The following is a 57,671-nucleotide window of genomic DNA, read 5'->3' as shown; positions in this document are numbered from 1 at the left end:
GGAAGGAAAGCGGTACCTGACGTATTCCTTTTTTAACATTCTCTCATAGCCTGCGCATGCCCAAATGGGCGGAAACGCTGCCAATGCCTGTCGAAGGCAATCGGGCGTTGGCGGCGTTTCATCCGGTTTAGGGGCTTCCATGAAAGCCATAACCACGCGGGGAAGCGAAAATGCGTAAGCGCTTGCCAGATGGTGGCCTGAACGCGTGTAACTGCGAGACCAACGTCCGGCCAGCCTTGTCCAGAAGAACGGGGTGGCCTACCCGATTTCCAGTTCCGTCTCGTCTTGTTGCTTGGAGCGTGTTGCAGTCAACTCACTGGTCGTCTGAACAAGCCTATCGGCGAGAACGCGCATCACGCCAACGCCCAGATGTGGGAAGTCGCTGAGCAGCTTCAGAAAGTTTTCCTTGCTGATGCGGAGCGCCTCGACATCGCTTGAGGCCTTGACGGTGGCCGTTCTTGGGGTGTCGCATAGGATCGAAATTTCGCCGACAATCGAGTTCGGTTCCACGTCGGCAACCCTTACGTCACCCGCTGGAGAATGCACAAAGACTTCCGCCTTTCCGGTGAGTATTACGAAAGCTGCGTCGCCCTGATCGCCTTGACGGCAAAGCGCTGTTCCAGATGGAAACTGCTTACGATCTGATGTGAAAGCTAGAAGCTTCAGCTTTGCGGGATCGATCGTCGAGAAGATCGGTACCCGTCGTAACATTTCTACTTCATCACGCAAAAACATGGGGCCTCCTCTAGTCCTCCTGCTCTTCAGCATAGGAATATCGGGAGCCAATGCAAGTTGGGTGCCCCGCATCGGACTTCAGTCCCATGGGCGAGCACCGGCTTCCATATCACGTTCGCACAGGCGACCACGGATCTTGTTCCGTTATCGACACGGCGACTGGATTTCCGGCCGAGATCGACGAGAATATCGATCAAGCTGACGCGATCGTTTCGGTTGCTAGTGGCATCTGCGGCGCAGACATGCGGGTGGAACTGTCCAACGCCTGTAACGATCTGGCTAGATACGACTTCCAGCTAAAGTCGACCTCAGATCTCGGCAGCTCGCATCCTTCAACACCATCGCCCGCTGGATCTCAGCCGAACACAACCGCGTCCAAGACGCTCGGAAACTCCACCGGCATCCCGTTGCCGATAACTTGACGGATGCGGCCGTGCGGCCGCCGCGAGGTCTTGCGTTATCTCGATTGCAGCAGAACGTTGGACAGGCCCTTTGGATATACTGGCCGAGATTGGGAAAAGACCCGCTTTCATGAAAGCCCCTGTTCAAGATATGCCAGACCGGCCAGGTTGGGACTTCCTTTTATGCGCTGATGGCGGCAGCCGGGCGGCTCCTGGGAAGGAGAGTGGCAATCGAACCAGCTTAGGTCTTCCGAAGAGATCGCCTCCTCGGCAATACCCCCGATAACCAACGTTACAAGGGGTGTTGCAGTCCTAAGGGCAGCGCTTATCTTGTCAGGCCGCCTTTGAATGCGTCGAGGTTTTGTTGATCGACGTTACCGCCAAGTTGGTAAGCTTGTTGTTCGTCGCCTTCTCCTGGTCGAGGATCTCGCTCAGAAGTTTGTGTGCCTCATCGTAACCGAGGTCCTTGGCCCATTCGCGCAGCGAGCCGTAGCGTGCGATCTCGTAGTGCTCGACGGCTTGGCAGGCGGCCAGAAGACCGGCGTCCAAAGCGGTACCTTCAGCCTTCATCAAACCGTCCGCCTCTTTGATAAGGCCTTCAATCGCGTCGCATTTTTCGCCAGATGCCGTCTTGCCAATAGACTTGAAGACCTGCTCCAGCTTTTTTATCTGATCTTTCGTCTCCGACAGGTGTTCCTCGGCCGCCTTTTTCAATTCAGCGCTTTTCGCTGCTTTGGCGACCTTTGGAAGCGCCTTTGTGATGGCGCTCTCAGCGAAATAGAGATCCTGCAGCGTGTGCTCGAAAATTTCAGCGAGTGATTTCATCAATGCTCTCCGTGCCATATGAAACGTAGGGGAGAAAGCCTCCAGCAGCCTATTCGTTCCAGCGCCATGCCTGACACGCGGACTTGCGGGACAACAACCGCACGGCGACCACAGACGGGCCGCCGTTACCGCTGGCCACACCCGCCACAGTTCTCTGACGGCATATTGAATGTTTGGCGCCTGTGCCCAATCTACAGTGAGATTGGAGGCCCAATGTTCTACGTCACCCTGGCTTGTTGCGTCATTGCATGCGCTGTCTTCATTGGACGCTATTTTGCGGCCAGAACTCGCCTTGTTGAAAAGAAAATTGACGATGCCGTCGCTCGCAGCCTGCTCAAATCACCGCTTATGGTGGAACTGAGAGATCTAAGGGAATTCAACGGTGTTATGCGAAACCTGCTGATCGATCTGGTGGAGAATGAAGATCCGAGACAACAAAGCGTTGCCCGCCTGACGGCGACAGACAGAAAGCGCCTCTCAAGTGACCGGGAGCAGAGACGGCGAGAGATCTATGGTGAAGCGGTTTTCATCCTTCAACAGGAGACGAAAACAAAGCTTTCGACCAAAGACCACAAGACCGCTGATCTCACCTGATTCCTTGGGCCAATTTGCAATTGTTCTCGTAGCGGGACCATGGCCGGACGCATCTCACGCGGTACTCTGGTCAGGGGAACCCGCATTTCGATCTATGATGTTGTGACACCTATAGCGGCCGCCCATATTAGATTGGCAAACCTATGCCTCGCCTCTGAGGGAACACTATTCCGTCATGACGGACGGGACGGTCCCTCGCCTCTCTATCGTAGCTTCGACGTGAATTGGGGAGTGTCCACGGGACGGAAACAGGCAATAGCCCCGTTTGGCCCATACATGTAAGCCAGGCAATTTCAGTCAGGATCCGGCGGTGCGATCCGCCGGATCTTTAGGCGCAGCCCCTTACTGGGGCGTCGTTGCAGGCGCGGTTGCAGGCTTGTCTGCCGATGTTGCGGGCTTGTCTGCAGATGGGGTTTCGACTGCCGGAACGTTGACATTGACGTCAGCGCCACCACCTTTGCCGCCGCCGATATCGATAACGCCGGTAAACATCAGCAAGCCGCCAATGACAACCACGGCAATAACAATGATGGCAACTGCCCATCCACCATTGCCACTTCCGCCTGTATTGATAACTGTTGGTCCACGATCAGCCATGTGGGAATTCCTCCGTAGTATCTGCGCAAAATCGTAAAGCGAATTGAATTTTCAACGAAAACCATTGCACCGCGACCGCCGTGGTCGCCGACATATTAATTCGGAGGTTGGTTATTCGTTCCCCGTACGGGCCTTGGTCGGGTGCAACCTCAGACCAAGGTCCTACCTTTAAGGTCTCTTTCCGTCGTCTCTTACAACAGGGTGTCAAGATTGCGGATATCATTGGCACTGGAGGGCCGCTTCCGGCCGGCCCATTAGCCGCCCTTAAATTGGACAGCAATCGGAGAAGCAACGGTGTTTAGCAATGTTCGCAATAGGGCCGATTACCGTCATGCAGAGAAGCGCCAACAGCGGTCACCCGGCCTCCGACGTTAGAGCCCACATACCGCCTCCACGACCTCACGCAGCGCAATCGGTTTTTGTAGACGAATAATATTCGCAAACTCATCAGGGATCACGTCCCGGTCATATCCCGTGATAAAGACCAGCGGTATGAAGGACAAGGGACGCTCCGTTTTTGCGGGTATCATGCGTGACATCTGCGCCGAAAGGAAGCGGAAGCCGAACGGATGAGAGCCGGTCACGCGCTCAAGCTGTTAAACCGTAGTATATGGCATCATTACCATCAACGAGCGACGTATCATCCAGAGCGCCAATCCAGCCGTTGAGCAATTGTTCGGTTATGCGCTGCCCGATTGTTCGCCGCGGTCGATGAAGCAGATTGTCTTGCTGAAGGATACCAGGATACGAATCAGGCGGCGCTTTTGCATGCCATCGACCCGCCGCTCCAGGTCCGATATCCGTGTGTTATCCCCGCTGTCCTCGGCTGCAGACCTGCCAAAGGTAATGGCGGCAATGGAAAAGGGAAAAATGCGCAGCAAAGCCCAAGCCGCGCAGGTGAGGCGAGACGTATAAACATTACTGAAGATCCCCTGAAAACCGGCTACGACGACCGGCGCGATTTCCTCTTGCGTGGACCTCCTCAACCAGTCCGCAGACTTCAAAAATATACCCTTTGCAGTCAAGTGAAAGAGCGACCCAACGCAACCATACTTGCAGCGCGGCTTCGGACGAAATGAAGGATTTCCACGCAAATCGCCATTCTGGCCGGCCGTCGCACTCCGTAGTTTACGCGATACTACGAGAAAGACGCATGGGTTCACTGTAAGGTGTGAGTAGCGCGATCTGAGTGTTTCAGCCTGTTCTAACCGCCATAAAGGAAGTCCCGATGGCGCAAGATCTCCATCCGGCAGCTACCGAGCACTTGCCAATCTTCATCACGCCCCCCGGTCAGACCGACTACCTGTTCGTCGGCGTCGTTGTCTTCCTGATCCTGATGATCCTGATCGTCGGTAATCTCTACTTCCAGCTTCACGCTGTTCCCGAGCGCATGGCGCATCGCACCAGCAAGGTACAGATGGAAGTGGTCGCGGTCCTGGCGCTGATTTCGCTCTTCACGCACAACCACCTGTTCTGGATCGCGGGTTTGCTGCTCGCCTTCATACACATCCCCGACTTTTCGACGCCACTCTACTCGATCGCTCAATCGCTCGGCAAGCTTTCCGGCCGCACGGTTGAAACGACCGACGACCCCGCCCTGGTTCGTGACCAGCCGCCAAAATCCGAAGAAGCGCATGCGAAGCCTGAAGAGCCTGCCAAGAGCGAGCCCCAAGGCGAGGCGAAGGTATCGGCACATGTTTGAATTGATGCTTTGCTCGCTTCTCACAATCTTCCCGGACTACCTCTACCGGCGCTATGTCCAAGGAAAGCGAATTGGCTATGAGATCAACCTCTATACCATGTGGTACGAGTTGCGCTGGGGCATTTCAGCATGCCTCATGCTCACCATATCGCTGATCACGCTGATCTTCTATTTCCATCCCTCGACGAAAAACGTAACGGCGGTTTTCCGCACGGTGACGATCCTGCCGGAAACGGTCGGACGCGTCGATGAGGTCTTTGTCGGCCTCAATCAGAAAGTTGAAGCTGGCGCGCCGCTTTTCCGGCTGGATGATTCACAGCAAAGGGCAGCGCTTGAGACGGCGCGGCGGAAAATCGCGGAACTGGATGCCGAAGCCAAGGTTGCGCAAACGGACTTGGTGACAGCAGACGGTCAGATCCAGGAAGCCCAAGGTGCGCTTCAGGTTGCGATCGACGAATATGAACTGAAGGCCCAGCTCCTGACCAGGGATGCTGTTGCCCGTCGCGAGGTCGATCGCCTCGCCAACACGGTCGAAAGCCGCAAGGGTGCGCTCAGTTCTGCAATCGCCAAAAAGGATACCCTCCAGGCCAAGATCGCAGACCTTCTGCCGTCACAGAAAGCGAGCGCGGAAGCGGCGCTTGCGCAGGCACAGGTGGAGTTGGACAAGACACTGGTGCGTGCAGGGGTCGCTGGCACGGTTCAACAATTCACTCTGCGGCCGGGTGATGTCGTCAACACCATGATCAGACCCGCTGGCATTCTCGTGCCGGCAACAGCGGGCAAAGGCACGCTGATCGCAGGCTTTGGACAGATCGAAGCACAGGTCATGAAACAAGGGATGATCGCCGAGGCCACCTGCATCGGAAAGCCGTTCACTATCATTCCGCTCGTTGTGACCGAGGTGCAGGATGTCATCGCGGCAGGGCAGTTGCGAATTACGGATCAGCTTCTCGATGTTCAGCAACTGGCGCAGCCGGGAACGCTTACCGTCTTCCTGCAGCCGCTGTTCGAAGGCGGGCTGGATGACATTCCACCCGGCAGCAGCTGCATTGCCAACGCCTATACGAATAACCACGACGCACTCGCCGACAAGAATATCGGCACCATGCAATGGATCTTCCTGCATGTGGTGGACACCGTCGGTCTCGTGCACGCGATGATCCTGCGCATCCAAGCCTTGCTCCTCCCTGTACAGACCCTGGTGTTTTCGGGGCATTGATCGCGCGCCGGGGGTTTGACAATGGCGGCGACAGCTACGTCCTTAGCGGCACGGCTGGCCTGCTGGTGAAATTGCAATCGCAGCGGGGTCGGCCCCCGCGCAGGGATGCTGGCGATGGGCCGCCGGAAGCGAACATGGAGGTCGGGACGACACGCAAATCCTACCCGTCGCGCCGAACTAAACTAAAGCGCGTCGCCCGTTTTTTGATTCAGGTTCTCGAATCGGATGATTTGTGCACCACCTCAGCGTTACCAGGCAGCAACCGACATCAACGTCTCGCGCGTCGCCGTCGGCCAGCATATGCAGGCGCTTGAGAAGTTCCTGGGCACGATCCTGTTTGAGCGCCTGCAGCGGTCGGTGAAGATGACGCGAGTTGGCGAGCACCACCATCTTGCAATCTCGGGCGGGCCTTGCGTGCTACCACCAAAATCAGCAAGCGGTCGGAAAGCGATATCGTCAATGTTGGAACGGCGCAGGGCTTCATGACCTACTGGCTGGCACCGCGACTGGGTGAATTGCGGCCCATCGTCCGCCACGCGTTTCACCTGCTTCTGCCGAAGACAACACTGTCCTCGGTTGCGGTGCGCGCTTTTGCTGGTTGGATCAAGGCGTCGCTTGTGGCGCTGGGAGAGGACCACGACAAACCAGAGACTTGAGCGCTTCCCGGCACCTTAGATGATGTCCGCTTTGTGAGAAGCGGACTAGTTTCAATCCAATGCGGTTAGCAGCAATGTTATTGCTGGCTTAGCAACGCCAGCCGAGGCGTCGCCGCCTTTCTCGTCGGGCAGAGGTGTTTGCCCTTTTGTTCATTCATTGGAGAAAGCAAATGTTGTCGGTTAAGCTGAAGGAAGAGTTTGCCCGCCTCTTTGACGAAAAACTTCCATCGAGTGAAGGTGACGCAGACGCATTTTTGGAAGTTGATAGCTTCCGAATGTTCGCCCCAACGGAAAAGGGCGATCTGGTCACCCGCCTTGCCCTCTCCAGCAGCGAGACGATCGATCTGTCGGTCAACCCTCTCTGTGCTGTGCGACTTGCAGCGACCATCCTCGATCTCGCTGCCAGGTCGGGTGACTTCGTGGTCGATCTCGCCCTTTTTGATGCCCAGACTGGCGAGCAGGTGGCACGACTGCGGCCTTGAGTGAGATCAGCCAATCAACGGTCATCGGCCGCCAACGGCGGAAGAAAAACATCCTTCCATTGGTCCGCAGCAGATATTTCGCTTCGCGGATCCTGTTCCTGTTGAAGACGACCCTCTCGTGAATCGTCGCCACATGACCGTCTCAGTGGTATCATGAGCCAGCACGGTCGCGGTGTCGGGCAGCCGGATGGTGCATGTCTTCAATCGCCTGGGCTTCATCCGGCCGATCTCCTGAGGGGAGACAGCCATGGCAACTGCAAGAGCAGAGCGGCGGCTGGCCGCGATCGTGGCCGCTGACGTCGTCGGCTATTCCCGCCTCGTCGAACATGACGAGGCCAGCACTTTGTCGGCCCTCAAGGTTCTGCGCCGGGAGGTGATCGATCCGCTGCTGGCCGAGCATCACGGCCGTATTGTCAAGCTGATGGGCGACGGTGCGCTCGTGGAGTTCGGCTCAGTCGTCGATGCAGTCGGGTGCGCGGTTGCCATCCAGAAGGACGTTGCCGAGAACCAGGCCAATATCCCCACGGAGCGACGCATCATCTTCCGGATCGGCGTCAATCTCGGTGATGTGATCCACGAGGTTGATGGGGATCTCTACGGCGATGGCGTCAACATCGCCGCCCGTCTCCAGACCTTGGCGGATCCAGGCGGCATTTGCATTTCCGGCACGGCGTACGATCACCTCCAGGGCAAGCTTGACTGCGAATACGAGTACCTCGGCGAACGCGCGCTCAAGAACATGGAGCGGCCGGTGCGACTGTACCGTCCCCTTCTGGAAGGGACGACCGCACGAACGGCATCACCCAGCCCCGCACTTCCGGACCGACCATCCATTGCCGTGCTGCCCTTTAACGCCATGAGCGCCGAACCGGAGCAGAACTTCTTCAGCGATGGGCTCACCGAGGACATCACCACCGCGCTATCCAGGCTCAAGGGCTTCTTCGTGATCGCCCGCAACACGATGTTCACCTACAAGGGAAAGCCCGTGGATGTGCGCGCCATCGGACGCGAGCTCGGGATCCGCTATGTTCTCGAAGGGAGTGTCCGCAAGTCCGGCAACCGCGTTAGGGTGACCGCGCAGCTTATCGATGCGGCCTCCGAAGCCCATCTGTGGGCCGAGAGGTACGACGGCGACCTCGGCGACATCTTCGTCATTCAGGACGAAATCACCGCAAGCGTCGTCGGCCGCATCGGACCCGAACTCTTAGCCGCAGAGCATGCCCGCGAAAGCCCCAAGCCCAATCATGGCCTGGATGCCTGGGAATGTGTCGTGCGGGCAGTGTTCCTGTGTTCCCAGTTGTCTGACGAGAGCAGCCGGAAGATGCTCCCCCTGCTCGATCGGGCAATCGGACTGGCTCCCGCTTATGCCCAGGCGCTCGCCATGAAAGGTTGGATTACGATATGGCGTGCGTTCCAAGGGTGGGAGGACATGGGATGCGCCCTGGCCCTTGCCAGGGATATCGTCCAACAAGCCATTGCCGCGGACGATAAGGAACCGTGGGTTTACCTTGCGCAGGCGATGATAGCCTTTGCGACGCGCGACAATGACCTGGCAACGGCAGCGATCAGCCAGGCTGTGGCGATCAACCCCAACTCCGCGTTCGCACATGGCCAGTTGGGACTTGCGCATGCCAATGGGGGCCGTGCGGCGGATGCCATTCCTTGCATCGACTATGCCCTCAGACTGAGCCCGCGGGAGGCGTTTCTCGGCGACTTTCAGTTTTACTACGCCATGGCTTACTTCCAGGGAGCGAATTACGAGCTTGGATTGAAGTACGCACGGGAGGCTCATCGCTTGCGGTCCGGCCACGCGGTTCCGCTGGTCATCGGTACTGCCTGTGCCGGACTTCTGGACAATCAGGAGGCTGCCACGGACCTGCTCGGACAACTCAAGTGGTTGGTCCCTGACATCTCACGGGACGCGATCGGAGCAACATCCTCGTTCGTCCGCGCCGAGGATCGGGCGCGCCTGATCGAGGGACTTGCCCGTGCCGGCCTGAATTGACAGGTTGGAGTAATTTCCGCTTTTGGGGAATGGGAAGATCGACAAGCCGGCGCCCACCGGCTGGGGGCAGAGGCGTCGTTCGCCAGGATGGCGCCAAGAAAGCCCTCACTCTGCCTGCATGTAATCCGCCACGCTGTAGCAGTGGCTAGCCTGATAGGCGTTGCGCCCCCTGTTCATGTGCGTCAGGTTGAACGTGCGAATAGCGGCCAGGACACGGCGGCTCGTGAGGAATGTGCGGATCGACAAAGAGCTTTGCACATTGATGCCGAAAATGTTTGCACCACGCGGGAAGAAATAACTGACATGCTCTGGCATCGCCACACTTTGCTCGAGAAAGTGTTCATCCACCTGGCTCGGCGTTGCTGAACCATCTATCGTGAAATCCGAAAGATGCACGATGAACCTGGCGCGGATATCGTCACCGTGGGCATAGAGCGTAAAGAGCTCCATCCAGCTCGCATTGACGCGGACAAGCGGCTTGTCCAAGGTGGATGGCAGACAGGAAACCGACCAGTAGTAGCGCTCGGTCTTGCGGATCATCGGAATGCAGTTTGGGCCGTATAGCCCGACAATCTCCAGCAGTTGCCCCGCTTGCGGGCGGTTGAGGAGCTTCTCAAATCGAGCGACATATTTGAAGCGCTGTTCAAGGGACTCTGGGCGCTCGCCCACGTCCGGCAGCTCGATCTTGCCCGCTATCCAATCGCGCTGCTGCTCAGGATCAAGGAACTGCCGCACACCGGTTGTTCTCGGGCGTAAAGTCGCGGCCATATCAGACGTCCTGCGAAACTCGTATGCTCGTCATAGCCCGCTCCTGTTTTCTCGCTAAGGCTTCAGCGAATCTCACCATCGCGCCCGATGCGCCTTCGAATGATATGTCGCCAATCGTGAATTTGGAAAGTCTACGCGACGACGCCCCCCTTTCATTCAGAAAGGTCTCTGTCTGAAGCTGCTGTTGGGATAAGCTCTTGTGGCGCGGCTTGATGTCAGCGGCCAGCGTGATGCAAGATCCTTCCTGCTCAATCGAACAGAGATCGACAGATGGAGAATTCCGCCGCTTGGCTTGGGCTGTTCTGGCTGTTTTAGTAGCAATCCTCGTAGCCTTGGCCACCGCATGGGCCTCGCTCGCATTATGGTATCGCTTTCCGGCATCAGACGTCGCCAGAGGTTTTGCCGCCGTGCTGTTCGCTCTTTTCGGAGTTTTCACGATCGTCGCGCTGTTGGGCTCCTGGCGGCACAAGGCAATCCTGACATTTGCAGCTTTGTTGGCACCGGTGGAATACGATCAAGCCCGTCGCGGACGCAGGCAGCCGACGTCGGGCGACAGGTTACAGGCAACGGCGATCTGCTGGCGCTCACCAATGTCCGCGAGTTCGAGTGGCGTAGCAGCACCGACTTCACTGAGCGATGGACGACGCGTACCTATGACATGAGCAAGCTCCGCACGGTCGACCTGTTCATGTCTTATTGGGCGGGGCCAGAGATTGCGCACGTGATCTTCAGCTTCGGTTTTGAAGGAGGTGAGCAGCTTCCGTGGTCGATCGAAGTCCGCCGCCGGGCTGGAGGCGCGTTCTCGCCGCTTGCTGATCTATTAAGAGCATCCTCAGGTGATCAGCGCCGCAGACGAGCGGGATGTTGTGGGCGTCCGGTCGAACTTCCGTGGTGAAGATGTCCAAATTTACCGCCTGAAAGCATCTCCGCAACAGGCGCGGGCACTCCTGCGGGATTATGTTGCAGACGCCAATGCCCTCGCAGCGACGCCGGCGTTCTATAACTCGACACGAGCAACTGCACGACGACGGTCGTCAAGATGATGCGCCTGGTTGGAGACAAGGTTCCCTTCGACTGGCGTCTCATCGTCAACGGCTATCTTCCCGACTTCGCCTATGATCGCGGCCCGGTGGATACCTCAGTGTCGCCTGCTGAACTCAGGACCGTCGCTCATATCGGCGAGCGGGCTCGGGCCGACGGATTGTCGCCGAACTTCTCAAAGTCGATCCGCGGCGGCGTACCTTCGCCAGCGCCGGAGGGTCAGCGATGAATGGCAAAAATCCCTTGTTTTCATCGCACGTGGAAAACGCCGATCTAAGCCGATAGCGGATACGACGTCACAATCTCGTGCTTTACCTCACCGACGTTGCCACCATATCGCACAAGTACGAGCGCAAGCTCTTTGCTGAAGAGTGAAAAGCCGCCGGTTGATTGTCGTAACCTGCACAAACCAAGAGGTAGGACATGCACAAGTTCACTGTTATCGTCATGGATCAAATCGAGGCTGACACCGCTGAGGAAGCAGCCCTGCTCATGTATCAAGGGCTGGCCAATGGGCCCTTGCCTTTGCGCTATTCGGTCACTGATGAGACAAGCATCACCACCGATCTGGTGCTTGATCGGCAAACGGCAGATGATTTCGCCCGTCTCGATCATACTGCAGACCCGGGCAACTGGTGATGCTCCGAGCCTCAAAGTCACCGAGCATGTGCCAAAAGTGTGTGGCCACCATCTCTATAACTCAAGATTGCGCGGGTCATGAGCTATTGCATGGTGGTTCAATCACTCATCTGGAGCCGTACGCGCCACCGAGGCTAGATGATCCATGCCTTGGAAAACTTCACCATTCCCCTTAAATGCCTTCGTTGAAGGTCGGTGTCCTCACCTATTCCAAAAGATCGAGAATGATTTATTGAACGTCCGACATCGGCGGCTGCAGGAGGATTGCGTTATGGTTGGCGACAGAGAAAAGACGAGAGGAAGGCCCGGCCGGAAGCCTTTGAAAGACGCGGCCTCATCATCCGTCCAGGTGCTCGACCGCAGCCTTAGACTTCTGGAACTCGTGGCTGAGGGTGATGGGGCTGTTCTGAGCGAACTCGCCGAGCAGTCCGGGATGGCAACCTCCACTGTGCACCGACTTCTCAATTCCCTCGCCCAGCATGGCATGGTCGCCCATGACGGTGAGACCGGTGCGTGGACGGTCGGCGTAAAAGCCTTCGAGATCGGGACGGCCTACATGCGCTTTCGCAAGCTCGGCACGATCAGCCGGCCGTTTCTGAAGCAATTGATGGGCGCGTGCGGCGAGACGGCAAATATCGCCATCGAAGAGGATGGCGACGTCGTCTTCATCTCGCAGGTGGAAAGCCACGCACCAATGCGCGCCTTTTTTCGCCCCGGCCGACGCGGGCCAATCCACGCATCCGGGATTGGCAAGGCCATCCTATCGACGTGGCCGGACAAGCAGATCGAAGCCCTGCTTTCCGGCCGCTCGCTTGAACGGTTCACTGACAAGACCCGCGACAGCTTGGCCTTGCTGCTGCAGGATATTTCCGGGATTCGATTGCGTGGCTGGTCGATCGATGACGAAGAGCACACACTTGGCATGCGCTGTGTAGCGGCGCCGATTTTCGACGAATACGGCGAAGCCGTCGCAGGCATTTCCGTTTCGGGGCCGGCCGTCCGTATGCCTGACAACAAGCTCGAGGCGGTCGGCCCACTCGTTCTTGCGGCGGCCAAGGGCTTGACCAAAGCAATGGGGGGCCGATCGCGGCCCCTGTTGTCGATAGATGTCGCCAGCCAGGGCTGAGCCAAAACCGGACTATCAGGCCGTTTCCAGCGTCCGGGGTGCTTTCGACGCATTTTCCTTTCGGACCTTTGCCTTCATCGGCCTGCCGCCGACGTAGACTTCGGCGATGCAGCGGTCGTCACCCATTGTCTGGAGAATGAAGAGTTCTTCGGCAAGCGATGTCACGGTATGCATGCGATATTCCATCGCTGACTTCGCCCTGGAATCAAGGATGACGATATCGGCATCGGCGCCAGCCTCGAGCGAGCCGATTGATCGTTCAAGCCCGAGTGCGAGAGCGTTGCCCCGCGTCATGCGGTAGAAGGAATTCAGCGGAGTGAGCCGCTGACCCTGCAGGTGCAGCACCTTGTAGGCCTCATCCATTGTCTCCAGCATAGAGAAGCTTGTGCCCGCCCCGACATCGGTTGCGACGGACCATCGCCCACCAAGCTTGTCGAAACGCGCAGCGTCAAACAGCCCTGATCCAAGAAAGAGGTTCGATGTCGGGCAAAAGACGGCGACCGCACCTGTTTCGCAAAGAGCGCCGACCTCCCGATCACTCATGTGGATGCAATGGCCTAGCAGCATGCGATCATTCAGCAGGCCGTACCGCGCGTAAATATCCGTATAATCCTTCGCTTCGGGATAAAGGGACGTGGCAAAGGTGATTTCATCACGATTTTCGGAGAGATGCGTCTGGACGTAGCAATCAGGGTGCTCGGCAACCAGCGCCCTGCTCATGTCCATCTGCTCAGGTGTGGAGGTGATGGCAAACCGCGGACTGATGGCGTAGCGTGCGCGGCCGCGGCCATGCCATTTCCCGATGAGCTGCTTCGTCTCGTCATATCCGCGCTGCGGTGTATCGCGGAGTTCGTCCGGCGCGTTGCGATCCATCATCACCTTGCCGCCGATCACGCACATGCCACGCGCTTCAGCTGCTGCAAAATATGCGTCGACGCTTTCCGGATGAACCGAGCAGTAGGCGACAGCAGTGGTGGTGCCGTTTGAAAGCAGTTCGTCCATGAAACGGTCGGCCACCTCTGCTGCGTGAGCGGCACGCGCGAACTTTTGCTCCTCGACGAAAATATAGGTGTTCAGCCATTCGAGCAGCTGCGCACCATAGGAGGCTATTGCCTGGGTCTGCGGAAAGTGCAGATGCGTATCGATAAAGCCTGGCAGAATGAGGTTCGGCCGGTGATCCACAACCGAAAGATTGGCGCCTGCCTCTCTGCTGATGTCGATGTAGGAGCCGAGCGCTGCCACCTTGCCGCCTCGCACAAGAACTGCGCCATCCTCGATATAGCGGTAGGACGATGTGTCATCGATGCCCTTGGGTTCGGCGACGAATGTCAGCACGCGGCCGCGGATAAGAATGTCGTTCATTGAACTTTCTCCGCGCTGATGGCGCTTTCGTACCAAGAGACAAGGAGGCGACGCTCCTCGTCGGAGATCTGCGTGACATTGGCCGGGGGCATGGCATGCGAGCGGCCAGCCTGCAGGTAGATCTCGCGAGCATGGGCGGCAATGTCCCTATCCGTATCAAGCACGACGCCCTTTGGCGGCGCGATGATGCCCTCCCAACCCGGCTCCTTCGCGTGGCACATCGAGCAGCGTCCCATCACGGTGTCGCGGACCTTGGGAAAGGCTTGAGCGGCGATGAATGGCTGCTGGTTGGCCGAGATCCTGGCATCTTCCGACTGACCCGTCAGCACCTTCGGGACCGTCGAGAGCCACATGATGGCAATGAACAGGAGCGCTGTGACAAGCCATGTCCATGTCGGATTGCCTGCATTGGCGTGGCGGGTATTGAAATAATGGCGGATCGTAACGCCCATCAGGAAGACGAGAGAAGCAATGATCCAGTTGAACTGGGTGCCGAATGCCAACGGATAGTGGTTGGACAGCATCAGGAACAGCACAGGCAGGGTCAGGTAATTGTTGTGCGTCGAGCGCTGCTTGGCGATCTTCCCGTACTTAGGGTCGGCCTTGCGGCCGGCGATGAGGTCGGCGACGACGATCTTCTGGTTCGGAATGATGATGAAGAAGACGTTCGCGGACATGATCGTCGCGGTGAAGGCCCCGAGATGCAGGAACGCAGCGCGACCCGTGAAGAGATGGGTGTAACCCCAGGCAACGCCGACCAGGATGAAGTACAGCGCCACCATCAGTCGTGTATTGTCATTGCCGAAGGGCGACTTGCAGATAACATTGTAGGTGATCCAGCCAAGCACAATCGAACCGAGCGATATCGCGATCGCGGCAGGCTTTGATACATCAAGGACGTTGGGGTCGATCATGTAGAGGTCGGCGCCGGCATAATAGACGAGACAGAGCATGCCGAAGCCGGAAAGCCAGGTGACATAGCTTTCCCATTTGAACCAGACCAGGTGGTCCGGCATGTTGGCGGGCGCAACGAGATACTTCTGGATCTGGTAGAAGCCTCCGCCGTGAACCTGCCATTCCTCCCCGAACGCGCCCAGTGGAAGATCGGGCCGCTTTTTCAGGCCAAGATCGAGCGCGACGAAATAGAAAGACGATCCGATCCAGGCGATCGCCGTGATCACATGCAGCCAGCGGACGGCGAACGTCAGCCAATCCCACGCGATAGCATATTCGTACATAGGGACCTCCCAGTTCTTGAGTACGGTTCTGCCATCGCGCGACTTCCCCGAAAATCCCGGTTAATCCTCGAACACTTTCAAAAAAATCTATAAGATCGCGCCGGTGCCCCTCGCGCAACGGTGTGGTAAAAACTCTCATGTCCTATCTCGACAATGTGCGTGTCTTCGTCCGGGTGATCGAACTCGGTACACTTTCAGCCGCGGGACGCGACCAGCGCGTGACCCCTGCGGTCGCCAGCAATCGCATCAAGGAACTGGAGATCCACCTCGGCGTCAGGCTGTTCAACCGTACGACCCGTAAGCTGTCGCCGACCGAGCATGGCCGCGTATTCTACGAAGGGGCGGTCAAGATCATCGAAGCGGTGAATGAGGCAGAGGCAGCAATCGCGGATCTGTCGCGCAATCCCAAAGGCTCGCTCAGAATTACCGCGCCGCTCGGCATTGGCCGCAGGCTGATCGCATCCGGCATCCCGGAATTCCATGACAAGTACCCGGATATCGAAGTGCGGGTGCGCCTTTCGGACCATAATGTCGACATCCTTGCCGAAGGTGTTGATGTTGCCTTCAAGCTTGGCGTGCTCGAGGATTCGAACCTGCACATGCGCGGCATCCTCAACTGCCAGCGCGTCTTGTGTGCCTCTCCGGCCTATATCGCGCGGCGCGGCCTGCCCGAAAACGCCGATGCGCTGATCGCCGACAAGCACGACTGTCTCTTGCTGCGCTATCCGGGTTCGAAGGAATATTTCTGGATGCTGGTGACCGCCGACGGCCCGCGCAAGTTCGATGTGGCTGGCCCCTATGACAGTGACGACGGCGATGTGCTGACGCAATGGGCACTGGAGGGTCGCGGCATCATCAACAAGCCGCTCTTCGAGGTAAAGGCCGATCTCAATGCAGGCCGCCTGGTGGAGATCCTCAAGGATAGCCCGCCAGCCTCTGTCCAACTCGCGGCAATCTATCCGCACAAACGCTTTCAGGACCCGAAGGTCCGGCTGATGATCGATTTCATGGCTGATCGTTGTCAGCGCTTGATCGGAAAGCTGCTCGAAGAGGAACCGGCTGTCGAGGCAGTTGCCGGCTGATTGCGCGACGCCGACCAGCTGAGCGCCGCAGTCGTGATTTCTGCTGCGGCAAGGGTCGCAATAACGGCCGGACGTTTGTCCTTAACTGCCGTTCCGCCAATCGGGCAGACGAGGTTGGCAAGCAGTTCTGGGGCACCGACCTCGCGTGACAGCCAGTTGCGAAATGTTGCCTTCTTCGTCTTCGAGCCAATCATGCCGACATAGGCGGCGTCCGGGCGCTGGAGCGCTTCGGCAGCAATCAGGAAATCCAGGGCGTGATCATGTGTGAGGATCACGAAACTGCTGCCGGCCGGTGCATCACGCACCACCGCTTCTGGCACGGCCGTCAGGCAGGTTTCGATGTGAGGGGCGGTCGAGGCACTGAGCTCGTCTTCCCGCGTATCCACGAGAACGACGCGAAGCGGTGCCAGCGACAGCGCATAGGCGAGTGCATCGCCGACATGGCCGGCGCCGAACACATACACATGAGGGCGTGTTGCGATGTCACGGTCGTTGCGTGCGATGAGGTCCCTGGCGATATCAGGGTTGAGCGCTGTGAAGACAAGGTTGACGCGACCACCGCAGCACTGGCCGATCTCCGGCCCAAGCGGCACATTCATCGCCGCAGCCGGGATCCCGAGGCGCAATGCCCGGCGTGCCTGATCGATGGCCATATGTTCGAGCTGGCCACCGCCGATGGTCGCAAAGGTTGCCCGTTCCGAAACGAGCATCCAGGCATCGGTGTCGCGCGGCGTGGAGCCTGCAGCGCCTGCCACCTCGATGAGGATAGATGCCGGTTCGCGTCGGATAAAATCCCGGATATTTTCGCGCGCTCCAAGCATCGGTCCTATCCCTTTTTCCCTGCCTTGACGCGCTCGATCGCCATCAGCACCCGCTCAGGCGTTGCAGGCGCATCGAGGCGCGGGCAGATCCGGTGGTCGGCAACGCTTGCCACCGCGTCCGAAAGCGCATGAAGCACGGAAAGCCCAAGCGGCAGCGGCGGCTCACCGACCGCCTTCGAACGATGGATGGTCGGCTCGTAGGCCTGTGACCAGTCTGTCAGTTCTACGTTGAAGACCTTGGGCCGATCGGATGCAAGTGGAATCTTGTAGGTCGATGGCGCATGGGTTCTCAGGCGCCCCTTTCCGTCCCACCAGAGTTCCTCCGTCGTGAGCCACCCCATGCCCTGGATGAAGCCGCCCTCGATCTGGCCGATATCGATGACCGGGTTCAGCGAGCGCCCGGTATCGTGAAGGATGTCGGTGCGCTCGACGATATATTCACCGGTCAGCGTGTCGACGGAGACCTCGGAGCAGGAAGCGCCGTAGGCATAATAGTAGAACGCGTGACCACGACCCTTGGAGCGGTCCCAATTTATCTTGGGCGTCTTGTAGAAACCGGCTGCAGAGAGCTGGACGCGCGCCATATAGGCTTTCTTGACGAGCACCGGGAAGGGAATTTCCTCAGCGCCGATGCGCACGCGGTTGGGAAGGAACAGCACCTCGTCGCGCGAAACCTTGTAAGTCTCCGCCGCAAACGCGATCAGCCGCTCCTTGATCTGGCGTGCGGCGTCCTGCGCCGCCATACCGTTGAGGTCCGCGCCTGACGAAGCGGCGGTTGGAGAGGTGTTCGGTACCTTGGCGGTCGTCGTTGCCGTGATCTTCACCCGGTCGAGGTCGATCTGGAATTCCTCCGCCACGACCTGCGCCACTTTCAGATGGAGGCCCTGCCCCATTTCCGTGCCGCCGTGGTTCATGTGCACCGAGCCATCGGTATACACGTGGACCAGAGCTCCTGCCTGGTTCGACTCCGTCTTGGTAAAGGAGATCCCGAATTTCACCGGAGTGAGAGCAATGCCGCGTTTGACAAGCCGGCTCCTGGCATTGAACTCCTGGATTGCCTGCCGGCGTCCGGCATAGTCAGCACTCTCCTCCAGTTCCGCGACGATGCGCTGGATGATGCAATCCTCCACCTTCTGGTGGTAGGGGGTGAGGTTGCGTTCGCCCTTAGCGCCCATCGGGTCGTAAAAATTCAGCTTGCGGATCTCAAGCGGGTCCTTGCCAACCGCAAATGCGATCTCATCGATGACCCGCTCTGCGCCCACCATGCCCTGCGGGCCGCCGAAGCCACGGAAAGCAGTGTTGGAGACGGTGTTGGTGTAGAGCGGGGCCGACTTCGCGCGAACGTGCGGCAGGAAGTAGGCATTGTCGCAATGGAACAGGGCACGGTCCCCGACCGGCCCGGAAAGATCCGCGGAAAAACCCGCCCGGAGCGCAAAGGTGTAATCAACGGCAAGGATGCGACCCTCGTCATCAAAGCCGATATCGTAGTCGATCGCGAAATCATGCCGCTTGCCGGTGGCAACCATGTCTTCATCGCGATCGAGGCGGATCTTGACGGCGCGCTTCAGCTTCTTGGCAGCAATGGCGGCGATCGCGGCGCATTGGTTGGCCTGGGTTTCCTTACCCCCGAAGCCACCACCCATGCGTCGTACCTCGACGGTCACTGCGTTGCTCGGCACGCCAAGTGCATGAGCGATCATATGCTGCGTCTCGCTCGGCCCCTGGGTTGAGCAATAGACGATGACGTCGTCGTCTTCACCGGGAACGGCCAGCGATACCTGGCCCTCGAGGTAGAAATGGTCCTGACCGCCGAGGCGCATGCGACCGGTCACTCGTCGTGGGGCGCCAGTGAGGACAGTCGTTGCATCACCGCGTTCAAGGGTCAGCGGCGTGACGACCTGGCGATGGCTCGACACGTCCAGATCCCAGATATCGATTTCGGCCGGCAGTTCCTCATACTCGATTTTTGCCAGACGGGCGGCGCGACGCGCCTGTTCGCGTGTTTCGGCAATCACGCAGAAGATCGGCTGGCCATAAAACTCGACCTTGCCTGATGCAAGCACCGGATCGTCATTCATGTAGGAGGGGGAGATGTCGTTGACCCCGGGTACATCCGCATGGGTCAGGACAGCGACCACGCCCGCGGCAGCACGCACGGCGGAAAGATCCACCGACTTCAGGATGCCGTGCGCCACGCTCGAAAGACCGAGGCCGGCATGCAGGGTACCAAAGGGTTCGGCGATGTCATCGATGTAGACAGCGGTTCCCGAGACATGCTTGCGAGCGGAATCGTGCCTTGGGCTGGAATGGACGCCGCCCGTGATCGTTTCGAGCTTGAGTTCGGTAGTGTGCTTGTTCATCGGCTTACGCGGCCTCGTATCTGTGCACCTTGACGGGTGTCGGGCTCAAGGTTGTTTCCATGTAGAAACGGAGCAGGAGGTTTTTTGCAACGAGCGCGCGATACTCTGCTGTGGCGCGCATGTCTGATAGCGGCGTGTAGTCTTCTGCGTATTTCTCCATCGCAGCCTCCACCGTCGCCTCGGTCCAGGGTTGACCGATGAGCGCCGCCTCGACGGCATGGGCGCGCTTTGGCGTGGCAGCCATGCCCCCATAGGCGATGCAGACAGATGTAACAGTACCATCGTCGGCAAGCGCCAGACGGAACGCGGCCAGCGTCGCGGTGATGTCCTCGTCGCGGCGCTTGGTTACCTTGTGGATGGCAAATTTTTCGTCTGCCTGCGGGACTGGCACATGCACCGCCTCGACGAACTCGCCGGGCTGACGATCCTGCTTTCCGTAGGCGATGAAAAAGTCCTGAAGGGCAATGGTGCGTCGTGTTGCGCCCCTGCGCAAGGTCAGCGTGGCACCAAGAGCAATGAGCGCCGGCGGCATGTCGCCGATCGGCGAGCCGTTGGCAATATTGCCCCCGATCGTGCCCATGTTGCGCACCTGCTGGCCACCTATCCTGGCAATGAGCTCAGCGAGCGGCGAAATTTGCTGCGACAAGACCGCCACCGCTTCGCTGTAGGTCACACCAGCACCGATGGAGATCAGGCCATCCTTCATGGTCATGGACTTCATCTCATCGAGCCCGGCGATGAAGACGACCGGCGTGATGTCCCGCATCTGCTTTGTCACCCACAAGCCGACATCGGTGGATCCGGCGACGATCGTGGCATTGGGTGAGGCCTCGAGAATGGACGCGAAGTCGTCGAGATTTGCCGGGACAACCAGGCGATCCTTCCCTTCGCCAATCTCGACGCGCGCACCGTCGCGCAAACCCTTCAGCCGCGCGATCATCGTTTCGCGTTCGAGGAGGAGCGGATCATTATCCGTCCCGCCATAGGCGGAAATCGCCCTCGCCGCACGCAGGATCGGCTCGTAGCCGGTGCAACGACAAAGATTGCCCTGCAATGCCGTCTCGATCTGCTGGTCGCTCGGGGATGGGGTTTGCATCCACAGCCCGTAGAGCGACATGATGAAACCGGGAGTGCAGAAGCCGCATTGTGAACCGTGATAATCGACCATCGCCTGTTGCACGGGATGCAGGTTGCCCTCGCTGCCGGACAGGTGCTCGACGGTGACGACGTGGCAGCCGTCCAGGGACCCGACAAAGCGGATGCAGGCATTAACGCCCTCGTAGACAAGGCTGCCCCCGGTGGTCAGGCGGCCAACGAGCACAGTGCAGGCTCCACAGTCGCCCTCGGCACAGCCTTCCTTGGTGCCTTTGAGCTGACAAGAGAGGCGCAGCCAGTCAAGCAGCGTCTGGTCCGGCGCGACCCCCGTCAGTGCAATGTCCTGTCCGTTCAGAATGAAGCGCAGCTCGTGGCGGATTGCAGGTCCCGTCATTGTTTAGCTCCCGCGGTAGGTGGAATAGCTGTAGGGCGAGACGAGCAAGGGAACGTGATAGTGCGCGTCCTCGTCGGTCACGCCAAAGCGGAGGGGGATGAGATCGAGAAAGCCGGATGCGGCGGCGATGCTTCGGAAATAGTCCCCGGCATGAAACCGCATCTCATAGGTGCCAGTCTTCAGCGCCTCGCCCGACAGGAGCGGCTCGTCACAACGGCCGTCGTCATTCGTCTCAGTGGTCTTGAGATGATGCAGCGCATCGTCCTCGACTCTGTAGAGGTCGATCCGCAGCCGATCGGCGGGCTTGCCATTGGCCGTGTCCAGCACGTGGGTCGTGAGGCGCCCGGCACCTTGCGAATCTGACTGCATGTTTTCTCCCAGAACAGAACACTCCTCTTCCACTATCCGACAGGACGATTTCCCTGAAAAGCAGCGAGATCCTTGAAGACTTTCAAATTTTCCAGGGGGAATGGCATGCATGATTTGAGTTTACAAACCAGCATGGACCAGAGGACTGACGATGCGGCGAAGCGGAGCAGATCGCGCCGTGAGCCTGTTCGCCGAGATCCACCGGGCGGCGCGTTGCGCCGGCCGAGCAGTAAGGGCGGCAGGACGAACGAGAGAGAAGAGGAATGAAAGAGATTGAGATAAGGCCGCTGAGCCGGGCGGCATTTTCCCCTTTCGGGGAGGTGATCGAGATGGAAGGCGCCGACAATTTCCCGATCAATGCGGGACGGTGCATCCGGTACCACGACCTCGCCAGGATCGAGACTACGGGCGAGAACGCGCGTCCGATGATCAGTCTTTTCCGCGCCGAACCCTGCCAACTACCACTGGTCCTTGAGCTGGTGGAGCGCCATCCTCTCGGAAGCCAGGCCTTCATCCCTTTGACTGATAGGTCGTTTCTGGTCATCGTCGCCGAGGAAACGGGAAATGGGCCCGGTGAACCGCTGGCGTTTCGAACAGGACCCGGACAGGGGATCAATATCGCCCGCAACGTCTGGCACGGCGTCCTCACGCCGCTTGATGCCCGCTCGGATTTCGCGGTGGTGGACCGGGGCGGCGACGGCAACAATTTGGAAGAACATGTTTACACTGAGCCCTTCCTTGTACGCTGATCACGGCCGCGATGTTTCATCGTTGGCCTGCCGTGCCACTGTCGCCCGTCTCCTCTATGCTGATGGGCTGACTTGTTCCTGCAGCTTATCCAAAATTGCTGAGATATAAGGACAGCAGTTGAGTCTGTGAGGAAATGCCAAGCTTGCGATAGACATTGCGTCGGTGAACTTTCACGGTGCCAGTCGAGATATTCAGCTTCAGGCCGATCGATTCCGAGGAATGGCCCTGCAAGACGAGCTCGACGATCGATGCCTCGCGACTTGTCAGGTTGAGGTCCCCCCATACGGCATCGGCGGGCGAGATATGCTCGCTTTGGCCCCGCTTGCGTCGGCGTTTGCCGCGCTTGGCCAATTGAGCATCGAAGCGTGGTGCAAGCCCCGCCCAATAGTGTCTGACCATGCTCGCAACGAGTGGCCTGGCTTTTTTCAGCGTCTCGAATTCTCGTGGCGGGAAGACACCGGTCTCCTCGCGGCGCATCAGCGACAAGACGATCGTGATGTCGTCGTCGGCGTTGACGAAGAAGCCAATTTCCTCGGCAAGTCCGGTCTGGACGTAGTAGGTGCGATAGTACTCGCTCGAGTAAAAGCGGTCGGGCGCCAGCTCGCGCATCCTCAGCACGCCTTCGCGGCGTTCGCGCGCGGTGTGGTAAAACGGGTCGAGCAGGTAGGGACCCGCCTGATAGAGGGTTACGAAGACGACATGCTCCTGTGTGTCGAACGTGTTATAGAGATCGATCGGCCGTTCTTTCCCGCGGTAGGCGAAGACAACCACATAGTCGAAGCGTACAAGTGAGCCCATCATCTGGCGGAGCGTGTCGCCGAACTCGACATCCGCCATAGCCGGCTTTCCGATCGTTGCGTTGAAGGCGCCGAACAGTGCCTCAAGGTCGGTGCTCATTGACGGATTCCCTTTGCCGCCCACGCGGAACTGCGCATTATCTCATATACACCTTCCACGAAGCCATGCGTGCTTAAATACCCCTTTCGGGGTATATACCTTGCGAGGCGCTCAGGCTTACTCTTTCCTTAACGACGGTGGCATTAAGGCAGCGCAGACTGCCAGATTCAAACCAACCGCAGGGAACAGACGTGGCATCCGCTTCGACGAACGATATCGAATTCCGTTCGGTCACAAAGAACTATGGCGCTGTGACCGCCGTGACGGACATCAACCTCAATGTGCCCAAGGGAGCGTTTCTCGCGCTCCTCGGCCCTTCCGGCTGCGGCAAGACGACATGCTTGCGCATGATCGGCGGCTTCGAACAGCCGAGCGATGGCGCGGTCCTGATCGACGGGCGCGAAATGAATGGCATTCCAGCCTATCGCCGTCCAGTCAACATGGTGTTCCAGCACTATGCGCTGTTTCCGCATTTCAATGTCGAACAGAATGTCGCTTACGGGCTGAAGCAGATGCGCCCGAAGATCGCAGCCGCCGAAATCGATCGCCGCGTTGCCGAGGCATTGGAGATGGTGCGACTGGGAGGCTTTGCCAAGCGGCGCATCCACGAGATGTCGGGCGGCCAACAACAGCGTGTGGCGCTAGCCCGCGCCATCGTCAACCGCCCGTCGGTTCTGCTGCTCGACGAGCCGCTTGCAGCACTCGACAAGAAGCTGCGCTCTGCCATGCAGATCGAGCTGCAGACGCTGCAGCGCGAGCTTGGCATCACGTTCGTACTCGTCACGCATGACCAGGAGGAGGCTCTATCGATGGCCGACGTCGTATGTGTGATGAGCGCGGGACAGATTCGCCAGCTCGGGACGCCCCAGGAAGTCTACGATCGCCCGGCCGATCTCTTCGTTGCCGATTTCGTCGGCAAGACGAACCGTATGTCCGCGACGATGGAAGCCGACGGCAAGACACTCCGGCTGGCGGATGGCTCGGCAATCATGCCTGGCACGCGCCTTGCGCCGGGCAAGGCGATAGCGGCCCTCCGTCCGGAGGCAATCCATCTGACACGCGGCAAGGCGGCAACCGCGACTTCGCTCAAGGGCATGGTGACGCACCGCATCTTTCTCGGCTCATCGGTCGAATATGCGGTGAGCGTGCCTCAGCTTGGCGACTTTCTGATCACTGCGGACCGGCGCAGCATGAACGAGAGCGATCTCGTGGAGCCGGGCGAAGAGGTTTTCCTCGGCTTCGACCCCACTGCCGTACATGTTTTTCCAGCATCGAATGCATAGACCAAAACACGGGAGCAGCATCATGAGCAAGGATTACAAGGACAATCTTCCCATTTCCGCCGAGGCCTTCATGGACGAGTTCATGCGGCTGAAGCGTGGCTCGATCAGCCGCCGCCATTTTCTCGGCGTCACCGGCCTCGGTCTTGCGACTGCCGTTCTGTCGCGCTTGCCCGGCGCACTTTCGACGCCCGCCTATGCCGCAGAAGACCTCGGCACGCAGATGTCGATCGCGACATGGCCTAACTATCATGATCCCGCGACCTTCGAGAACTTCAAGGCTGCAACGGGCGTTGCGGTCGAGGTGAACGTCTTTGGCTCGAACGAGGAGATGCTCGCGAAGCTGCAGGCCGGTGCTTCTGGCTGGTCGCTATTCGTGCCGACCAACTATACGATCTCGACCTACCATAAGCTCGGCCTGATCGACGAACTCGATCTTTCGAAGGTTTCGAATTTCAGCCAGAAGGACGAGAGCCCGCGCTTTACCAAGGAAGGCCAAATCGACGGCAAGACCTACGCCTTGCCGAAGAACTGGGGCACAACCGGCTTCTCGGTTAACACCTCGAAGCTCAAGACGAAGCTCTCGAGCTGGAAAGACTTCTTCGAAATCGCCCAGACAGAGGCCGATGGCCGGGCCATGGTGCATGATTATCAGCTGACGACGATTGGCAGCGCGCTGGTTTCGCTCGGCTACGATTTCAATTCGATCAAGCCGGAAGAGCTTGCGAAGGCCGAGGAGCTGCTGATCAAGGTCAAGCCACATCTGTTCGCAATCAACTCGGACTATCAGCCGTCGATGCGGTCGACAGATGCGTGGCTGACGATGTGCTGGACGAACGACGGCGCGCAGCTTAACCGCGACATGCCTGAACTGGCCTATGTGCTCGGAACGGACGGAGGCGAGATCTGGACGGACTACTACGCGATCCCCAAGGATGCGCCCAACAAGGCCGCAGGCTACGCCCTGCTCAACTATCTGATGGACCCGCAGAACGCGGTGAAGGAGCACATCGCAAACGGCGCGCCGACGACCGACAGTCGCGTCATATCGCTCCTGCCGATGGACGTCACGTCAAACAAGATCGTCTATCCGGACGAAGCTGCGCTTACCCCACTGGAGTTTGGTGCCGCCGTCACGCTGACCGATCCAAGCCGTGCCGAGCTCATGGCGCGCTTCAAGTCAGCCTGATCCAACCAGGCAATTCCGGTTCCCGCACCGATGGGGACCGGTTTGCCTCCCTCAATCCGCGGACAAGAAGACGCAATGCCTCTGACACTTGCCACCAAGCGGCGCCTTGTGACTGCTGCCCTCGTTGGGCCAGCGAGCATCTGGCTGTTCGTCTTCCTGGTGCTGCCTTTTATCGCCATCATTGTCTTTGCGTTCGGGGAGCGCGCGCCAGAAGGCGGATATCAGGCGGCATTCACCTTCGCACAGTTTGCCAATCTCGGCTCTCGGGCGACGGCTTTCGTCAATACGCTGATCCTGGCGCCGATCGGGGCGGCGGCCTGTCTGCTGGTCGCCTACCCGGTTGCCTATTATCTCGCTGTCAAGGCGAGCCCGCAGCGCCGGCTGCTCCTCGTGTCGCTGGTCGTCGTGCCGTTCTGGACCAGTCTTCTCGTCCGCACCTACGCCTGGATGTATTTGCTGGGTGCACGCGGAATTCCGCATCTTCTGGAGCTCTTCGGTATCGAGAATGTCCGGCTCATCAACACGCCGGGCGCGGTTCTGCTCGGGATCATCTATGGCTACCTGCCTTTGATGATCATGCCGATCTATGTCAGCCTCGAAAAGCTCGATCACCGCCTCTTGGAGGCATCCGCCGACCTCGGCGCAAAACCCGTCTCGACGTTCCTCGGCATCACGTTGCCATTATCGCTGCCGGGTGTCATGACGGGCGTGGCGCTGGTGACAATCCTCCTGCTCGGCGAGTATCTGATCCCGCAGTTGCTCGGCGGCGGCAAGGTATTCTTCATTGGCAATGCATTGGTCGATCTTTTCCTGCAGTCACGCAACTGGCCGTTCGGATCGGCGATTGCGGTTACTCTGGTCGCGGTCGTCGTCGTGGTGCTTCTCGTCGCCATGCGCATCGCCTGGCGTGTTGCGGGTACCCGTCAGGTGGATCTCGTTTGATGCGCGTCCTCGTCAGCTCCGTCTATCTGTTTCTCTACACGCCGATCGCGCTGGTCGTCTTGTTCTCCTTCAATTCTGGACGCAATGCGAGTGAGTTCGTCGGCTTCTCGACGCAGTGGTATGGGAAAGCGCTTTCCAACGTCTTCCTGATGGAAGCGCTGCGCAACAGCCTGATCGTCGCTTTAACAAGTGCCGTGCTTGCCGCGATCTTCGGGACGATGGCGGCCATCGGCATGGAGCGGCTGGGGACGCGCATGCGCGCTGTTTTCGACGGCCTCTTTGCTGCGGCGATCGTTGTTCCCGGCGTCGTTATCGGCATCGCGACGCTGGTGGCGCTGGTCGAGGTGTTCGGCTTCATCAATCCGTTGATCGCAGTCGTCTGGCCGGGTAATCAGCCGCCGAAGCTCGCGCTCGGATACGGTTCGATCATTGCCGCGCACGGCCTCTTCACCATGGCGCTGGTGACAATGATCGTGAAGGCACGGATCGCCGGTTTGGGGCGCGACATCGTTGAAGCTTCTAGCGATCTCTACGCGACGCCGCTGACAACATTCCGGCAGATCGTGCTTCCGCAGATCATGCCGTCGATCCTGGCGGGTTTTCTGCTCGCCTTTACCTTCTCATTCGATGATTTCATCATCGCCTTCTTCGTCGCCGGATCGAATACGACGCTGCCAATCTATGTCTTCGCTTCGATCCGCCGGGGCGTGACGCCTGAGATCAATGCGATTGCGACGATGGTGCTCGTTGCCTCGCTGGCCCTCATTCTCATCGCGCGCTTCCTCATGCGCAAAAAGACAACCTAAAACCGTCCGGGGGAAATGCATGATACTCAAGGACCGCATTGCAATCGTCACCGGAGCAGGCTCGGGCATCGGGCGCGCCGGGGCGCTCATCATGGCACGAGAAGGCGCCCATGTGATCATCGCCGATCTTGATCTCAAGAACGCCGCGGAGTCCGTCAGCCAGATCACGGCGGCAGGCGGCAGTGCCGAAAGCCTCGTGGTCGATGTGACCGACGATAAGGCACTGGAGGCTGGAATTGCGGCGGTTGCCTCACGCCACGGCCGCATCGACATCCTTCATAATCACGCAGGTGCGCAGGTGGCTGGCGACCTGGAGCAAGTTGCCGTCGACGGTTTCGACAGGTCGTGGAGCCTGAATGTGCGGGCGCATTTCATGGCCTCACGCTTCGTGATGCCGCTTATGAAGAAGGCCGGCAAAGGCGTTATTCTCAACACCTCGTCGTCATCCGGCGTGCTCTACGACCGCGAAATGATCGCCTATACGACGACGAAGCATGCCGTCATCGCCATGACGCGGCAGATGGCGGGCGATTACGCAAAGTTTGGAATCCGCGTCAACGCGCTCTGCCCAGGCTGGGTCGACACACCCTTCAACGAACCGTTTATCGCTCAGATGGGCGGGCGAAATGCCATCGAATCCTATATCAGCGCGCAAGTGCCACTCGGACGTTGGGCTGACGTGTCCGAAATTGCCGAGCCGATACTCTTTCTGGTATCCGATCGGTCTTCTTATATGACTGGCCAAATCCTGATCGTCGACGGTGGCGAAACTGTTGTCTGAAATCCTCGCCAGCTAATCGCTGGCAAGGACTCATTCGGAACCGGCAGAGCAGTCTTCATGGACAACACCCAATGCGACTGGCAGGTTGAAAACACACAGTTGGAGAATTGGGAAATGATCATCCGTTCATGGCGGACCGCTGCCGGGTCAGCGGAAGTCCTCGACGCCTATCATATCACCTCAAGACGACCACCTTCGTGGAAATGGCGGAGCGGCCGGGTGAGTTCGACGATGCTGTGGTGAAGCCGAGCCGCAAAAACTGCTGAAGTCCTTTGATCTCAAGGTCGCGTTCTTTGAGACCTTGGTGTCGACAGGCGTGATCGCCGGCCATGACCATGAGCCTTCGGCAGATTTATTGGCTGAGCGGCAGGTCGGTCCGCTGTAAGGCTCCGAGAGCGATCATTGCGAAGCCGCGTCCGGCGGGGAAGGCCTGAAAGTCAGCCCGGGGCGCCCAGATATGCGCGACGTCGCCAACATTCGGCATTTTAGCAATGTGATATACGCTCCGATAAACCTCGCCGTGTTACAACCCTGAGAGGTTTTTCAGGGGAAAGACATGAAGTTTCCAACGATGGTAGTGTTGAGTTCGGCAGCAGCATTCCTGGGAGCCGGTGGCTATACTTTATTGCCGGAATTCATGTCCGCTCCGATCAAGTCTTCGTTTACCGCACAGTCGCAACCGATGATCATCGACAACGGAGTGATCGTCCAACGAGGCACAGCCTGCAACATCAAGGGTAATGTCAGCATCGATTCCGGCGAACGAATTTATCACGTACCAGGCCAGCACTATTACGAGGCTACGAAAATATCGCCGCAGTATGGAGAACGCTGGTTCTGTTCCGAGCAAGAAGCTCGTGCCGCTGGCTGGCGAAAGGCGGGCTACTAGTCTCGTAAAGGAGAAATACCACTCGTTGCTACTGGGAGATTGGCGCCGAGTCCCGCCCCTTGCGCGCGCAGCGGTCATCGAGGGCGCCCTGGCGGTGGATGAGAAAGTGTCAGACAAGTTGACGGTAAGCCACCCGGATGGAAACCGGACGACATCTTAAGGCTTGTATGCGCCAGCCTTGACAATCCGATTTCATTGGTTTCTTACCTCGCACAGGCGTTTGTATTATATACATAATTGCAATTTTGCGATGGAGCACTCTGGCAATTCACCCGGACGACTACGAGACAGACGGGACCCGGGCTTGTCGGCGGGCTTGGCTGAGAGGCTTCACCTCCCACCCACTGTAGATTGTTCTCGGCCCATCAGTGGCATGGCTCAGAAAATCTGGAGCCGCGAAAAATTCCGCGGCTCCAGATTCAGGTGAGTGGCTGGTCGGCCAAGCCGGCCTTTTTCGCGACGTGCCTTACGGGGCAAAGAAGGCGAAGCGCACAACAAACAGCGCGGCCACGATCTGCGTCGCCGGATGCAGGATCGACCACCGGCCGGTGAAGATCTTCATGACGACATAGCTTACGAAACCAAAGGCAAGACCGTTGGCGATGGAATAGGTGAAGGGCATGGCGAGTGCGGTGAGCGCTGCCGGCGCCGCTTCCGTCAAATCGTCCCAATCGATCTCGGTCATCTCGCGCATCATCAGGCCTGCAACGTAGAGAAGAGCCGGAGCGGTCGCATAGGTGGGAACCGAGGCAGCGAGAGGAGAGATGAAAAGAGCTGCCAGGAAGAGGACAGCGATCGCAAGCGCTGTCAGACCGGTCCGGCCGCCTGCCTGCACGCCAGAGGCACTTTCGACATAGGCCGTCGTGCTGCTGGTCCCCATCAGAGAGCCGGCGACGATAGCCGCACTGTCTGCAAGCAGTGCCCGGCTCAGGTTGTTAGGACGTCCCTCCTCGACAAGCTTCGCGCGCTTGGCAACGCCGATCAACGTACCGGTCGCATCGAAGACTTCGACAAGAACGAAGACGAGGATTACCTGGATCAGACCGCCGTGGAGAGCACCGAAAATATCGAGCTGCATGAAGGTCGGCATGATCGACGGCGGCATGGAGACGATGCCCTTGAACTCGCTGACGCCAAAGATCCAGGATAGGACGGTCACAGCGAGAATGCCCATGAGGATCGAACCTCTTACCTTCAGCGCATCGAGCACGGCAATGACGAAGAAGCCGAAGATCGCAAGAAGCGGTCCGGTCTCCTTGAGGTTTCCTAGGCCGACGAGTGTTGCTGGGTTGTCGACGACGATGCCGGCGTTCTTCAGTGCGATGATGGCGAGGAAGAGGCCGATACCGGTCGCGATCGCGCTTCTCAATGAATGCGGGATGCCGTCGATCAGCCACCGGCGCACGCCTGTTACCGTCAGCAGGACAAAGATCATGCCCGAGATGAAAACCGCGCCAAGCGCCTGCTGCCAGGTAAAGCCGAGGGCCGCAACCACGGTGAAGGCAAAGAATGCGTTCAGCCCCATGCCTGGCGCCATGCCGATCGGCCAGTTGGCAACCAATGCCATGATGATTGATCCCAAAGCCGCGGCAAGACAAGTTGCGACGAACACAGCGTCACGATCCATGCCTGTGGTCGACAGGATATCCGGGTTCACGAAGATGATGTAGGACATCGTCAGGAACGTCGTCACGCCTGCGATGAGTTCGGTGCGCACGCTGGTGCCGTGTTCACTCAATTTGAAAAGCCGTTGAAACATGGTTCCTCCCAAGGCAAGCATTCCGGCTCCGCCTGTTGTCGTGGGTCAGCCAGAATCTCCTCCAGATCCAGGCACAAGGAACGCGGCCGTCGAGCAACTTCCTTGCAGATTGGGATTGTGCGTTGTCGAGGCGCGAGGCGCTAGGGGTGGATTCCCCTGTAAAAACGCGAAAGACTTTCAGATTTTGCCCGTGGTTCCGGGGCTCAGCTTTCCCGCCATCCCTCATCGCGTGAGGTCGAAGCACTCCTGGAGGGTAGCCCAGTCGCGTTCGAAATGCGAGTGGCAACCTTCATCGCCAGCCAATCCTTGGCGCATTGATCCCCCGCTCCGTCCCGGTCTCTCTCACGCAAAAACCGGATTTCGCCGGCAATGCCAGCGACGTCCAATCGTCCTGTTCGGCGTGCACCATTGCCTTCGTTCGTGTCACGGGGTGAGCTTTTTCATCGAAGGGGATCGCATCACGAAAAAGCCTTGGGAGTCGCGATACGACCGTTGCGAACCCTAAAATTTCAGCCGGAAGTAACAGCGAGCTTGATGATCCAAACCCAGGGTTTTGGGTTGTCCGCCGCAGGTCAATCCATCACCAGACATCTGTGTGATGCGCGTCGCGATCTTCCGGAATGGGAATTACGCCATGGGCGGCGCATCGCCGCATGCGGGCATCTGGTCCAGTTTTCGCCAAGATTCGTGCGGTCGCAGGGGTTGTCATAACCCGTATGACGGCCGCCGTGGCCCGCCGCCATTTCTATAGCCTCGGAGAGAACTTTCCTGTCGTGCTGACGACCGCGAACCGTCTCTCCATCGAAACGCGTTGACACAGCTCAAAGGCCAGATCCTTCCTCCTCGGATTTCACAACTTTTCGGTGATTATTCCGGGTGTGAACCGCGCATCAAAATCGCCCGTCATGATTGTCGAATTGTTACTCTCTGTTCGATGTCTCGACGCCCAGTGCCCGGCGTTACGACCCGAGGCACTTCCCTTACAGGAAACGTTCTCCGGCGATATTGGGTCGCGACTCACGCGCATCCCGTTGAATCATTTTTACTTTCCCGTCGACGGATTTCACGGGCCCACTACAGTATTGACCATCGGTTGATTTGCTCTCATATTGTACCGGTAATCAGCAGCTCCCCGTTTATACTCCCGAATGCCGGAATGTTCCGTCGCAATGACACGTATCGCGTGTTCAACGAACGATTCGGAGTCTGACGATGCCCGTACGTCCCACTTACCCAGGCGTGTATGTTGAAGAAATTCCGAGTGGCCTTCGCCCTGTCACGGGCGTCGCCACCTCGACGACCGCATTCATCGGCACGTTCAGCCGTGGCCTTCTCGACGAGGCGGTGCAGTTGCTCAGCCAGTCCGACTTCGAGCGCGAATATGGTGGTCTCGAACGCAACAGCGAGACCTCCTACGCCGTCCAGCAGTTCTTCCTCAATGGCGGAACCGAAGCCTATGTCGTCAGGGTCGGCCACGACGGCAGCGACAGTGCAACAGCGATCGCAGCCTCTACGGTAACCTTGCCTGCGCTAGACGGTTCGAACCTACTGGTTGCGACTGCTGGGCGGCGCATTCGCGGTCAGTCGGCGGTCAATCCCGGTGGATGGGGCGACAACCTGCGCATCGCCATCACCAACAATGGAACCGGTGACGATGCGACCTTCAATCTGGTGGTCAGCGAGCTCAGAACCAGCGGGGTAACGGCAAGCATCGCCTCCTCCGAAGCCTTCAACAACCTGACGACCGAACCCAATACCGCAAACAACGTCATCGACGTCGTCAATCAGGGCTCGAGGCTGATCCAGCTTGCGCTTGCGACGGGCGTGACCCTTTCAGCACCCTTCCCGCGCCCGCGCGCGACCGGGATGGTGAGCGGCGAACTTGCCGGAACGCGGCCGGTCTTTGCCGACATCGACACCATCTCGATCACGCTTGCCGGCTCGGGTGCGGCCGCGCAGCCGCTCACGATCGCGGCCGACGTCCCCGCAAACCCGTCCTCGGCCATAAGACAGACACAGGCGAGCTTCAACAGCTGGGCGCAGCGCCTGCAGGCCGCAATCCGCGCCGTCGCGCCTCGCTTTGCTCCGGAACTGCAGACCTACTTCTCGTCAGCGACCGTCGCCATCATTGGCGACGGGGCGACGGGGCGGCCGCGCCGGTTTGTCGTCACGCCGGGGTTTGGGCCGCGAACATTTGCAGCCGACGCGCTGTTTGTGTTTTCCGGTGCCGATGTCGCCAATTACGCATTGCAGCCGGCAACAGGTGCTGCCAACGCCACCGAGCACCTTCCGACGCCAGGTGCTGCCTTTGCACTCGACGGCGGTGATGACGGCACCGTTCTGGACGGGGAGACCTATGCGGTTCCGCTTGCGGTCTACCAGGGAAACGCTGCCGATCGCACCGGCCTGTGGGCACTCGAGGATGTCGATCTCTTCAACATCCTTTGCCTACCCGATGCTCCACGTCTTACCGCCGCCAATGCCCGGTCGCTCTATGCTGCGGCAGAGGCCTATGTCGGTGATCGGCGCGCGATGATCATCGTCGACATCCCCGAAAATGTCAGGCTGGTCGATCAGATGCATGCCTGGCTCTCGGACAACGAGCCGCTGCGTCATCCTAACGGTGCGGTCTATTATCCACGGACGATCCTTGCTGATCCATTGAACCAGGGTCGCGCCCGTTCGGTCGCCTCATCCGGAACGATCGCCGGACTGTGGGCCCGCACCGATGCAGCGCGTGGCGTCTGGAAGGCGCCGGCCGGCACCGACGCGCGGCTTCGCAACGTCGACAGCCTCGCCTACCAGATGACGGATCTCGAGAACGGCACCCTGAACCCGCTCGGCGTCAATGCGCTTCGCTCCTTCCCGATCTACTCGAACATTTGCTGGGGAGCACGCACTCTCGATGGGGCGGACCTCATTGCGTCGGACTTCAAGTACATCCCGGTCCGCCGCATCACTCTCTTTATCGAGGAAAGTCTCTACCGCGGCACCAAATGGGTGGTGTTCGAACCGAACGACGAGCCTCTGTGGGCACAGATCCGGATGAATGTCGGTTCCTTCATGTACGACCTGTTCCGGCAGGGCGCGTTTCAGGGGTCGACGGCGCGGGATGCCTTCTTTGTCAAATGCGACAGGGAGACGACGACGCAATCGGACATCGACAACGGCATCGTCAACATCGAGGTGGGCTTTGCGCCCCTGAAGCCTGCGGAATTCGTCATCATCAAGATACACCAGATCGTGCGGCGACCTGAAGCCTGAGGATAACCGAGATGGCACAGTTCACAGTCAATCCCCGCCGGTTCGACCCCTATAAGAACTTCAAGTTCCGGGTGAAATGGGACGGTCGCTATGTGGCCGGGGTCAGCAAGGTCGGCGCGCTGAAGCGTTCGACGGAAGTTGTGGAGCATCGGGAGGGGGGAGACCCCTCCACCAGCCGGAAGTCGCCAGGCCGAACGAAATATGAAGCGGTCACGCTGGAACGGGGCGTCACCCACGACCTCGAATTCGAGCAATGGGCAAACAAGCTCTGGAATTTCGGGGCCGGGCCCGGGGCGGAGCTGTCACTCGCAGACTTTCGCAAGGACATCATCATCGACCTGTTCAACGAGGCCGGGCAAAAGGTCATTTCCTACAACGTATTCCGTTGCTGGGTTTCGGAATACCAGGCACTTCCAGATCTCGATGCCAACGCCAATGCGGTCGCGATCCAGACACTCAAACTCGAAAACGAAGGCTGGGAACGCGATACCGCCGTGACCGAGCCAACCGAGCCGTCGTTCACGTTCCCGCCGGGCTAACAACCAGCTGAGTTCCAGGAGAGTTCCGATGGACACCATCGCGATCGAACTCGCACAGGGCCTGTTTCGCGACGGCGCCGTCCATCGGTCGGCAACGCTGGTGCCGTTGACGGGCCGGGCGGAATTTGACCTGCGCGATGGCGTCAGGGCCGGCTGGCCCAACGCGGATCTTGTTTCAAGGCTTCTCGCATCGTCGGTCGTTAGAATCGGGACACTGTCCGGCCTTCTCCCTGCCGATGCCGCCGAACTGACGGTCGGAGACCGGGAGCGGCTGCTGTTTGCGCTTTATCGACTGACCTTCGGAGCCAATGTCGACGTCGTCGCGCGATGCCCTGATTGCGAGGAAATCGTCGAACTCGATATCCCTGCCCGCGTCGCAGAACCGCCTCCCGCCAGACAAACGGCGATCTATAAAGTTGAGTGCGAATGCGATAGCGCTCTGTGGCAGATCTCGTTTCGGCTCCCGACAGGCGGCGACCAGGCAAGGCTTGCCCTGGCCGTCCCGGAGGCAGGTGGGGATGCGGACGTGCGCCTCCTGCGCGATTGTGTGGTCGAGGCGACCCGGAACGGGTGGCCGGTATCGATCGTCGATCCAGACGCCGAGATCCTTGCAGCCGTCGAAGACGCCATGCGCCACGCCGACCCGGCGGCAGAGAGCGAGGTCGAATTCGTCTGCCCGGGCTGCGGAAAGACGGTGGAGGTCGTTGTCGATGCAACGACGCTCCTCCGGGGCACATTGATGGACGGTCGACATGTCCTTCGCGACGTGCATCGGTTGGCCTCTGTCTACCACTGGACGGAGCCTGATATCCTCGCCCTTACCCGTGACCGCCGCGCCGACTACCTGGCAATGATCGAGGAGGAGCTGGAGGCATGACAGGCTTTCTTCGATCGGTCCTCATCAGAGGTATCGGACCTTCCGCTGCCGGAAAGGCACAGTTTGCGACCGTTCCTGCCCGATCGCATTTTTCCCCACGCCAGGTCGCTGCATATCCCGACCCGGGCATGGCTGAAGCACCTAAATCGGACCGTGGACAGCCACCGCAAATGACCGTCCGACGCCCCGGCACATTGCAGCCGCAACAGCAGCCCCTTCGACTTGCGACACCTGCCCAAACGACGCCGGCTGCGGCTGCGAGGGATGGCCATGAGCGGACGCGTGCGCGCGTGCCCGACGCTGCTGCGTCTGTCGAGCCGAGCCGGCACCAGCCTGCCCCTGCCGGCCAGCCTGTTGCGGCACAGCCCGCCGGCGAGGAGGTGCTGACGACCATACCTGTCGTGGAGCTCGACCCAAATCTCAGGGAACCAAGGGGGACGCCCCAGTCCGCAATCGATCCGGCGGGCATGTCACGGGAACGGGATCCTCAAGCGATGGATCCTTCCCTGCCGGAACGGGCCATCCGTCCGGAACAGCTGGCCAGAGCGCGTGCGCCGGCAGCCATCGCAACGCGGTCCGACAGCGGCACGACGATCGAGATCGGGCGCATCGACATCGTCGTCACGCCGTCACCGGCAGCCGCGGTCGACCGGGGGCCTGATCGCGCCAGCGGCTTTGCCACGCATGAGCAGCGGCGCCTTGGACCGAGGCGATAGCCATGGCAACACACGAAGCGATCGCTGCTGTCAGCCGGACCCTACGCCATCTGCTTCTCGATCGCATGGCAACGGCAGCCGAGGTGACATTGTCGCCGCCCGACGTGACGCCGCAGGTCGCAGATCGACGTGTGAACCTCTACCTCTACCAGGTGATCGAAAATGGGGTTCTCAAGAACCAGGACATTCCAGGTCGGGCACATCCTGGCAGCCCGGGTCGCCCGCCGCTGTCCTTGGACCTTCGCTTCCTGCTGTCGAGCTACAGCGCAACTGAAGACGCCGCTGATTCCGACCTCAACGCGCAAATCCTGCTCGGCGACGCAATGGCCGTCCTGCATGAGTTCGGCGTCCACATCGACGAGCTTGTCATGACCCGGAATGTCGGCAGCAAACGGATTGGCGATCCGGTGATCGATCCGGTGCTTGCAGACGAATTCGAGCGCCTGAAAGTGGTGCTGAATCCGATGTCGATCGACGATCTCAGTCGCATCTGGTCGGCGATGCCGCAGGCGAATTTCCGCCGATCGGTAGTCTACGAAGTGACGGTCGTGCAGATCGAGACCGTGTCTCCGCGCCTGCGGCCGGCACCCGTGGAAATACGATCGATATCCGCGACCGTGCGTCGGGCACCGGTGATCCTTTCGGCTTTTGTCCTAAAACCACCGAACGAACCGATCGGCGACATCCGCGTCCCGATCGGGGGGACTGTTGTCATCGAGACGGAAGGCACGATTGGCGTCCCGGTATCTGCTGTCCTCGGAACGCTTCTTCCCGCTTCGCTTCCCGCCTCCCCGAACGGGCGCTTCGAGATGATCGTGCCTGATGACATCAAGCTCCAGCCGGGCCCACTCGAGTTTCACATTCTCACCGACATCGCAACGGACACGGTCACCGGCGGGTTGGACCGGGGCACGACCGGCAACACGACACGGAGGCTTCGATCAAACACCGTTCTTCTTCAGCTCGTGCCGTCTCTCGAAGGCCTGACCGTCCTTTCCCCTGCTGGCGATCGGGTCCTTAGGCTCGAGGGCAAACGGCTCTGGCACCGCGGCGCGAAGATCGTCGAGGTCGTGATCGGCGACCGTTCACGCCGGATCGTCAAGGCAGCGGATGCCGCACCGGGTGATCCGCCGACGCCGACACGCATCGAGGTGCCGGTTGAAAGCTTCGAGCTGCCATCCGCAGGCGACTACCCGGTGGCAGTGCTGGTGGACGGTGTGCGCAGCATTGGACCAGAACTCGTCTACCACCAACCGTGAGGAGGATCATGCTGAATACGGTCATCAATGCGCAGGAGAGCATCTGGGAAGACCGACCAGCGGACTGGTTTAGCGCCAATGCCGCAACGATGGCGCTCGGTCTCTCCTGGATCTCGGCGCGCCTTGCCGCGGCCGATGACACCGGGGCGATCCGTGATGCCTATGATGCAGCACGGAGACGGCAGATCAACGCAGGTGAGCCCGCCAGCATCGACCGGCTTGGCGATCTCTTCTCGCTGGCACCTTTCGATCTCGACGTTCTGTTGCTTGGCTGTGCAGCGCAGCTGGTGCAAGGCATTGGCAGGGCGGACCTTCAGATGGCCTTTGCGGTGTGCGAAACGATCGAGCCGCCAGAGGCCCGCTTCCTTGCCCTCGCCCGGTTCAGCCCGGACGCGCCACTCAGACGCTTTCGGCTGATCGAGATATCAGACAGCACTGTCCTGCTGCAATCGCGGTTTGCCGTGGATGAGCGCGTCTTGCGGCTGTTGCTCGGAGAGGACCAGCGCGTCGCCGCGATCGACCAGGCGCTAGAGGCGGACGACTACGGTCCTCTTCCAGAGCAAAATCTAAAGATCGTCGACTACCTTTGCGCGAGCGTGGACATCGCGCGCCCGGCGGCAGCGCTGGTCGGCGCGGCAAGAAGCGCGCGTCGCGCCACGGCCGCAGCCCTTGCCCGCCGCTTCGGGCTTGGCATTCGTACCCTGCTTCCGCGCTTCCTTCCTTCCGATCCTGGCGAACGACGCGACTTCATTGCGCTGCTTGAACGCGAAGCCGCCATCGGCCGCTTCGCGTTGCTTGTCGACATTGACGAGGCCGACGGCAGGCTTGCCGGCGAGGACATGCTGCGCGGCTTTTCCGGCTTCATCATCGTCGTCGGCAAACGGCCTCTCGAGACGGCGCGTCATGTGCCGACCGGTGACTGCCGCCCGCTTGCGGCGCCTGACCGTCTTTTCCTCTGGAAAACCGCCCTTGATGGGAAGGCAACCGTCCCTGAGAATGATCTCCTTGAAATTGCCGAGCATTTTGCGCTGGGACCGCGGGAGATTGCCCGGCTCGCCCGCGAAGCTGTCGATGCTGCTTCCGCGCTTTGGGACGCCTGCCGCTCAGTCGCCAGCCGGGATCTGCTCGGGCTCAGCGAGCGGATCGTGCCCCGGTTCGGCTTTGCGGATATCGTCCTTCCACCGAGGGTTCTTGCCTTGTTGCACGCCATCGAGGCGCAGGTTCGCTTCAAGAGCCGCGTCCTTGGCACTGGCGGTTTTGCGGAGCGGCTCGCCCGCGGCCACGGCACGACAGCACTCTTTGCCGGTCCGAGCGGTGTCGGCAAGACCATGGCCGCAGAGGTCCTTGCCCATTCCCTGAAGCTTGATCTTTTCCGGATCGACCTGTCCTCCGTGGTCTCGAAATATATCGGCGAGACCGAACGTAATCTGCGGCAGGTCTTCGACGCCGCCGAAGCCGGTGGCTGCGTCCTCTTCTTCGACGAGGCGGATGCACTGTTCGGAAAGCGGACGGAGGTCAAGGACAGCCATGACCGCTATGCCAACCTCGAGATCAGCTACCTCCTGCAGCGGATGGAGGCCTTCTCCGGCCTCGCAATCCTTGCCACCAACCTGAAGAACAATCTCGACCCCGCCTTTCTTCGCAGGCTTCGCTATGTGGTCGACATTCCGTTTCCCGATGCCGCCGAGCGCGAAACCATGTGGCGGCGCGCCTTCCCGGCAGGCACGCTCACGGACGACCTCGACTATCAGAAGCTCTCCAGGCTCGACTTCACCGGCGGCAACATCAGCGTTGTTGCCGTCAATGCGGCCTATCTGTCCGCAGCAGAAGATTGCGCGGTCGGCATGAGACACATTGAACGGGCGGCCCGGGCAGAATTCCGCAAGCTCGACCGTGACTTTGGGGGGTGGGCATGACAAGGACACTGCAGCGTCATGTCGGAGCGGTCAACGGTAATGGTGCCAACGCACACGGCATCACCCGCGCCGTGGTCGACGGTATTTCGCAAGCGGGGGACACTGCTGGAGCTGGGGCTGCCGACGGGGGCCGGATCCGCATCGACGCACTCACCATCCGCATCACCAGCGACACGGGCATGCCGCAATTGACCGATGCGGTCAGGCGAGAGATTGCCCGTGCGCTGCGGAGGGTGACGTCATGATGCAGGCATATCCTGTCCCGCAGACTGCAGGCAAGACGCCCCAGCCGGGCGCAAAACCGATGGTTCAGCGAAAGGTCAAGCTCGGTTCAGAGAACGATCCGCTCGAGCACGAAGCCGATCGCGCCGCAGCTGAGATCCTCTCGGGTGCCCGTGTTTCCAACCTCTCGCGTTCGACTTCGCTTGCCCAGCGCAAGTGCAGCGCCTGCGAGGACGAGGAACGGCACGCCATTCGCCGGAAGTGCGCCCATTGCGAGGCCAACGACGCGATGCTTCGCCGCAAGGGCGGCGCGGCAGCCGAACAGTCAGCCGTCGACCGCGCAGCGTCAGCCATCAGTAGCGGCGGCACGGCGCTCACTGCGCAACAGCGCGCCTATTTCGAACCGCGTTTCGGCCATAATTTCTCCGAGGTGCGCCTCCACCGCAGTGCCGCAGCCGAGCGCGCCGCCGAGGGCATTGGCGCGAGAGCCTACACGCTTGGCTCCTCGATTGCATTTGCCAGCGCCGAGGGCGGCAATGCCCTGCTTGCTCATGAGCTTGCCCATGTCGTGCAGCAATCCGGCGGGACGATCAGGCGGCAACCGGCTGGTCTCGCGCCGATCGATACCAGCGGCGGCGGAGGCACGGCGTTCCTGAATACCGTTACCGGCGGACCGACCCTGCAGGCTGACGGAACCTTTACCGGAAGCGTCAGGCGGCAGGAGATTTCACCGGCCACGGCGACCCAGGCTCAGATGACCATCAGCGATGAAACCGTCAACGTCATCTACGATCCCAAGAACTGCGTCGTGCGCCTGCCGTTTCGCATGAATTTTGTCGCGGCACCGACATCTGGAACCGCCGGCATTTGCACGAGCGGGGGTGCCGGCCCCGCGCCTCCCGTCAGCCCGGCCCGGCTTGCGGAGATCGCCAACGAAGTCGTTCAAACGGCGCAGGATGGCCTGAACGGCTGGTTCAAACTGAGGGTCTCAGGCTGCAAGAACCCGTGTGCTGGCCGAGACATTCCGATCCGGGTGGAGGTCAGCCAGACGGCCACCAGTCCCGATGTGACCATCAATGTCGTCAATCGCGGCGGACGCGCCGATGCGGCAACGATCTGCGCGCCGGACTTCAACCCCGGGACGACGGTGCACGAAGGCGGCCACCAGCGGCTCGGCGTCGGCGACGAATATCGCGAGACCAATCAGGCCTACCGAACCCGCACGCCGGCCTGGGCACGCGATGAGCGGGTCCGGACAGACTTCACCCGCATGGGGTCTCAACACACCTACGGCAGGCTTGCAGCCTTCCATGAGCGGCATTTCCAGTTTGCGCAAGTCTTTGTGCAGGCGGCACTTGGTGCGAGCTGCAAGGTCGACCTTGCACGGGCCCGGGCTCTTCCGGTCGAGGCACGATTCACGCTGGGTGGCGGCGGATTTTCTGGCAATCTCGGCGAGGGTTACGCGGTGGAGGGGGGCGTCGACGCCGCATTGCCGCTCGATACGAGCCGACGTTTCAACCTCGAGGCTGGACTGCACGCCCTTTATCTGAATGCCCCGGAGAAACATCGTGACGCGCTGCTCTTCGGAGCGCGACTAGGGCTTTCAGCGCAGACCCACCCAGCGACCTGGGGCGCCAAGGTGGGCGTCTTTGGCGGCGTCGGGGGCATCGTCTGGCCCGACAAGACGCCCTACGGCGAGGTCGGCGCCAGGATCGGGATTTTCGACGACATGAAAAAGGGCCGCCGGATCGGAGTCGAAGTCGAGGCGGCACTCGGCAAGGCCTTCAGCGACGACACGGACAAGCTGCACTTCGCCCGGATCGGGCTGAACTTTGTCTACAGCAGGTAGCGATCATGAGGATGAGATCGGAGACAGGCAAAGGGAGGGAAAAATGACGGCGACGCACGCCCCACTTTGCGCCAGTCGTTGCCACACTGCCCCTGCACGGCACCCGGTCGTTCAGCGCAAGGCAAAACTCGGTGCGGTCAACGACGCGATGGAGCACGAGGCCGACGCCGCCGCCGAGCGGGTGATTTCCGGTCGCTGTGCCAGCATTACTCCGTCATCGGCCGGTTCTACAGTCCGGCGATCGGCCTCGAGTGACGCCGCAAGTGCGGGTGCGGAGGCGGCCGAGCGTGCAGTCACCTCCCGGCCAGGCATGCCGCTCAGCCCATCAGAGCGGTCCTATTTCGAGCCTCAGTTCGGCCGCGACCTGTCAGCGGTGCGCCTGCATGCTGAAGGGGCTGCTGCCCGTGCAGCCGACCATATAGGGGCCAGGGCCTATACCGTCGGACACCACATCGGATTTGCGTCCGGTCAATATCGTCCGACAAGTCTCGAGGGTCGCCGGCTGATGGCGCATGAACTGGCGCATACCGTGCAGCAGGCCGATGGCGTGGTGCGCCGCGACAGTGTCACTGGCGACCCGGACATCGAACTCGGCAAGAAGCTGAGATCGGAAGAATTCAATGACGGCTACAGCCTCGCCTTCTTCGATCCTGACTTCGACCTCATCAAGAAGGCGCAGCCAATGTCGCAGGCACTTGCCGATGCATTTGCGGCGCGCGAACAGGGAATAGGCATCAAGGACGAACGGTTTGATGCGACGTCGCTGGTCTTCGGCAAGGCCATTCGCGGCACGAAGACCGACGGCACCAGCCGCATCCAGGACGTCGTTCCGCGTCTTGCGGGCGTGGTCGGGAGAGCGTTGGCGAAGGTCCCTGCGGCAGGCGCAGCGACAAGTGCGACGCCCGGCAGGATCAAGTCACTTGCGATTTTCGCGCATGGCACGCCCAGCTGGTGCAGCCTCAATGTAACGTCGTCAAACGCGCCCGGCATCTTCAAGACGATTGCACCATTCCTGTCGAATACGGCCCGGATCATCCTCTACACCTGCAGCTCCGCAAAGGGTGTCACGGAAAATCTCGGGTCGAACAAGGAAGATGTCTACCGCAGGGGCTCGTTCGAGCCCGGTGGCAAGGATTCGCTTGCCGCCGTTGTCCGCGACACCCTGGTCGACGCCGGTGTCGGCAATGTCAGCGTATGGGGCCATACGGGTGCCGGCCACCCGACAGAAAACTGGTCGCTCCGATTCTTCACCGGCGCCACCGGCAAGGGATCGCCAGGAAGAGGCTTCGTTGCATCCTTTCTGGCAGTCGAGCCGGTCATTGCGGCGGCAGTTACGGTGCTGGCTGCAGAAATTGCCCGACAGGGATTTGCGGTCGACACGTCGAACCCCGCGTTCAAGGCTGAGGCCGGACGGCTTGCCGCGAACGGGATCTACCTCGCATATGCCGAGATGCATTGGGACAAGTCATTGCCGGTCAAGCCGGCCGAACAGGCACCAACCGCATCGGCCGGGGTGGCCACCCAAGCCATCGCCCACTTCGAGAATGTTTATTGGCCGAAGCAGGTGCCTAACCTTGCTCGGATGCTGATCGCATCGCTCGGCTTAAAGAAACAACCCGCCGCACCATAGGAGCAGGATCATGACCGCATCGCCACGATGGCCAAAGGTGCAGAAAGGCGGAATCGTCGCGTTTCAGCCGCCTGATCCGCTGCCAATTGTCGTTGCATTCCAGTACAATCCTGACGAGGTGACGCGCCAGATCGCCGGGCGTTCGGCCTCGGGCGGTGGACGCGGCGACGCCCGCCGCCTCAACGGCCCGCCCGACGAAACGCTGACGTTTTCGGTCGAGATCGATGCTGCCGACCAGCTCGAGAAGCCGGGGCAGAACGGCGTCACCGTCGCAAATGGTCTCCATCCGGCGCTCGCCGCGCTCGAAAAGCTGGTCTACCCCGCCTATTCCATGGTGCTGGCCAACGAGGTCATCGCGCTTGCGGGCGGTGCTTTCATCCTGGCGGAAAACGCTCCCATGGCCTTCCTCGTCTGGGGGGCACACCGCGTCCTGCCTGTGCGCCTCGAAAGCCTGTCGGTGCGCGAGGAGGCCTTTGACCAGTCGCTCAACCCGATCAGGGCCCGCGCAGATTTGACGCTGAAGGTGCTCACCTATCGCGATCTCAGCATCGTCGACCCTGGCTACTTCGTCTATCTCGCGGCACTGACGCAGAAGCAGGCGATGGCCGCACAGGAGACCTTCGGCGCCCGCTCCGGCCTTCAGGCCCTTGTTCCATAGGAGGATAGGATGTTCTTCCGAGGCAGCCGTTACGAATCCATTCCCGAGGCGCAGTACAAAGGTGCCGACGGGCGGGTCATCCGCTACAAGCGCATGCGGTTCATTCCAGCAACCTCGGGAAGCCGCAGCTACGTCGTCGGCAGCGGCGACAGGCCGGATCTGGCAAGCGCCTCGACGCTCGGGGATCCTGAACGCTTCTGGCAACTCTGCGACATCAACCGGGTGATGCGCCCGGTCGATCTGACCGATCAGCCCGGCACGATCATATCGGTCCCCTCACCGGGAGATCTCGCATGACGATCCTGCCGTCATTCTTCCTGGTCCAGATCGCCAAGGCGCCGCTGCCGCGCTTGCTGATCGAAGCACTAAGCTCGATCGAGGTGGAAACGGCAGTCGGCCGTGCGTCGATGGTACGGCTGAGTTTCGACCTCAGCCGCAACTTCATGGGCGACTATGACGCGGCAGCACTTCCGATCTTCCGGCCAAACACGCCCCTGACCATTCGGCTGGCGCTTGGCGTTCCCGTTCCCTTCGCGCTTGTCAACGCCTATGTCACGGAGACACGGCTTCTTGCCGGCAATGATCCCGGCCGCTCCATTCTCGAGGTTGTCGGCGCCGACGCGCTTGGGACACTGATGGGGCAGCGTCGCGCACCCAAGACATGGCCCAACTGCCCGGACAGCGTCGTCGCCACGGCGATCTTCGGCAGCTATGGCATCATTCCCGACGTGTTGCCGACCCCGCCGCAGCGCACGACGCTCGATACGACAACCACCCAGCGCAGTTCGGATTCCGTCTACCTCAGCCAGCTCGCCTATCGAAACGGCTTCGATCTGTATGTTGCCCCCGAACCGTTCAGCGGCCTCGACATCGGACACTTCCGACCGCCACTGAGCCTGCCGGTGCCGCAGGGTGTGCTGTCGATCGACTTCGGACGCCAGACCAACCTGCGCTCCTTCAATGCCTTCAACGACATGCAGCGACCGGTCTCGATGCTTGGCTTCACCTCGGAGCCGAAGACACGCCTGCCGCTGCCCTACATTGCACCGGCTGCGAGCGAACTGCCGATGGGCATGGAACCCAATCTCCTGCGCATCCTGCCTCCGCCTGTCGACCGGATATCTGCGACGGATGCGGCAAGCCCGCAGGAGGCACAGTCGTCGGCCCTTGCCAGGGCGACCGCCTCGAGCCGTTCGGTCAGCTGCCGCGGCGAAGTCGACGGGATCAAGTTCGCCAGGGCGTTGCGATGCGGGCAAACCGTGCTGGTACGCGGCGCAGGTCGGGAAAACAGCGGCCTCTACTACGTCGATTCCGTCACCCACCGGATATCACGCGACGATTACGCCCAGAGTTTTTCCGGTTGGCGCAATGCTGTCGGGCTGACCGGCGCCGAAATCTTCATCGACCCCTTTGCCGCGATTGCATGAAAGGAGCAGGACGTGAACGATCTCCTAGCCGCAGCCGACCATAGCCAGGCGCACTATGAACGCTTCTATGGCAAGTATCGCGGGATTGCGACCGATGTGAATGACCCAAGCAGGCTTGGCCGCATCAAGGCGCGCATTCCCTCGCTGCTCGAGGATTTCGAGACGGGATGGGCGACACCCTGTGCGCCCTACGCCGGAACGACATCAGGCTTCTTCTCGCTGCCGCCGGTCGGTGCGGGCGTGTGGATCGAGTTTGAAGGCGGGGACATTTCGCGACCGATCTTTGCCGGCTGTTATTGGGGCCTGGCCGAGGCCCCGATGGCGCCGCCAGCCTCTCCACCCGATCCCATGACCAAGGTCTGGCGCAGCGACCTTGGGCTGACGATCGCGCTTGACGACAAGCAACAGACGATCACGCTCTCCGATCCGGCCGGCGCCAACCAGATCGTGCTCGACGTCAGGCAGTCGACTGTGACCCTGCGCGGGCTCGCCAAGGTTGTCTTCGAAAGCAGCAAGATCTTCGAGGGAAGCGCGGTCGCATTTCATCCGGCGGTCCATGGCGACCAGCTGATGACCTATCTCAACACGCTGGTGACGATCTTCAACACACACCTGCATGTGGGGCAGATGGCGGCAGGGATCCTCCCGGTGACGCCGGCGCCCTCTGTGGTTCAGATGATGCCGCCACCACCGTCTCTTCTCTCGACCAAGGTCACACTGGATTAGGGGCTTACGATGGCGATCAAACCAGGCAATTTCTCATCCGATCCAGACGATGCCATGAGCTTCGTCAATTCGATGGCCGAAGCGATGGAGAAGGAGCTGAACAAGCTCCTGGTGCTCGATGGCCTTGAGCCCCTTTCAACGTCGAACACCGACCGCGACGTACGCGCGCGGCGGCGCATGTTCGTCGCGATTGCCCGTGGGGTTGCGCTGCATCTTTCTGACCATCCGGAAGCATTCAGGCTAGTTCCCGCCATCGGCGGGGCCACGATCCGTGTCGACGCCATAGAGGTGGTATCACAATGAACGCAATTTCCCGCCATCTCGACGTTCCATTCGGCATCGACGCACAGGGGCGGACGCGAACGACCGGCGACGATGATCATGTCAGGGACATGATCAAGCTTGTCCTCTTCACCGAGCCTGGCGAGCGCGTCAACAGGCCGGATTTTGGCTGCGGGCTGAAGCAGCTCGTGTTTGCTCCTTCTTCCGATGCCCTGGTTGCGGCCGTCGAGGCTCTCGTTCACGGCTCGCTGATCCGCTGGCTCGATTCGGTCATCACGATCGAATCCGTCGCGGTTCGTGCAGACGAGTCCACGCTCGATATCGAAATCACCTATGCCAGGATCGACACCGGCGCGCGCCATCTCGACCTGTTCGTGCGGCAGATCGGCTGAGGAGGTGGCAATGACACGCTTGCGCCAGGGTTTGATCGATTGCGGTGAAGACAAGCGCCGCGGAATGCTTGCGAGCGCTGCCCATCCGCTGAATGGCATTGACTTCGTCGAATACACGCGCACGCCGAGCACGCATCAACTCACGGTGACTTTCGTAAAGGCGAGGCCCGCTTCACCGGCTCTCGACAAAAGCCATTTTAGCATTGCGGGTGGCCTACGCATCACCGGAATCGATGTGGAGTCGATCGTGCTGCCCGCGGCGTCACAGAAGTCGGTGATCCTGATGCTGAGCGCCGAGGGCGATTTCTCGACCTATGTCGTTCGCGTGCAGCATCCGCAAGTCGACATGGAGCTCAGCGAGGTGAGCTTCGGCTTCAAGGCATCCTGCCCCTCGCCCTTCGATTGCCGAAGCGATTGCGACTGTGGTGAAGGCGCCCTGGAGGAACCCGCCCTCGACTATCTTGCGCGTGACTATCAGAGCTTCAGGCGGATGCTTCTCGACCTTATGAGCGCCCGCAATCGCGACTGGACGGAGCGCCTGCCCCCCGACCTCGGCGTTTCGCTCGTCGAACTCTTCGCCTATGCCGGCGACTATCTGAGCTATTTCCAGGATGCGGCTGCAACGGAAGCTTATCTTGATACCGCCTTGCACCGTGTCTCGGTCAAGCGGCACACACGCCTCATCGACTACCCGGTGCATGACGGCGCCAATGCGCGAACCCCTGTGCATTTCAACGCCGTCTCGGCAGGCACTGTCGATGCCGGGACAAGGGTGTGCACACGGATCGCACGTCCCCTGGCCGGCGCGACCGACCTGCCCGGAACCGTGATCCCGATTGATACCGGTTTTGCGAAAGACCCGGCCTTGTCAGAGGTCGTCATCTTCGAGACGGAAACAGTGCTTGAGGTACGGCCCGAGCACAACGAGCTGCGCATCCACACATCAGGCAACAGCGATTGCTGCCTTGGCGCCGGCTGCACAGAAGTTCATCTCTACCACCTGTCGGGCGATGGCCACGCGACACGACCGTCGCTGGGTCCTGGCGATCTTCTCCTTCTGGAAGAGGTCAGAAGCGCCAGGACCGGAGAGGCCGTTGATCGAAACCCGTCGCACCGATGGGTCGTGCAGCTCGTCGAGGCATCAGAGACGACGGACGAGGCACTGACGGATCAGCTTGCACCACGCCTCAGTGTCGCGGACCCCGCCCTGCCACTGCTACGGGTCCGATGGAGCACAGCAGAGGCGCTCCCCGAAGCCGTGCAGATATCAGCTGTCGGGGCCGATCTTCTTCCAATCGATCCCGTGACGGTCGCGCGGGGCAATGTCGTCGCCGCCGATCACGGTCTCACGATCTTTCTGGATTCGGCCCGCGGTGAACTGGACCTGCCTGTGGAATCAGGCAGCCGCTACCCTCTCGCAACGTTGGCCGTGCCCGCAACGCCGCTGACGCAGACGAAATATGGGCCTGCCATCGAACTCGTTCTCTCGCTTGCCGGGCAGGAAGACCAGATCTGGTCAGCAGTCCCTGATCTTTTCGACTGCACCCCCTACGACCGCAACTTCGTCGCCGAGGTGGGCGATGATGGCGCACCAACGCTACGCTTCGGTGACGACATCTATGGACGCATGCCACGCGGAGCTGAGCGAGCGCGGTTGACCATGCGCATTGGCAACGGCAGTGACGGCAACATTGGTAGCGGCTCGCTTTTCCATATTGCCGCCGCGACCGGCGTGGTCGATGCCGTATATCAGCCAGTTTCGGCAACTGGCGGAACGGCACCACGATCGACGGCCGAGGTGAAACGACTGGCTCCGGCGGCATTCCGCGCTGAGCAGTTTCGTGCCGTCACCGAGGACGACTGGCGCAACGCCGCGCTCAGGCAGATCGAGGTTCTGGATGCGCGCGCCGTCTTCCGCTGGACGGGCAGCTGGCACACCATCTTCGTCGCCATTCATCCGCGCGACGAACGCAATCTCCTGCCAACGGCTGGTGGTGGCTTTGCTCTGGAAAGCCGGTTTGCCGGACGGATTGACGGTCACCTCCGCCGGTTCAAGCTCGCGGGCTATGACCTTGCCATAACAAGCGCGGTCTACGTTCCGATCGAAATTGCCGTGACACTATGCGTCGCCCGTGGATATTTTCCCGGCGACGTTGCGGCTGCCGTCAAGAAAACCCTGGAAGGCTTCTTTGACCAGCTCGGCGCCCGCTTCGGAAAGCCGGTCTATCTGTCAAAGATCTACGCCGCGATCGAACTGATCGAGGGACTAGAATCGGCCAACGTGACGCGCTTCAAACGCTACTGGGAGCCGCAGCGCGACTGGCTCGATCGCGGTGTCATCGATATCGGCGCCTTTGAGATAGCGCGGCTCGACAACAATCTGAGCGCTCCCGAATTCGGCGTGCTCGTCCTCGAAACGGCGGGAGCACGATGATGGGCAACGCCTGTTCCGATCCCTTCTGTGGCTGCGGCAGCGACGCTGCGCTTGTGCCGCTCGACGTCTTCAACCGCCCGGGTCTCAGTGCACTCTCCTATCGCATAGGAACCTTTGCGAGCTTTCGCCTGAAGATGCTCGAGGGCCTTGCGAAGGACCCTGCTTTGTCGCAGCTGACATCCCGCGAGCCGGACGACTACGCGGTTTCGCTGATCGAGATGTTCTCGGCGATGGCCGACGTCATGACCTTCTACAGCGAACGGATCGCCAACGAATATTTCCTTGGTACGGCCCGGGAAAGAGCCTCGGTCGAGCAACTCGTGCGGCTGATCGGGCATGAGCTGTCTCCAGGGCTTGCCGCCACCGCAATGCTTGCATTCGACCTTGAGGACGGCGCGCGTGTGCGCATCCGCAAGGGCCTGCCTGTGATGTCGATCCCGGGACAGGACGAGGTCCCGCAGACATACGAGACAATCGAGGAACTGGTTGCGCATGGTGATCTCAATGCGGCGCGCGCCTTCGCCGCGCCTGTGGCGCTTGCTGCATTTGCTGTCGGCCGCGTAGGATTTGCACTTGCCGCGCGGCCGACCGATCTGAGGATCGGTGATATTCTCGTCATGTCAGACGGCGAACTGTTCGAGGAAAAACGCGTCCAGGCGATCGAAGACGAATGGGGCGGTCTTGCGCTGCGCTTCACTCCGCCGATCCAGGTCAATGGATTTGCCACTGAGCGCACCCAGCTGCGCAAGTTCGAGCGACGCCTGGCGTTGTTCGGATGCAATGCCCCTGCGACCGTACAGCTCTATTCCACCAGTCCGTCGATCGAGCCCGACAAGCGCTGGTCAACGCATACCATCAGCGATGTACTGACGCCCTCGGGCGATGGGTTCTATGCGCTCGAAACCAGTATACAGGGCCTGTCGTCGGGCACGCGTGTCCTCATCGACACAGGGGACGCCACCCCGCGCCGGCTCACTGCAGCTGTCGACACGACGCGTGAGGGGAGCGCTACCGTTTCCACCACCGATGGCCTCGATGTTTCGCAGCTGGCCCAGACGGTGACGCATGCCCGCTTTACGCGGACATTTGCCGGCCGGCCGGCCGTTACGGCCTCTGGATCACAGACCGAGATCGTCAGTCGCGACGGCGCAAACAGGCTCACCGCCTTCCTGCCGATGGCGGGCTTTGCCGCAGCGACACAGTCGATCGATGCCGTGGCAGTCACCGGCAACCCCGTCCTCGTGGCGAGCTCCTCCTCCAGCAGGCTTTTCGTCCGGAACGCCGAACGGGCGCTGATCGGACTGACGCGCGCCGGCGTGCGCTTTGAGGCACTGGTCGACTATGGAGGCATCCTGACCAGTGATCCGGCAGCCCTCTCGCTCGCCAACGGCGAACTCCTTGTCTTCGGGCGCGGAACCGACCAGCGCCTCTGGGTCATCGGTGTTGGGGCGCCAACATCCGCATGGACATCACTTGGCGGCTTCCTGACGTCGGCGCCCTGCGCGACGAGCTGGGGTGGAGGACGGGTCGATGTCTTCGTGCGTGGCGCCGACCGGGCCTTGTGGACGCGATCAAGGGAGGCGACATGGTCTTCCTGGACCAGCCTTGCCGGAAGCCTTGCATCGGCGCCGGCTGCCGTCTCCACTCTCCCCGGCCGCATCGATGTGGTTGCCCGCGCCGACGATGGAGGACTTCTGCATCGACGATGGACAGGAACGACCTGGACGGACTGGTTCAATCTCGGTGGCAATCTCGCCGGTCAACCCGCAATTGCTGCACTTCCGGGAGACGAGGTCGCCATTGCGGTTCGGCGTCTCGACAACACGCTCGGTGTCATTGGCCGGCGCGCAAACGCATGGTCCGAATGGCAGGTAATCGACGCCCAACTTGCGTCGGACCCGGTGGTCACACCCGCCTTGGGGATGCTTACGATCGTCGCCCGAAACGACGATGACGTCATCGTCGAGAATGCACGCCAGTCAGGCGGATGGGCTGGCTGGTCGAAACGCGAGGCTCCGGTCAACATTGCGCTTGACCGTCGAAAAAGCCGCATTGTCCAGGTCGGCGCACAGGCGATCGAACCGCGAAGCTTTGACTATCCGAAAGAGCTCGCCGGCAACCAGCTCGTCCTTCGCGCGACGCTTGGGACCGTCGAACTCGGCAAAGGCAGACGGATCCTGATCGAGTCTGGCGAGGTGCAACATGCCGCGACCGTCACCTCGGCATCGCCGGTTTCGGCGATCGCGGGAGAGGCACCCGACCATGTGCTCGTATCGTTTACACCTTCTCTTCCACGACCGCTGACGGCAGTAACCGTCAAGGCCAATATCGCCAATGCCAGCCACGGCGAAACCCAGCCCGAGGAACAGCTTGGCCACGGAGATGCGTCCAGGAGCTTTGCGGAATTCAAGCTGCAGCGCATGCCGCTGACATATCTGCCGGAGCCGGGCAATCTTTTTGGTCGCGCGAACCTTGAGGTCAGGGTCAACGGCGTGCTCTGGTCGCCGGTCCCCGACCTCTTTGGCCGCAAGCCTTCCGAAGAAGTTTATACGGTGAAGACAGGCGATGACGGCATCTCAACCGTCGGCTTCGGTGACGGGCGTACGGGTCGCAGGCTGCCGACTGGGGTCCTTGCCGTTACTGCGCGGTACCGAAAGGGTCTTGGCCTTGCGGGTCGCGTGCGTCCCGGCCAACTCGCCTTGCCGCTGGAAAGGCCAGTCGGCCTTCGCGCCGTTGCCAACCCGATGGCCTCGATTGGCGGCGCCGATCCCGAAGACCGCGACGATGCGCGCAGGAACGCCCCGAACGGCGTCAGGACGTTCGGAAGGGTCGTTTCCATTCAGGATTTCGAATGGCTGGCACTGTCGACGCGCCTCGTCATTCGCGCAACCGCCTCATGGGTCTGGCTCCGGCTTGGAAAGGCGGTTCATGTCAGCGTGCTCGGCGAAGGAGGTATACGCGTGCCCGCCGATCAGCTCGCGCAACTGGCTTCTGCCCTGTCGAATGCCCGCGATCCAAACTGGCCGCTCTATCTTGCCAGTCTGACCCAGGTGCCTCTTACCGTTTCGGCGCGGATTGTTTCCGATCCCCGTTTCGAGCGCGACGCCGTCATGGAGAATGCCCATGCCGCGCTGATGGCAGCCTTCCGGCATGACAGGATCACCCCCGGAATGCCAGTTCATCTCAGCCACGTCTACGCGGCCCTGCAACAGGCCGAAGGCGTCGTCGCCGCCGACGTGGACCTCTTTCATCTCAAGGGACACGAGGCAATGACGCCCGCGGAGCAGAAGATCCGCGCCGTCAGTTCCGGGCCGCTGCAAAAACACATCCGCCTGTTTCTCGCCCGTCCGCTGCCGACGAACCCGTTGCTCATCGATCGGTTCGCAAGGCGCGGCTTCGACAATGGCGTCGTGCCGCCGGTGCTTGCGGCAGAACAGGCCTTCATCGAAGACCCGCGCGACGTGACGCTGACTGCTGTGGAGGCGCTCTGATGGCATACTCGAATGCCGCCACCGACAAACTCTTCAACCTGCTTCCTGCCTATCTGCGCGATGAGGATGCCCGAAACGGCGGCGCGCTGAAGGCGCTTCTTGCTGTGGTCGAAACGGCTGCAAACGACATCGAGGACGACATTCGCCAGCTCCATGCCAATGCCTTCATCGAGACCTGCGAGCCCTGGGTCGTTCCCTATATCGGCGAGCTTGTCGGCAATATCAGGCTTTCCTCGACCGAAGCCGAGCCTGTTTCGAGCGCGGCGCGTGAGATTTTTCCGGATTTGCGCGGACCGCGGCTCGAGCCCCTTCCAGCGCTTCGAACAAGGGCGGATGTCGCCAAGACGATCTACTATCGCCGGCGCAAGGGCACGTTGCCGATGCTCGAGGAGCTCGCTCGCGACATTACCGGCTGGCCTGCCCACGCCGTCGAATTCTTCGAGAGGCTCGTCTGGACGCAAGCTGTCCGCAACCGGCTTCGTCCGGAAGCGCTCACGCCTGACGTGCGCAAGGTCGAAAGCTGCAGACGCCTGAATACCGCGTTCGACGGCATGAGCCACACCGTCGATGTGCGCCCCCCATCCCGCAGCGAAGGCTGGCACAACGTCCGCAATGTCGGCTTTTTCCTCTGGCGTCTTGGCGCCTATCCGCTGAGCAGGGCCACGCCGAGACGCCTCGGCGACTTTCGCTATCACTTCAGTCCGCTCGGCAACCAGGCACCCTTGTTTTCAGCAAGGCGACGCGAAGCCGTCGAGACCGAGCTTGCGACTGAACTCGACGTGCCGCAGCCAATCGATCCGGCACGCTTCCACAAGGACCTCGCCGATAGTGCAGCAATGCCCTCGCCACCCAGTCACACCGAGTTCTACGGCCCTTTCGACAGGACACCAGGTCATACCGCTGCTCCGGATCAGAGCATATTCATGGTGGTCGATGGCATCGAGGTGCCGGCCACCTCTATCCGTTGCGCCGACCTGTCGACCTTCAGGCAGCCTGCAGACGCCACGGTCCTCATTGACGTGACGCGTGGCCGCTTTGCCCTCGGCGCCCTGTTTGCGACCGATCCCGTGGTTGAGATCAGCTACCACTACGGGTTCCCGACGGACCTTGGGGGCGGACCATACCAACGTCAGGCATGGCTGACGGATCCTGTCCGGGCGGAGCTTGCCGCAACCTATCTGGTGGATACCAGCGGACTGCCCGGCACCTTCTCCACGATCGGTGCTGCCCTGCAGCAATGGAGGGACGACGCGCGCCCGCGTGCGCTGATCCGCATCGGCGACAACCGAAGCTATGTGGAAGCCATTGCCATTGATCTTGACGTGTCGCAGCGAGGTGAATTCCTGGCGATTGAAGCGGCAGACGGAATGCGCCCGCATCTCCAGCTGGATGGAGCAATGACGGTCACAGGCAATCATCCTGACTTTGTCCTGACGCTCGGCGGGCTACTGATCGAGGGGCAGGTCCGTGTTGAAGACACAATTTCGCGGCTTCGTCTTATCCACACTACGCTGGTGCCGGGTCTTGGCATCGTCGACGGATCGTCGCCGTCTGGCGACCCCAGCATCGTGGCGCTGGCGGGATCGCCGGCGACCCCTCTCAACGTAGGGCTTTCGGTCGAGCTCGTCTTTTCGATCAGCGGATCGATCGCAATGCCCCGCCTTTCGCGGCATCTGATCCTGCTCGACAGCATTGTCGACGGAGCGCTTATGCCAGCGCCCGATTATGCAGCACCCGATGCCACCGGTCCGATGCTTTATGCCGAGCGGAGCACCGTGCGCGGCACGGCAAACCTGCGCGGTATCGAATACGCTTCAACCTCCATCTTCGAGAACCAGGTCACCTGCGAGCGGGTTCAGGAGGGCTGTGTCCGGTTTTCCTATGTCCATCCTCTGTCGCGGGTGCCTCGTCGCTATCGCTGCCAACCCGATCTTGCCGAAGCCCTGGAGATCGAGGTTGCCGGGCAAGCGGCCGCGCTCACTGCGGCTGATCGTCAGCAGATCCGAGATCGTGTGCGATTGCGGCTGAAGCCCGAATACACCGCCGAACCCTACGGCCAACCCGCTTACCTGCAGCTGGCGCTCGATGGGCCGCCGGAAATTGCAACAGGTGCCGAAGACGGATCCGAGATGGGTGCCTACTGCCATCTCAAGCAGCCGCAGCGCGAGCGCAATCTGCGCACGCGTCTCGAAGAATACCTGCCCTTCGGCCTCGACTACGGCTTCATCTACGTGACCTGAGGAGAGTGACTAATGTCCGGCGACTATTCACGGTTTACGCACGATGTCAGAAAGCGCTTTTCAAGTGTGCTCATCCAGCAGGGTCGCGTGCAGCTCGATGCCGACTGGAACGAGGCGGCCGACATTGCCCGGGAAAGGTTGAGGGTTCAGGCACTCGACACCTTCGGTCCTGTCGGTGTGCCACATGCCACGACCCCTGATGCATTCAAGGTGACGGCACCGGTTGCCGACGATTTCAAACTTGGCAAGGGGCGCCTTTACGTGGATGGTCACCTCGCCGAGATCTTGCAAGGCGAGAACGTCAGCTACCAGGCGCAGCCATTCCTTCCTGACCCACCGGCGATTGGCGGCGTCAACTACAATGTCTACCTGGATCTCTGGGAGCGGGAAGTCACCTATATCGAGGACAACGACCTCCTCGACAAGGCGCTTGGCGGCGTGGACACGGCAACGCGCGTCCAGCAGGTATGGCAGGTGAAGACTGAACCGGCCGCCGCACAGACACCTGCTGCATGTGGCGCGTTTACCGGAACTCCGCCTTCAGGTGGACGCATGTCCGTGGCGGCTGTTGCGCCTCCTGCGCCGGAGGACCCATGCATTGTTCCGCCACTGACCGGCTATCGCGGCCTCGAGAACCGGCTTTACCGGATCGAGATCCAGACCGCCGGCCCACTTGGCACTGCATCATTCACCTGGTCCAGGGACAATGCTTCCCTGGTCACGACCGTCGCCGAGATAGCGACCGCGTCTGGTAGGTCTTCGCTTACCGTTCACCGGATCGGCCGGGATCGTGTGACGCGCTTTGCGATCGGCGACTGGGTATGCGTCACCGATGATCACCGGGACCTTCATGGTGAAGCCGGCGAGATGGCGCAGATCGAAGATATAGACGAGGCGAACGCCATCTTCAGACTTGACCGGACGATTGGCGCGACAGGACGGCCATTCGCAACCGCGCCCGCGGACCTGCTAGCACGCCACACCCGCGTCCGAAAATGGGATCAGTCCTCATCCGATCCCCTCGTCGGCGCAGACGGCACGATCCCGACGGCCACAGGACCGGTCGCCATCGAGGAGGGCATCGAGGTCAGCTTTTCGACGGTGGGTAGTGAAGGTTTCCATGTCGGAGACTACTGGCTCTTTTCAGCGCGCACCGCAGATGCTTCGGTGGAGGAATTTACCGCGGCACCGCCGCGCGGCATCATCCATTCCTACGTACAGCTTGCCGCGGTGAACGGACCCGATGTCAGCGATTGCCGGCCGCAACCCGAAACCAGCCAGGGATGCTGCACGTTCGTCCTGAACCCCGGCGACGACATCCAGCTTGCGATCGACCAGCTGCCCGCTTCGGGGGGATGTGTCTGCCTCAAGACCGGCATCCACAGGCTTCGTGCACCACTCTTCATCAGCCGCAATGATGTCAGTCTCCATGGCGAAAGCACAGGAGCAATCGTCGAGACCGGCGAAGGGCCACTCCTGACGGTTTCCGGCCGTCGCCACCGGATCCACGAGCTGCAGTTCAGACGACGGCGCGGCGGTCCGGCCATGATAAGCTTGGTGCGCGTCGAGGACTGCATTGTCGACGATTGCCTCATTTCAGGGGGTGGCGGGGAAGACGGTGGCATCGGCATTGCGATTGCCAGTGCCCAACGGGTTGATATCAGGCGCTGCACGATCTCGGGTACGGATGTGAATGTGCAGATCACAGGCAGCCGCACGCGCCTGCTGACGATTGCCGATTGCTTCCTTGCGGGCATCAGGCGCGATGGTGCCGAGGATGGAGGGTTACCCGCTACTGCGGGAATACTCCTGCAGGATGGCGGAGACTTCAGTCGGATCGAAGACTGTGTCATCGGTGGAACCGCAAACGGAATCGTCTGCCTGGAGAGGCAGATGGACGTTCCGCTCGAGGGGCTTACCGTTACCGGCAACAGGATCGAATGCGTCGCGTCCCGACCGGTCCTTTCGACACGCAACATGGGTATCGGCGTGATAGCCGAGAGTACTACTGTTTCCTGCAACTCGGTGACCATGGAGCGATCGCCAGAATTTGCGCCGGTTACCGCAATCGCTCTCGGCGGCCTCGGTCTGAGGGTCGAGGATAACGAGGTCAGCATCGCGTCGCCCCGAGGCAACGGCCCGCCGAGCATCGGTATGCATTTCGGCTGGAACGGCCAACAGGGAAATGTCATCACGATCGACGGACTGGTCGCGGGCAATCAGATCAGGGATGCAGAGGTCGGGCTTTTTGCGGAGGCGACGCAATCCAGTGCGCTGTCGGGCAATGTAATCAGCTATCGTGCCCGGGAACGCGCAGCGCTGGCAGCCGGCCTGCTGATCTTCAATGCCCATGGCAACCGGTTTGACGGCAACAGGATCGAAGGCACGAGTTTCGGTATTGTTGCAGTCTCAGGCGAGAACAACACTATCGAGCGCAACACCGTCGCGGGCGGCATTGTCGGGATCGGGATGGTTCGCGAGATCAATGCGTCCCTGTCTTCGAATGATATTGATGCTCAGGAACGCTTCGGCATCTTCTGCTTCGACAGCCGTGGGCGCATGGTTGTTCACGGCAACAGTATTGCCAGAACGGGAACCAGAACCGATGAGCTTCCCAAGATCGGCGTCTTTCTGCTCGGGGTATCAGGACAGGCGAGTGTCGAGCGAAACGAGGTGATTGACACGGGCATCGATGTGGATCTCAACCCCTCTCCGGGCGTTGCCATCGGCATTGCTGCCATCCTTTGCCTCGAGGCGGCGATCAGGGATAATATCGTCAACTACAGCGGCGGCTGGGACGGCATTCTCGAGAAACGTGGCCTCAACGTCGAAGACCGAGCCCTTCTGATGCAAGGGATGAGCCTGCCGGGCATCCTGCAGACCGATGGCACCACTGGCTATCCCGCCCTTGTGCAGGGCAACCGCTTCGAAGGCATTGGCTTTTC

50 protein-coding genes and 1 pseudogene (1 of these 51 cut by a window edge) are annotated in these 57,671 nt (G+C 60.5%); 38 read left to right on the top strand and 13 right to left on the bottom strand.

All coding sequences use genetic code 11. The features are described from left to right. Nucleotides 1-258: 258 nt before the first annotated feature. Both FHX16_RS18490 and FHX16_RS18485 read right to left on the bottom strand, forming a co-directional pair. The gene (locus FHX16_RS18490; RefSeq protein ID WP_183756006.1) at nt 259-735 is read right to left on the bottom strand and encodes a Crp/Fnr family transcriptional regulator; all 477 of its coding nucleotides are present in this window, start codon (nt 733-735) and stop codon (nt 259-261) included. Between the two features lie 734 nt (nt 736-1,469). Further along, entirely contained in the window at nt 1,470-1,961 is a 492-nt protein-coding gene (locus FHX16_RS18485) for a ferritin-like domain-containing protein (protein WP_183863925.1), read from the bottom strand. 213 nt (nt 1,962-2,174) lie between these two features. Between FHX16_RS18485 and FHX16_RS18480 the strand changes: the two genes are divergently transcribed. Next, nucleotides 2,175-2,555, top strand: coding sequence for a hypothetical protein (locus tag FHX16_RS18480; RefSeq protein ID WP_183863926.1), 381 nt, complete (start codon nt 2,175-2,177; stop codon nt 2,553-2,555). Between the two features lie 342 nt (nt 2,556-2,897). On the opposite strand, the gene FHX16_RS18475 is transcribed toward FHX16_RS18480, so the two are convergent. Both FHX16_RS18475 and FHX16_RS18470 read right to left on the bottom strand, forming a co-directional pair. Beyond that, the gene (locus FHX16_RS18475; RefSeq protein ID WP_183756009.1) at nt 2,898-3,152 is read right to left on the bottom strand and encodes a hypothetical protein; all 255 of its coding nucleotides are present in this window, start codon (nt 3,150-3,152) and stop codon (nt 2,898-2,900) included. A gap of 680 nt (nt 3,153-3,832) precedes the next feature. Beyond that, nucleotides 3,833-4,156, bottom strand: a complete 324-nt coding sequence (locus FHX16_RS18470) for a hypothetical protein (RefSeq protein WP_183863928.1) — start codon at nt 4,154-4,156, stop codon at nt 3,833-3,835. A gap of 224 nt (nt 4,157-4,380) precedes the next feature. Between FHX16_RS18470 and FHX16_RS18465 the strand changes: the two genes are divergently transcribed. The 6 genes from FHX16_RS18465 (at nt 4,381) to FHX16_RS18445 (ending at nt 9,216) form a co-directional block, all read left to right on the top strand. After that, a complete protein-coding gene (locus FHX16_RS18465) occupies nt 4,381-4,854 on the top strand; it encodes a hypothetical protein (RefSeq protein ID WP_183863929.1) in 474 nt (157 codons plus the stop codon). Continuing rightward, nucleotides 4,847-6,073: an HlyD family secretion protein gene (locus tag FHX16_RS18460; protein WP_183863931.1), complete on the top strand. Its 1,227-nt coding sequence runs from the start codon at nt 4,847-4,849 to the stop codon at nt 6,071-6,073. Before FHX16_RS18465 ends, FHX16_RS18460 begins: the two co-directional genes overlap by 8 nt. Nucleotides 6,074-6,298: 225 nt before the next feature. Then, entirely contained in the window at nt 6,299-6,559 is a 261-nt protein-coding gene (locus FHX16_RS31575) for a LysR family transcriptional regulator (protein WP_183863932.1), read from the top strand. Beyond that, nucleotides 6,484-6,729: a hypothetical protein gene (locus tag FHX16_RS18455; RefSeq protein ID WP_183756202.1), complete on the top strand. Its 246-nt coding sequence runs from the start codon at nt 6,484-6,486 to the stop codon at nt 6,727-6,729. The genes FHX16_RS31575 and FHX16_RS18455 overlap by 76 nt, the downstream gene beginning before the upstream one ends. A gap of 170 nt (nt 6,730-6,899) precedes the next feature. Further along, on the top strand, nt 6,900-7,211 hold the full coding sequence (locus FHX16_RS18450) for a hypothetical protein (protein ID WP_183756014.1): 312 nt from the start codon (nt 6,900-6,902) through the stop codon (nt 7,209-7,211). 247 nt (nt 7,212-7,458) lie between these two features. Then, the gene (locus FHX16_RS18445; RefSeq protein ID WP_183863933.1) at nt 7,459-9,216 is read left to right on the top strand and encodes an adenylate/guanylate cyclase domain-containing protein; all 1,758 of its coding nucleotides are present in this window, start codon (nt 7,459-7,461) and stop codon (nt 9,214-9,216) included. 105 nt (nt 9,217-9,321) lie between these two features. Here FHX16_RS18445 and FHX16_RS18440 read toward each other — a convergent pair whose 3' ends face one another. Further along, entirely contained in the window at nt 9,322-9,984 is a 663-nt protein-coding gene (locus tag FHX16_RS18440; RefSeq protein WP_183863934.1) for a hypothetical protein, read from the bottom strand. 230 nt (nt 9,985-10,214) lie between these two features. On the opposite strand from FHX16_RS18440, the pseudogene FHX16_RS31570 reads away from it, so the two are divergent. From FHX16_RS31570 to bhcR, 3 genes and pseudogenes are all read left to right on the top strand, one after another. Then, nucleotides 10,215-11,254: pseudogene (locus FHX16_RS31570) on the top strand (DUF4105 domain-containing protein). A 194-nt stretch (nt 11,255-11,448) separates the two neighbouring features. Next, complete coding sequence (locus FHX16_RS18420) at nt 11,449-11,664, top strand: hypothetical protein (RefSeq protein ID WP_183756017.1); 216 nt, start codon at nt 11,449-11,451, stop codon at nt 11,662-11,664. Between the two features lie 271 nt (nt 11,665-11,935). After that, nucleotides 11,936-12,790, top strand: a complete 855-nt coding sequence (bhcR, locus tag FHX16_RS18415) for an HTH-type transcriptional regulator BhcR (RefSeq protein ID WP_183756018.1) — start codon at nt 11,936-11,938, stop codon at nt 12,788-12,790. 15 nt (nt 12,791-12,805) lie between these two features. On the opposite strand, the gene guaD is transcribed toward bhcR, so the two are convergent. Beyond that, a complete protein-coding gene (gene guaD, locus FHX16_RS18410; protein WP_183863935.1) occupies nt 12,806-14,152 on the bottom strand; it encodes a guanine deaminase in 1,347 nt (448 codons plus the stop codon). Next, nucleotides 14,149-15,390, bottom strand: coding sequence for a urate hydroxylase PuuD (locus FHX16_RS18405; RefSeq protein ID WP_183863936.1), 1,242 nt, complete (start codon nt 15,388-15,390; stop codon nt 14,149-14,151). The genes guaD and FHX16_RS18405 overlap by 4 nt, the downstream gene beginning before the upstream one ends. Before the next feature lie 137 nt (nt 15,391-15,527). Between FHX16_RS18405 and FHX16_RS18400 the strand changes: the two genes are divergently transcribed. Beyond that, nucleotides 15,528-16,472 (top strand): LysR family transcriptional regulator, encoded by a 945-nt coding sequence (locus FHX16_RS18400; protein WP_183756021.1) that lies wholly within the window; start codon nt 15,528-15,530, stop codon nt 16,470-16,472. On the opposite strand, the gene xdhC is transcribed toward FHX16_RS18400, so the two are convergent. The 4 genes from xdhC to uraH are packed head-to-tail and all read right to left on the bottom strand — an operon-like array spanning nt 16,412 to nt 21,511. Then, complete coding sequence (gene xdhC / locus FHX16_RS18395) at nt 16,412-17,293, bottom strand: xanthine dehydrogenase accessory protein XdhC (RefSeq protein WP_259129618.1); 882 nt, start codon at nt 17,291-17,293, stop codon at nt 16,412-16,414. The genes FHX16_RS18400 and xdhC overlap by 61 nt on opposite strands. 5 nt (nt 17,294-17,298) lie before the next feature. Further along, nucleotides 17,299-19,653: a xanthine dehydrogenase molybdopterin binding subunit gene (gene xdhB / locus FHX16_RS18390; RefSeq protein ID WP_183863938.1), complete on the bottom strand. Its 2,355-nt coding sequence runs from the start codon at nt 19,651-19,653 to the stop codon at nt 17,299-17,301. Between the two features lie 4 nt (nt 19,654-19,657). Beyond that, nucleotides 19,658-21,142, bottom strand: a complete 1,485-nt coding sequence (xdhA, locus tag FHX16_RS18385) for a xanthine dehydrogenase small subunit (protein ID WP_183863939.1) — start codon at nt 21,140-21,142, stop codon at nt 19,658-19,660. Nucleotides 21,143-21,145: 3 nt separating this feature from the next. Next, complete coding sequence (gene uraH, locus FHX16_RS18380) at nt 21,146-21,511, bottom strand: hydroxyisourate hydrolase (protein ID WP_183756025.1); 366 nt, start codon at nt 21,509-21,511, stop codon at nt 21,146-21,148. A 263-nt stretch (nt 21,512-21,774) separates the two neighbouring features. On the opposite strand from uraH, the gene FHX16_RS18375 reads away from it, so the two are divergent. Next, entirely contained in the window at nt 21,775-22,260 is a 486-nt protein-coding gene (locus FHX16_RS18375; RefSeq protein WP_183863940.1) for an ureidoglycolate lyase, read from the top strand. 85 nt (nt 22,261-22,345) lie between these two features. On the opposite strand, the gene FHX16_RS18370 is transcribed toward FHX16_RS18375, so the two are convergent. Continuing rightward, nucleotides 22,346-23,158, bottom strand: a complete 813-nt coding sequence (locus tag FHX16_RS18370) for a LuxR C-terminal-related transcriptional regulator (protein WP_183756027.1) — start codon at nt 23,156-23,158, stop codon at nt 22,346-22,348. A 191-nt stretch (nt 23,159-23,349) separates the two neighbouring features. Between FHX16_RS18370 and FHX16_RS18365 the strand changes: the two genes are divergently transcribed. From FHX16_RS18365 to FHX16_RS18340, 6 genes are all read left to right on the top strand, one after another. Then, nucleotides 23,350-24,441: an ABC transporter ATP-binding protein gene (locus FHX16_RS18365; RefSeq protein ID WP_183756028.1), complete on the top strand. Its 1,092-nt coding sequence runs from the start codon at nt 23,350-23,352 to the stop codon at nt 24,439-24,441. A 22-nt stretch (nt 24,442-24,463) separates the two neighbouring features. Then, on the top strand, nt 24,464-25,627 hold the full coding sequence (locus FHX16_RS18360; protein WP_183863941.1) for a spermidine/putrescine ABC transporter substrate-binding protein: 1,164 nt from the start codon (nt 24,464-24,466) through the stop codon (nt 25,625-25,627). 75 nt (nt 25,628-25,702) lie between these two features. Then, on the top strand, nt 25,703-26,569 hold the full coding sequence (locus tag FHX16_RS18355) for an ABC transporter permease (RefSeq protein ID WP_183756030.1): 867 nt from the start codon (nt 25,703-25,705) through the stop codon (nt 26,567-26,569). Continuing rightward, nucleotides 26,569-27,375: an ABC transporter permease gene (locus FHX16_RS18350; protein ID WP_183756031.1), complete on the top strand. Its 807-nt coding sequence runs from the start codon at nt 26,569-26,571 to the stop codon at nt 27,373-27,375. Before FHX16_RS18355 ends, FHX16_RS18350 begins: the two co-directional genes overlap by 1 nt. Before the next feature lie 19 nt (nt 27,376-27,394). After that, nucleotides 27,395-28,156 carry an SDR family NAD(P)-dependent oxidoreductase gene (locus FHX16_RS18345; protein WP_183863942.1) on the top strand — a complete coding sequence of 254 codons (762 nt, stop codon included), beginning with the start codon at nt 27,395-27,397 and terminating at the stop codon, nt 28,154-28,156. Nucleotides 28,157-28,712: 556 nt separating this feature from the next. Continuing rightward, on the top strand, nt 28,713-29,045 hold the full coding sequence (locus FHX16_RS18340; RefSeq protein WP_183756033.1) for a hypothetical protein: 333 nt from the start codon (nt 28,713-28,715) through the stop codon (nt 29,043-29,045). Nucleotides 29,046-29,511: 466 nt separating this feature from the next. On the opposite strand, the gene FHX16_RS18335 is transcribed toward FHX16_RS18340, so the two are convergent. Continuing rightward, nucleotides 29,512-30,804, bottom strand: a complete 1,293-nt coding sequence (locus FHX16_RS18335; RefSeq protein ID WP_183863943.1) for an NCS2 family permease — start codon at nt 30,802-30,804, stop codon at nt 29,512-29,514. Nucleotides 30,805-31,424: 620 nt separating this feature from the next. On the opposite strand from FHX16_RS18335, the gene FHX16_RS18330 reads away from it, so the two are divergent. The 20 genes from FHX16_RS18330 to FHX16_RS18235 all read left to right on the top strand — a co-directional run. Further along, complete coding sequence (locus tag FHX16_RS18330; RefSeq protein ID WP_183863944.1) at nt 31,425-31,619, top strand: hypothetical protein; 195 nt, start codon at nt 31,425-31,427, stop codon at nt 31,617-31,619. Nucleotides 31,620-32,016: 397 nt separating this feature from the next. Next, entirely contained in the window at nt 32,017-34,068 is a 2,052-nt protein-coding gene (locus FHX16_RS18325) for a phage tail sheath C-terminal domain-containing protein (RefSeq protein WP_183756035.1), read from the top strand. 11 nt (nt 34,069-34,079) lie between these two features. Then, entirely contained in the window at nt 34,080-34,607 is a 528-nt protein-coding gene (locus FHX16_RS18320) for a phage tail protein (protein ID WP_183756036.1), read from the top strand. A 28-nt stretch (nt 34,608-34,635) separates the two neighbouring features. Continuing rightward, complete coding sequence (locus tag FHX16_RS18315) at nt 34,636-35,484, top strand: hypothetical protein (protein WP_183863945.1); 849 nt, start codon at nt 34,636-34,638, stop codon at nt 35,482-35,484. Further along, entirely contained in the window at nt 35,481-36,200 is a 720-nt protein-coding gene (locus FHX16_RS18310; RefSeq protein WP_183863946.1) for a hypothetical protein, read from the top strand. The genes FHX16_RS18315 and FHX16_RS18310 overlap by 4 nt, the downstream gene beginning before the upstream one ends. A 2-nt stretch (nt 36,201-36,202) precedes the next feature. Further along, entirely contained in the window at nt 36,203-37,459 is a 1,257-nt protein-coding gene (locus tag FHX16_RS18305) for a DUF4255 domain-containing protein (protein WP_183756039.1), read from the top strand. Between the two features lie 8 nt (nt 37,460-37,467). Beyond that, nucleotides 37,468-39,375: an ATP-binding protein gene (locus FHX16_RS18300; RefSeq protein WP_183863947.1), complete on the top strand. Its 1,908-nt coding sequence runs from the start codon at nt 37,468-37,470 to the stop codon at nt 39,373-39,375. Then, nucleotides 39,372-39,620, top strand: a complete 249-nt coding sequence (locus FHX16_RS18295) for a hypothetical protein (RefSeq protein WP_183756041.1) — start codon at nt 39,372-39,374, stop codon at nt 39,618-39,620. Before FHX16_RS18300 ends, FHX16_RS18295 begins: the two co-directional genes overlap by 4 nt. Beyond that, complete coding sequence (locus FHX16_RS18290; RefSeq protein ID WP_183863948.1) at nt 39,617-41,446, top strand: DUF4157 domain-containing protein; 1,830 nt, start codon at nt 39,617-39,619, stop codon at nt 41,444-41,446. Before FHX16_RS18295 ends, FHX16_RS18290 begins: the two co-directional genes overlap by 4 nt. A gap of 43 nt (nt 41,447-41,489) precedes the next feature. Beyond that, a complete protein-coding gene (locus FHX16_RS18285) occupies nt 41,490-43,076 on the top strand; it encodes a DUF4157 domain-containing protein (protein WP_183863949.1) in 1,587 nt (528 codons plus the stop codon). Between the two features lie 10 nt (nt 43,077-43,086). Then, nucleotides 43,087-43,734, top strand: coding sequence for a hypothetical protein (locus FHX16_RS18280; protein ID WP_183756044.1), 648 nt, complete (start codon nt 43,087-43,089; stop codon nt 43,732-43,734). Between the two features lie 9 nt (nt 43,735-43,743). Then, nucleotides 43,744-44,031, top strand: coding sequence for a hypothetical protein (locus FHX16_RS18275; protein WP_183756045.1), 288 nt, complete (start codon nt 43,744-43,746; stop codon nt 44,029-44,031). Next, on the top strand, nt 44,028-45,161 hold the full coding sequence (locus FHX16_RS18270; protein WP_183863950.1) for a hypothetical protein: 1,134 nt from the start codon (nt 44,028-44,030) through the stop codon (nt 45,159-45,161). Before FHX16_RS18275 ends, FHX16_RS18270 begins: the two co-directional genes overlap by 4 nt. Before the next feature lie 12 nt (nt 45,162-45,173). Next, nucleotides 45,174-45,887: a phage baseplate assembly protein V gene (locus FHX16_RS18265; RefSeq protein WP_183863951.1), complete on the top strand. Its 714-nt coding sequence runs from the start codon at nt 45,174-45,176 to the stop codon at nt 45,885-45,887. A 9-nt stretch (nt 45,888-45,896) separates the two neighbouring features. Beyond that, a complete protein-coding gene (locus FHX16_RS18260; RefSeq protein WP_183863952.1) occupies nt 45,897-46,190 on the top strand; it encodes a hypothetical protein in 294 nt (97 codons plus the stop codon). Continuing rightward, complete coding sequence (locus FHX16_RS18255) at nt 46,187-46,561, top strand: GPW/gp25 family protein (RefSeq protein WP_183756049.1); 375 nt, start codon at nt 46,187-46,189, stop codon at nt 46,559-46,561. Before FHX16_RS18260 ends, FHX16_RS18255 begins: the two co-directional genes overlap by 4 nt. 10 nt (nt 46,562-46,571) lie before the next feature. Then, a complete protein-coding gene (locus FHX16_RS18250) occupies nt 46,572-48,995 on the top strand; it encodes a hypothetical protein (RefSeq protein WP_183863953.1) in 2,424 nt (807 codons plus the stop codon). Further along, nucleotides 48,992-52,486 (top strand): baseplate J/gp47 family protein, encoded by a 3,495-nt coding sequence (locus tag FHX16_RS18245; RefSeq protein WP_183863954.1) that lies wholly within the window; start codon nt 48,992-48,994, stop codon nt 52,484-52,486. The genes FHX16_RS18250 and FHX16_RS18245 overlap by 4 nt, the downstream gene beginning before the upstream one ends. Continuing rightward, nucleotides 52,486-54,726, top strand: coding sequence for a hypothetical protein (locus tag FHX16_RS18240; protein WP_259129612.1), 2,241 nt, complete (start codon nt 52,486-52,488; stop codon nt 54,724-54,726). Before FHX16_RS18245 ends, FHX16_RS18240 begins: the two co-directional genes overlap by 1 nt. Before the next feature lie 12 nt (nt 54,727-54,738). Beyond that, nucleotides 54,739-57,671, top strand: partial view of a DUF6519 domain-containing protein gene (locus tag FHX16_RS18235; protein ID WP_183863956.1) — the 5' portion only. Its footprint extends 307 nt past the window's final position; only the first 2,933 of its 3,240 coding nucleotides appear in the window; its start codon is at nt 54,739-54,741; its stop codon lies beyond the right edge, outside the window.

The organism is Rhizobium sp. BK661 (assembly GCF_024808825.1).
Taxonomy (GTDB): Bacteria; Pseudomonadota; Alphaproteobacteria; order Rhizobiales; family Rhizobiaceae; genus Rhizobium.
The sequence above is the reverse complement of the archived record's forward strand: the minus strand, read 5'-3'. Positions and strand labels throughout refer to the sequence as shown.

Bases quoted from the DNA above. Each gene is read 5' to 3' on its own strand.
- FHX16_RS18330 (WP_183863944.1), top strand. From the start codon at position 31,425: ATGGGAATTACGCCATGGGCGGCGCATCGCCGCATGCGGGCATCTGGT.
- FHX16_RS18280 (WP_183756044.1), top strand. From the start codon at position 43,087: ATGACCGCATCGCCACGATGGCCAAAGGTGCAGAAAGGCGGAATCGTC.
- FHX16_RS18270 (WP_183863950.1), top strand. From the start codon at position 44,028: ATGACGATCCTGCCGTCATTCTTCCTGGTCCAGATCGCCAAGGCGCCG.
- FHX16_RS18250 (WP_183863953.1), top strand. From the start codon at position 46,572: ATGACACGCTTGCGCCAGGGTTTGATCGATTGCGGTGAAGACAAGCGC.
- FHX16_RS18450 (WP_183756014.1), top strand. From the start codon at position 6,900: ATGTTGTCGGTTAAGCTGAAGGAAGAGTTTGCCCGCCTCTTTGACGAA.
- FHX16_RS18475 (WP_183756009.1), bottom strand. From the start codon at position 3,152: ATGGCTGATCGTGGACCAACAGTTATCAATACAGGCGGAAGTGGCAAT.
- FHX16_RS18335 (WP_183863943.1), bottom strand. From the start codon at position 30,804: ATGTTTCAACGGCTTTTCAAATTGAGTGAACACGGCACCAGCGTGCGC.
- FHX16_RS18345 (WP_183863942.1), top strand. From the start codon at position 27,395: ATGATACTCAAGGACCGCATTGCAATCGTCACCGGAGCAGGCTCGGGC.
- FHX16_RS18355 (WP_183756030.1), top strand. From the start codon at position 25,703: ATGCCTCTGACACTTGCCACCAAGCGGCGCCTTGTGACTGCTGCCCTC.
- FHX16_RS18480 (WP_183863926.1), top strand. From the start codon at position 2,175: ATGTTCTACGTCACCCTGGCTTGTTGCGTCATTGCATGCGCTGTCTTC.
- FHX16_RS18400 (WP_183756021.1), top strand. From the start codon at position 15,528: ATGTCCTATCTCGACAATGTGCGTGTCTTCGTCCGGGTGATCGAACTC.
- FHX16_RS18325 (WP_183756035.1), top strand. From the start codon at position 32,017: ATGCCCGTACGTCCCACTTACCCAGGCGTGTATGTTGAAGAAATTCCG.
- FHX16_RS18445 (WP_183863933.1), top strand. From the start codon at position 7,459: ATGGCAACTGCAAGAGCAGAGCGGCGGCTGGCCGCGATCGTGGCCGCT.
- FHX16_RS18315 (WP_183863945.1), top strand. From the start codon at position 34,636: ATGGACACCATCGCGATCGAACTCGCACAGGGCCTGTTTCGCGACGGC.
- FHX16_RS18285 (WP_183863949.1), top strand. From the start codon at position 41,490: ATGACGGCGACGCACGCCCCACTTTGCGCCAGTCGTTGCCACACTGCC.
- xdhA (WP_183863939.1), bottom strand. From the start codon at position 21,142: ATGACGGGACCTGCAATCCGCCACGAGCTGCGCTTCATTCTGAACGGA.
- FHX16_RS31575 (WP_183863932.1), top strand. From the start codon at position 6,299: ATGATTTGTGCACCACCTCAGCGTTACCAGGCAGCAACCGACATCAAC.
- FHX16_RS18320 (WP_183756036.1), top strand. From the start codon at position 34,080: ATGGCACAGTTCACAGTCAATCCCCGCCGGTTCGACCCCTATAAGAAC.
- FHX16_RS18370 (WP_183756027.1), bottom strand. From the start codon at position 23,158: ATGAGCACCGACCTTGAGGCACTGTTCGGCGCCTTCAACGCAACGATC.
- FHX16_RS18420 (WP_183756017.1), top strand. From the start codon at position 11,449: ATGCACAAGTTCACTGTTATCGTCATGGATCAAATCGAGGCTGACACC.
- FHX16_RS18255 (WP_183756049.1), top strand. From the start codon at position 46,187: ATGAACGCAATTTCCCGCCATCTCGACGTTCCATTCGGCATCGACGCA.
- xdhB (WP_183863938.1), bottom strand. From the start codon at position 19,653: ATGAACAAGCACACTACCGAACTCAAGCTCGAAACGATCACGGGCGGC.
- FHX16_RS18305 (WP_183756039.1), top strand. From the start codon at position 36,203: ATGGCAACACACGAAGCGATCGCTGCTGTCAGCCGGACCCTACGCCAT.
- FHX16_RS18490 (WP_183756006.1), bottom strand. From the start codon at position 735: ATGTTTTTGCGTGATGAAGTAGAAATGTTACGACGGGTACCGATCTTC.
- FHX16_RS18350 (WP_183756031.1), top strand. From the start codon at position 26,569: ATGCGCGTCCTCGTCAGCTCCGTCTATCTGTTTCTCTACACGCCGATC.
- FHX16_RS18240 (WP_259129612.1), top strand. From the start codon at position 52,486: ATGGCATACTCGAATGCCGCCACCGACAAACTCTTCAACCTGCTTCCT.
- FHX16_RS18260 (WP_183863952.1), top strand. From the start codon at position 45,897: ATGGCGATCAAACCAGGCAATTTCTCATCCGATCCAGACGATGCCATG.
- uraH (WP_183756025.1), bottom strand. From the start codon at position 21,511: ATGCAGTCAGATTCGCAAGGTGCCGGGCGCCTCACGACCCACGTGCTG.
- FHX16_RS18375 (WP_183863940.1), top strand. From the start codon at position 21,775: ATGAAAGAGATTGAGATAAGGCCGCTGAGCCGGGCGGCATTTTCCCCT.
- FHX16_RS18300 (WP_183863947.1), top strand. From the start codon at position 37,468: ATGCTGAATACGGTCATCAATGCGCAGGAGAGCATCTGGGAAGACCGA.
- FHX16_RS18340 (WP_183756033.1), top strand. From the start codon at position 28,713: ATGAAGTTTCCAACGATGGTAGTGTTGAGTTCGGCAGCAGCATTCCTG.
- guaD (WP_183863935.1), bottom strand. From the start codon at position 14,152: ATGAACGACATTCTTATCCGCGGCCGCGTGCTGACATTCGTCGCCGAA.
- FHX16_RS18485 (WP_183863925.1), bottom strand. From the start codon at position 1,961: ATGAAATCACTCGCTGAAATTTTCGAGCACACGCTGCAGGATCTCTAT.
- FHX16_RS18310 (WP_183863946.1), top strand. From the start codon at position 35,481: ATGACAGGCTTTCTTCGATCGGTCCTCATCAGAGGTATCGGACCTTCC.
- FHX16_RS18465 (WP_183863929.1), top strand. From the start codon at position 4,381: ATGGCGCAAGATCTCCATCCGGCAGCTACCGAGCACTTGCCAATCTTC.
- FHX16_RS18440 (WP_183863934.1), bottom strand. From the start codon at position 9,984: ATGGCCGCGACTTTACGCCCGAGAACAACCGGTGTGCGGCAGTTCCTT.
- xdhC (WP_259129618.1), bottom strand. From the start codon at position 17,293: ATGCTTGGAGCGCGCGAAAATATCCGGGATTTTATCCGACGCGAACCG.
- FHX16_RS18360 (WP_183863941.1), top strand. From the start codon at position 24,464: ATGAGCAAGGATTACAAGGACAATCTTCCCATTTCCGCCGAGGCCTTC.
- FHX16_RS18245 (WP_183863954.1), top strand. From the start codon at position 48,992: ATGATGGGCAACGCCTGTTCCGATCCCTTCTGTGGCTGCGGCAGCGAC.
- FHX16_RS18290 (WP_183863948.1), top strand. From the start codon at position 39,617: ATGATGCAGGCATATCCTGTCCCGCAGACTGCAGGCAAGACGCCCCAG.
- FHX16_RS18275 (WP_183756045.1), top strand. From the start codon at position 43,744: ATGTTCTTCCGAGGCAGCCGTTACGAATCCATTCCCGAGGCGCAGTAC.
- FHX16_RS18405 (WP_183863936.1), bottom strand. From the start codon at position 15,390: ATGTACGAATATGCTATCGCGTGGGATTGGCTGACGTTCGCCGTCCGC.
- bhcR (WP_183756018.1), top strand. From the start codon at position 11,936: ATGGTTGGCGACAGAGAAAAGACGAGAGGAAGGCCCGGCCGGAAGCCT.
- FHX16_RS18460 (WP_183863931.1), top strand. From the start codon at position 4,847: ATGTTTGAATTGATGCTTTGCTCGCTTCTCACAATCTTCCCGGACTAC.
- FHX16_RS18295 (WP_183756041.1), top strand. From the start codon at position 39,372: ATGACAAGGACACTGCAGCGTCATGTCGGAGCGGTCAACGGTAATGGT.